Here is a 55,221-nt window from a genome sequence, read left to right on the forward strand (position 1 = left end):
TGCTCGAGGTCGCCCGTGACCGGCTCGACGAGCTGCACGCCCAGGGCATGACCGAGGCGCGCCTCTACGGCGCGAACGACGAGGACGGCGTCGGCGGCACCGGCTCCATCTTCCTGCTCCTCGACGAGCCCGAGGTCTACGGCCTGCCGCCGTACCCGGAGGTCCCCACCCGCCACCTGCCTGACATGTACAAGACCATGTTCAAGGCCGCGGTGGGTCTTGCCGGCGCGGCGTCGGCCGCGTTCCTGATCGGAGGTCGCAAGTGACGGAGTTCAGAATCCCCAAGGTGATCCCGGACATCGTCAACCGGGTGACCGGTCGCTGGGCGCCCCCGGGCACCGGTGAGTCCAAGGGCAAGCAGCGGCTCCACCTGGACTACGTCGACAGGGCGACGCGCGAGCGTCAGGCGGAGCGGCAGTCCGAGGACCTCGAGGCGCGCCGCCGGTTCCGCCGGGGCGGCAAGAGCGAGGGCCTGGAGCAACGCATGGTTCCGGACATGGAGTTCAGCTCCTACTACGGGCGGCCGATCGTCAAGGCTCCGCCGTGGGGCTGGCCGATCGGCGTGTACCTGTGGCTCGGCGGAATCGCCGGGGGCTCCGGCGTCCTGGCCTTCGGCGGCCAACTGATGCGCAACAGCGAGCTGGCCCGCAACATGCGCATCAGCGCCTTCGGGTCCGCGGCGCTGGGTTCCCTGGCGCTGGTCGGGGACCTGGGCCGCCCCGAGCGCGCCCTGAACATGTTCCGCGTGTTCAAGGTGACCTCGCCGATGTCCATGGGCTCCTACCTGCTGCTGACTTTCGCCACCTCCGCGGCGCTGCCCGCCGCCTCCGAGGCGGACACGCTGCTCATTGAGAACGGTAAGGTCATCGCCCTGCCGAAGCCACTGCGCACCTTCCTGCGCTCGGCCTCCGAGGCGTCGACCCCGATCACCGGCACCCTCGGACCGCTGCTGGCCACCTACACCGGCGTCCTCTTCTCGAACACGTCGGTCCCGGCCTGGAGCGAGGGCCGCGAGTACCTGCCGTACATTTTCGGTTCCTCGGGCGCGCTCGCCGCCGGCGGCACCGCGATGATCGTGACCTCCCCGGAGAACGCCGGACCCGCCCGCGTCCTGGCGGTCGCCGGCACCGCCACCGAGATGTACTCCATGCACCGCATGAAGGCCACCATGGACCCGACGGTGCGCGAGGTCTACGAGAAGGATTCGCCGGGCATCCTGCTCAAGGCTTCCGAGGCCGCCGTCGTCGCCGGTTCCCTCGGCACCGTGGCCGCCCACGTGCTCAACGCGCTGGGCAAAAGGTCCCGGGGCCTGTCGATCGCCTCGGGCGTCGCGCTGGTCGCCGGTTCCGCCTTCACCCGTTTCGGTGTCCTGCACGCCGGCCACAACTCGGTCAAGGACCCGAAGTACGTGGTGGAGCCGCAGAAGCGCCGCATGGAGAAGGCTCGGGCGGAAGGCCGTCTCAGCGAGAACATCACGACGCTGAGCTAGCCTGCTTGCCGACGCCAATCGCCGCCCCGGCTTCCGGGGCGGCGATTCGTCGTCTCCGGAGCGCACGGATGGGTGGGCGCCACCGACGCGCCCGGCCGGCCCCTCTCGGCAAGCCCGCAGGTGGCGTTCCTGAGGAGGGTGAATAATGTCCACAAAAGGTTGAAACTTTAAATACTTGGACTACGATAGACTTTATGACCAACATTGACGGACTGAACCTGACAGAGATGTCTGAGCCCGACGGGGTCGTCCTCGTGGCCGGGGACGGTGGCCTCATCGGCTCCTACGCCGCCCGTGAGTACCACAGCCTCGGCTGGGAGGTCCACGGAGTGTCCCGCCGCGACCTCGCGACCGAATGGACCCACCATTCCGCCGACCTGCTGACGGGGGAGGGGCTTCCCGTCGGCGTCCTCTCCCGCGTCACCCACCTGGTGTTCGGCGCCTACGTCGAGAAGTCGACCGAGGCTGAACTCATCCAGGTGAACGACGCCCTGCTGCAGAACACCCTGGACGCGCTCCACCGGAACGGCGCCCCGCTCAAACACGTCACCATCTACCAGGGCGGCAAGGCCTACGGCCATCACCTCGGCTTCTTCAACACCCCCGCCAAGGAAACCGACCCGCGTCTCATCGCCCCGCACTTCTATTACACGCAGGAGGACCTCCTCAAGCGCAACGCACGGGAGCGCGGCTTCGCCTGGACCGCCATCCGTCCGGAGGGCGTTACCGGTTACGCCACCGGAAACCCCATGAACTTGCTCATGGTCATCGGCGTTTATGCGGCCATCAACAAGGAACTCGGTTTGCCCCTGCGGTTCCCGGGCACCCGCGCCGCCTACGATGTGCTGTACCAGACCACCGACGCGGAGCTCCTGGGCCGTGCCACGGTGTGGGCAGGGTCGGAGCCGAAGGCGGACGGCGAGGCCTTCAACGTCACCAACGGCGACGTTTTCCGGTGGTCCCAGCTGTGGCCGAAATTCGCCCGGCACTTCGCCATGGAGTACGCCGAGCCGCAGCAGATGTCCCTGGCCGAAGCGATGCCAATGCGCAAGCACGTCTGGGAGTCCCTGGTCGAGCGCCACGGGCTGCGCGCGACCCCTTTCGAGCAACTCGTCGGCTGGGGCGTCGGTGACTTCCTCTTCCACCACGAGGCCGACAACATCACCTCTACGGTCAAGGTCCGTCAGGCCGGTTTCGCCGATGTCCTCGACACCGAGACCCGTCTCCTCGAACTCTTTGACAAGCTCATTGAGGCGAAGATTCTCCCGCCGTTGACTGCCTAGCGCCGGTTCCTCAGCGCGACCGCCGCACCGCAAGGGGTTCAGGGGACGCGGCGGCTGCGGTATCCTCACCCTCATGGGATATGACCTGGCGATGTGGGTGGGTGAGCAGCCCCGGTCCGACGTCGAGGGGGCGATGCAGCTGGAGGAGCGCTTCGACCACTATCAGGTCTGCGAGGACCCGGTGGCCCCGGAGATCAGGGATTTCGTGGACCGGGCGTTGACGGATTTCCCGATCGACACGGAGGAGGAGATGGAGGCCAGCCCCTGGCGCGACATCCCTCTCTACGGCGCCGCTCGCGGCGACATGATCTACTTCTCGCTCCTCACCGACACCCCGCCGGAGACGGTGCAGTCCATCATCGACCTGGGCAAGGTCGTGGAACTCGTCGTCGTGGACCCGCAGGCGCGCCGGACCTACTGATGCGCGTCCTGGTCGCGCCGGACAGTTTCAAGGGCACCTTCACCGCCGCTGAGGCTGCCGAACTCATCGCCGCCGGCGCCCGGGCGCCGGGCGCGACAATCACTCTCCTCCCGCTCGCCGACGGTGGCGAGGGCACCCTCGCCGTCCTCGCCGGCTCGGCCCCGCTTATCGACGCCCGGACAGTCGACCCCTGGAACCGGCCGATCACCGCCTCCTTCGCGATGGTGGGGGAGACAGCCGTCGTCGAGCTGGCCCGGGCATCCGGCCTCCACTTCGGCCCCGGCGACCCGGTGACGGCCTCGACCTACGGCACCGGGCTGCTCATCGCCGAGGCCCTCGATCGCGGCGCGAGAAAGGTGCTCATCGCGGCCGGTGGCTCGGCGACCACCGACGGTGGCGTCGGTGCGGTGCGCGCCATCACGGAACGGGGCGGCACCCGCGGTACCAGGCTCACCGTCTTGACCGACGTGACCACGCCCTTCGAGCACGCCGCCGTGGTCTTCGGCCCGCAGAAGGGGGCCACGCCCGCGCAGGTCGGGGAGCTGACGGCGCGGCTCAACGAGCTGGCGTCGTCATTTCCGAAGGACCCGCGTGGCCTGGCCCGCACCGGCGCCGCCGGGGGATTCTCCGGCGGCCTCTGGGCCCACTTCGACGCCGAGCTCGTCGACGGTGCCGGCCGGGTCCTCGACGTCCTCGGCTTCGACGAGCTGCTGGCCTGCACCGACCTGGTCGTCGTCGGCGAAGGGCGCCTCGACGCGCAGACCGGCCAGGGCAAGATCATCGACGCGGTGCTGCGTCGCGTCGCCAAGCGGGTGCCCGTTGTCGCCGTGGTCGGCAGCGTCTCAGACGACCTGGGGGGCTACGCCGCGAAGTTCGCCGAGATCATCGTCGCGTCGACGGCGCAGGAGCTCCGGGCCGCCGGTGCCCGGCTGGGCTAGTGACTTCGCCGGCTGGCCGTCGGCAGACCTCCGGACTTGGCCCGGACGGATCGGCCGGAGTCCTCCACATCGTGATCCTGCAGGGACGGCTCACGATCCTCGTCGAGAATGTGCTCCTCGTAGACGCGCCGACGGCGGCGTTGCTCGTAACGCGCCTGGGAGGCTTCCGTCCGCGGTCGCCGTGGCTTGCGGGAGGACCGTTGCGGGCGAGCGTCTCCTGATGACGGCTTCGATGGAGTCACCGCCTCGAAGGAGTACCTCGAGTTGTCCACGGCGCACGGAGTCGGGGTGCCCGGGGCGGTATGGCGGTAGAACCCGCTGCCGTCAGGGTTCACCGGCCGTTCCCCGCCGCAGATCGGGCACCGGGCCTTCCCCTTGACCACCCCGATTGACTGGATCCTCATGAAGCACAAAGTTAACCCAGGACGAAGCAGAACCTACTTCACGCTCACCTGACCGGGGTGGCCGGAGGTGGTGTGGCCGATGACGGGGTAGCCCGGGATTTCGCCGACGACGAGGAGTCCGCCGGAGGTCTGGGCGTCGGCGAGCAGGAGGAGCGTTTCCTCGGAGACGCCGTCGGCGAGGATGTGGGGGCGTACCCAGTCGAGGTTGCGTCGCGAACCGCCGGAGACGAAGCCTTCGGCGATGGAGTCGACGGCGGCCTGGAGCTTCGGCACGGCGGCGGCGTCGATCTCGGCGGAAATGCCGGAGGCGCGCATCATCTTGTACAGGTGGCCGAGCAGGCCGAAGCCGGTGACGTCGGTGGCGGCCGTGACCCCGGCGGCCAGCGCCTTCTCGGAGGCCTCTTTGTTGAGGGTCGTCATGAGTTCGACCGACTCGGGGAAGTCCTCACCGGTGGCCTTGTGCCGGTTGTTGGTGATGCCGACGCCGATCGGCTTAGTCAGGGTCAGGGGAAGTCCGGCCTCGGCGGCGTCGTTGCGCATGAGCTTGTCCGGGTTGGCGACGCCTGTGACGGCCATGCCGTAGGTCGGTTCGGGGGAGTCGATGGAGTGCCCGCCGGTGACGGAGATGCCGGCCTCGGTGGCGGCGTCGAGGCCGCCGCGCAGCACTTCGCGCATGAGCTCGGTCGGCAGCACGGAGCGCGGCCAGCCGAGGAGGTTGATCGCGGTGATGGGGGTGCCGCCCATGGCGTAGACGTCGCTCATGGCGTTGACCGCGGCGATCCTTCCCCAGGTGTAGGCGTCGTTGTGGACCGGGGTAAAGAAGTCCGCGGTGGAGATGACGGCGGTGTCGCCGTTGATGCGGATGGCGGCGGCGTCGTCGCCGTCGTCGAGCCCGACGATGACGTTCGGGTCGGTGTGGCCGATCAATCCCGCGACGGCCTCCTCCAGCTCACCCGGCGGAATCTTGCAGGCGCAGCCGCCGCCGGAGGCGTAGGAGGTCATCGTGAAGGTGAGCTTCGAGTTAGTCATACCAGCCACCATAGTCAGGCCCCGGTGATTGAAAACGGGGTCTGCCCATTTGCTACGGTGGTCGACGGAGGCGTACGTGTCCTGGTGGGCGCCCCGGTCTTCAAAACCGGTGAGGCCGAGTATCTCGGTCTGGCGGGTTCGATTCCCGTCCGCCTCCGCCATACTTTTCAAGGAGCCCTGATGAGTGCCGATCCCCGTCGCCGCATCCCGCGTACCGACGACCTGCTCGCGCTCGAGGAGGTGCAGGCCTCCCCACTGGCCGACGCCGCCGTCCGCGCCGCGATCGACGAGGCGCAGTCCGCCGCCCGCCGTCTGGAGATCGCCCCGGAGGAGGTCGCCCCCCGCGTCATCGCCGCCGTCAGCTCCGCCCGGCCCAGCTCACTGACCCCGGTCCTCAACGCGACCGGCGTCATCGTCCACACCAACATCGGCCGCGCGCCGCTCTCGCCCGCGGCCACGCAGGCGCTTGTCGACGCCGCCGGCTACGCCGACGTCGAAATGGACCTCGACTCCGGCCAGCGTTCCCCGCACCGCGGCCTGGGCGCGAAGAAGGCCCTGCTGGCCGCCTGCCCCGGCGCCGAGGACGCGCTGGTGGTCAACAACGGGGCCGCAGCCCTCCTGCTGGCGACGACCGCGCTGGCCGAGGGCGGGGAAGTGGTCATCTCCCGCGGCGAACTCATCGAGATCGGCGCGGGCTTCCGCCTACCCGAGCTCATCGAGTCCGCCCGCGTCGACCTGCACGAGATCGGCGCCACCAACCGCACCCACCCCGCGGACTACGAGCGCGCCCTGGCCCGCCCGAACGCGAAGGCCGTGCTCAAGGTCCACCCCTCGAATTTCCGCGTGGAGGGCTTCACGGCCTCGGTCTCCACGGAGCAATTGAGGCCGCTGGCGGATGAAACCGGCGCGGCGCTGATCGTCGACCTCGGCTCCGGCCTGCTCCACCACGATCCGGTGCTGCCGGACGAGCCGGACATCGCCGCGGAGATCGCCGCCGGCGCCGACGTCGTCATCGCCTCCGGTGACAAGCTGCTCGGTGGCCCGCAGGCCGGCATCCTGCTGGGCAGGGCCGAGACGATCCGGAAGCTGAAGAAGCATCCGCTGGCGCGGGCGGTGCGCGTCGACAAGCTGCGACTGGCCGCCCTGGAGGCGACGCTGACCTCCGCCGATGTGCCGGTGAGGGAGTATCTCCACGCCGACCCGGACGAGCTGAAGGCCCGTGCCACGGCCCTCGCCTCGGCGGTCGGGGGAGAGGTCGTCGCACACGACGGCCGCGTCGGCGGTGGCGGGGCACCCGGCTTCGAGCTGCCCGGCTGGGCCGTGCGCCTGCCGTCGACGCTCGCACGGCCGCTGCGTACCGGCACCCCGTCGGTGCTGGGGCGGGTCCACGACGGCGCCTGCCTCATCGATCTGCGCTGCGTCCCGCCCGCCGAGGACGCCACCCTCATCGCTGCCGTCCGCCGAGCCCAGGAGCCGTAGATGTACGTCGTCGCCACCGCCGGTCACGTCGACCACGGCAAGTCCACACTGGTCAAGCGCCTGACCGGGCTTGAACCCGACCGTTGGGACGAGGAGAAGGACCGCGGCCTGACCATCGACCTCGGCTTCGTCTGGACCCGGACGCCCGCGGACCGCGACGTCGCCTTCGTCGACGTGCCCGGCCACGAGAAGTTCCTCGGCAACATGCTCGCCGGCGTCGGACCGGCCCCGGTCGTCATGTTCGTCGTCGCCGCCGACGAAGGCTGGCAGGCCCAGTCCAACGACCACCGTGACGCCGTCGACGCCTTCGGCATCCGCCACGGATTCATCGTCTTGACCCGCGCCGACCGCGCCTCCGCGCAGCGCCGCGCCGAGGTCGAGGCCCAGGTCCGCCGTGAACTGGCCGGCACCACGCTTGCCGACGCCCCCGCAGTCACCGTCTCGGCCCACACCGGCGAAGGGATCGACGCCCTGCTCACCACCCTCGACTCGGTGCTGGAGGCCGCCCACAGCCCCGACGCTGAGGCGCGCGTGCGCATGTGGCTCGACCGCTCCTTCACCATTAAGGGCGCGGGCACGGTGGTCACCGGAACGCTGGCCGCCGGCACGGTCTCGGTGGGGGACACGCTCGCACTGTCCACCGTCGTGGGCCTCCGCGAGGTGCAGGTCCGCTCCATCCAGTCGGAGGAGTCCGCGCGCGAATCCATCGGCCCGGTCAACCGTGTGGCCTTGAACCTGCGTGGCGTCGCCGCCGACGAGGTCGGCCGTGGCGACGCGCTGCTCACCCCTGAAGCCTGGCCGGTGGCCAGAGCCGTCGACGCCCGCCGCACCTCCGGGGCGGACTTCGCGCAGGCGCCGCAGGAGGTCGCCCTGCACATCGGCTCCGCCCAGGTCCAGGCCCAGGTCCGCCCCCTCGGTCAGGAGCACGTGCGTCTGACCCTGGACCGTCCGTTGCCGCTGGCCGTCGGCGATCGGATGGTGCTGCGCAAGCCCGGCGACCGCCACGTCTACGCCGGCGTCGCCGTCCTGGACGTGGACCCTCCCGCGCTGACCCGCCGCGGCGCCGCGACGCGGCGGGCCGCCGCCCTGGCCGCACTGCCCCTGCACGGCGACCCCGTCCACGAGGTCACCCGCCGCGGCGCAATCCGGCGCGCGGACCTGGTCCGCTTCGGCCTCGACGTCCCCGAGACCCCGCCGACCGGCATCGTCGCCTTCCGCGGCTGGTGGATTCACGCTCCCCAGGTCATCTCCTGGCGCAACACCCTCACCGAGACCCTTGACAGGCACCTGGCCGACAATCCGCTCTCGCCCGGGCTCTCCCGCGGTGCCGCCCTGAGCGCGCTCACGTTGCCCGCCGAGGAGCTGCTGGCCCTGCCGGTCGCCGCCGCCAAGCTGGAACAGGCCGAGGGCCTCATCCGCCAGCCGGGGGCGAAGGTCGACCTCGGCGAGGCGGAGCCTGGCGTCGCGACGCTCGAGCGACGCCTGCGGGACGCGCCCTTCGCAGCCCCGGAAGCCGACGACCTCACCGCGCTCAAGCTGGGCGCCAAGCAGCTCGCCGCCGCCGAACGGGCCGGGCGCTTGCTGCGCCTGGCCGAGGGGATCGTCCTGCTTCCCGACGCCCCGCGCAAGGCCAGGACCATTCTGGCCGCCCTGCCACAGCCCTTCACCACCTCCGAGGCCCGCAAGGCCCTCGAGACCAGCCGGCGCGTGGCAATTCCGCTGCTCGAGCACATGGACGCCAAAGCCCTCACCCGCCGTGTCGACGGGGCGAACCGGCGGGTGATCTGATGCTCGAGGAGTTCTACGGCGCCACGGTCCCCGACATGATGCCGCCCGAGCTGCGGCTGCTCTTCGTCGGAATCAACCCCTCGCTCATGGCGGCCAAGACCGGCGTCCACTTCGCCCGGCGCGGCAATCGTTTCTGGCCGGCCCTGCACGCCGCTGGCATCACGGAGCGCGAGATCGCGCCCTATGAGGGCCTCTCACCGGAGGATTCCGCCCACCTCGACCAGCGGGGCGTCGGCATCACCAACATCGTCCCCGTCGCCACCGCCCGCGCCGACGAACTGACCCCGGAACAGATCACCGCGGGCATGGCCCGGCTGCGGGCGCTCGTCGACGCCCGGCGCCCCGTGGTCGTCGTCATCCTCGGCGTCACCGCCTGGCGACTGGGCACCGGCGACCGGAAGGCGACCATGGGCTGGCAGGACAGCCCCTTCCAGGACACCCGGGGTTTCGTGGCAGCCAACCCGTCCGGGCTCAACGCCCACTACCAGATCCCCGACCTGGCGCGGCAGTACGCGGAGGCGGCCGCGGCGGCGGGGCTGGAGCTGTACCGGTAAATCCTCCGCTGGCGTGCAATTACACGCCTGCCGGGACCCCTGTTTCCGTGTAATTACATGCTTTTGGCCGGTGCGGTGGGTGCAATTACACGTCTTCGATAACCGGCGGCCCGGTCAGCGGGCGGTGGCCCGCCGGGGCCTCGTCGAGTTCGGGGACGAGCATGACGTCGTGGTTCTCGGCCAGCTCGACGGCCACGAACGGTTCCGGGGCCGGGACGCGCAGCGGCGGCAGGGCGACGGAGTCGTGCACCTGCTCGGGTGCGGCGTCGATGACGACGGTGTCCGAGACGATGAAGGCCCGCGCCGCGATCGCCAGGGAAGGATTGTCGCGCAGCACCGCCAGCAGGGGCTCGTCGGCCTGGACCACGCCCAGCACCGTTTCCGCGGCGGCGGCGATGACGGACTCACCCAGCACGGTCAGGGTGGCCAGCACCTGGCAGGGTTGGGCGTCGGCAAGCGGGCCGAGTCCGTCGCCGGCGGAAGCGTCCACGAGGTAGGAGACCCCCTGGGGCAGCAGCACCGTGCCGGCGGGCAGGTTGTTGCGGGGCACGGCCAGCGCCGGGAGGGGCAGCCAGACCTCGAGCTCGAGCAGACCCCGCTCGCCCGCGTGGAGCACGCCGACGGTGGAGGAGACCAGCCCGGAGCGGGTGACCCGTTCCAGGTCCGGGTACTCGGCGCGAACCTCGGCGCCGAGCCGGCCGACGCCGCCGTGGGCGGAACGGACCGTCCAGCCCCCGGTGGCGGGGTGGGGCAGCAGCATGACGGGGATGGTCGCGCCCTCCTCGAGGTCGCCCACGGCCCCGGGGATCAGGCTCCACGCGGAGGCGGAGTCGAGGTCCTCGGCGAGGTAGACCCTCGATTCGCCGAGGCTGAACGGCGCGATCGGATACGGCTGCGGGTGGGGCATGGTCCTAGCCTGCCACGTCGCCGAGGTAGCGCGCCAGGTAGGTGCCGGTCAGGCCGTCGGTGCGCGCCAGGTCGGCGGGTGTGCCCTCGAACACGACGCGGCCGCCCTCGGAGCCGGCGCCCGGACCGAGGTCGATGACGTGGTCCGCGTGCGCGACGACGGCGAGGTTGTGCTCGATGACGATGACGGTGCGGCCCGAGTCGACGAGTCGGTCCAGCAGGCCGAGGATGACGTCGGCGTCGGCCAGATGAAGGCCGGTGGTGGGCTCGTCGAGGATCAGGACCTCCGCCTGGTCCGCCTTCGTCGTGCCCAGATGGGTGGCCAGTTTCAGGCGCTGGCGCTCGCCGCCGGACAGGGTGGTCAGCGGCTGGCCGAGGGTGAGGTAACCGAGGCCGACGTCGACGAGCCGCTGGCAGATGCGCCGGCCCGCGGGAATCCCGTTGTCCGCGCAGAACTGCACGGCGTCAGCGGCCGGCAGCTCCAACACCTGCGCGATGTCGAGGCCCCCGAAGGTGAACTCGAGCACGGCCTCGTCGAAGCGCCGGCCCTCGCAGACCTCGCACGGCGACTCCATGCCGGCCATGAAACCGAGGTCGACGTAAATCACTCCCGCGCCCCGGCAGTTGGGGCAGGCGCCCTCGGAGTTCGCGGAGAACAGCGAGGCGGTGACCCCGTTCGCCTTGGCGAAGGCCTTGCGGATCGGGTCGAGCGCGCCGGTGTAGGTGCCCGGGTTGGATCGCCGCGACCCGGAGATCGCGCCCTGGTCGACGAACAGGACCGCCCTGTCGGTCGCCCGGGACAGCCCGGCGATGAGCGAGGACTTGCCGGAGCCGGCCACCCCGGTGACCGCGGTGAGCACGCCCAGCGGGATGTCGACGTCGACGTCGCGCAGGTTGTTGCGGTTGGCGCCGCGGATCTCGATGGCGCCGACGGCCTCCCGCACCGTGTCCTTCACCGGCACCCGGTCGTTCAGGTGCCGGGCCGTGAGGGTGCCGGAATCCCTGAGGCCCGCCAGCGGTCCCGCGTAGGTCACCTGACCACCGGCGGCGCCGGCGCCCGGCCCGATGTCGATGACGTGATCGGCGATGGCGATGGTCTCGGGCTTGTGCTCGACGACGATGACGGTGTTGCCCGCGTCGCGGAGCTTGAGCAGGATGCGGTTGACGCGCTCGATGTCGGCCGGGTGCAGGCCGGCCGAGGGCTCGTCGACGATGAAGGTGACGTCCGTCAGCGGGGAACCGACGTGGCGGATGAGCTTGGCGCGCTGCGCCTCGCCGCCGGAGAGCGTGGCCGTCGGACGGTCGAGGGTGAGGTAACCCAGTCCGACGGCGACGAAGCTGTCGATGAGCGCCACGACAGCGTCGATGAGCGGCTGGGCGTTGGGGTGCTTCAGCCCGCGCAGCCACTCCTGCAGGTCGGCGACCTCCATCAGGCACAGGTCCGCGATGTTGGCGCCGTTGATCCGCGATTCCAGCGCATGCGGGGCCAGGCGGGCGCCGCCGCAGTCGGGGCAGGCGACGAAGGTGACGGCCCGATCGACGAACTCGCCGATGTGCTTCTGCATCGCCTCGCGGTCCTTGGTCAGCATCGACTTCTTCAGCCGCGGCACCAGACCCTCGTAGGTCATGTTGATGCCGGCGATCTTCATCCGGGTCGGTTCCTGATGGAAGAGCGCCTCACGTTCGGCGTCGGTGTAGTCGCGGAGCTTCTTGTCCGGGTCCAGGAGGCCGGACTCGGTGTACATGCGGTAGTTCCAGCCGCCGGTCTTGTACCCGGGGATGGTCATGGCCCCCTCGTTGAGGGAGAGGTCGGCGTCGACAAGCTCGTCGAGGTCGAAGTCGGAGACCCGCCCGGTGCCCTCGCACGTCGGGCACATGCCGCCGGTGCGGGAGTAGTGCTTGAGCACCTTGGTCTTGTTGCCCACCTTGAGCGCGCCGCCGCCGGAGACGCTGGGCACGTTGAAGGAGTACGCCCCGGGACCGCCGGCGGAGGGTTCCGCGATGCGTGAGTAGAGCACCCGCAGCATCGCGGTCGCGTCGGTGGCGGTGCCGACGGTCGAGCGGGGGTTGGCGCCCATCGGCTGCTGGTCGACGGTGATCGCCGCGGTCAGCCCGGCCAGCAGGTCGACGTCGGGGCGGGCGAGCGTGGGCATGAAGCCCTGGACGAAGGAGGAGTAGGTCTCGTTGATCAGGCGGCGCGACTCGGCGGCGACGGTGTCGAAGACCAGGGAGGACTTGCCGGAGCCGGAGACGCCGGTGACGACGGTGAGTGCGTGCTTGGGGATGTCGACGTCGACGCCCCAGAGGTTGTTGACCCGGGCGCCGCGGACGGTGATGTAGTCGGTCATGGGATTCTGTGCGTCCATTCGTGGGTCGCGAACTTTTCCTCGACGAGGGTGCGGGCGGCGTCGAGGTCGGCGTCGCTGAGCTCGCCGAGGTGGGCGGGGTAGCGGTCGGTGAAGGTGGTGATCATGGCGTCGATGACGTCCGCGCGGGCGGCGCCGGTCTGGCGGCGCAGCGGGTCCACGCGCTTCTTGGCGCTGCGCAGCCCCTTCGCGGCCAGCTTCACCTTGCCCACCCGCAGCACCTCGCCCATCTTGTCCGCGTCGATGTCGTAGCTCATCGTCACGTGGTGGAGCACGGCCCTGCCCATCCGCTTCTGCGCGGCGCCGCCGATCTTGCCGCCGTCGGAGGTGATGTCGTTGATGGGCACGTACCACGCGTTGACGCCCTGGGCCTTGAGCGCGTCGAGCACCCACCGGTCGAGGTACTCGTAGCTCGCCTCGTAGGACAGGCCCCTGACCAGAGACTCCGGTGCGTAGAGGGAGTAGGTGATGCAGTTGCCGCCCTCCATGAACATCGCGCCGCCGCCGGAAATCCTGCGCACGACGGTGACGCCGTGCTTCTCGACCCCGTCCGGCTGCAGTTCGTTGACGTAGGACTGGAAGGAGCCGATCACCGCCGCCGTGTCCTGCCACTCCCAGAACCGCAGCGTCGGCCCGCGCGAGCCGTCCGCGACCTGGCGGGTGAGCACCTCGTCGAGCGCCACGTTGACCGGCGTCGGCAGCACGGGGGAGTGGATGACCTCCCAGTCGTGGTCGGTGAAGTCGCTCGCGTCGGTGACGGCGCGGCGTACGGCGACGGCGACGTCGCGTGTCGAGAAGCCGTGGAGCTGGGCCCCTTCGAGCGCGCGCTCGAGCCGGGCCGTCAGGGCCTCCGTGTCCTCGCTTGCCGACGCCCCCACCAGCGCAGTCTGCAGCCGGTCGAAGGCCTCTTCCGGCTCGAGGAAGAAATCCCCGGAAATTTTGGTGGCGGTGAGCTGGTCGTCCTCGACTCTGACGTCGACGACGATCAACTTTCCGCCGGGGACCTTGACCTCAAAATGCTTGTCCATACCCCCGACGATAATGACGGCGGGGAACAAATCCCACGCCTGGACCGTTGGGCTGGGCATGAGTACTCCTGAGTTCGATTATTCCGGCCTGGTCACGCTCGGGGAGGGCGCCGGTGAGGTCTGCGGCCCCGACGGGTGCTGGCCCGCCGAGGGTGCCGACGACGCCGAGGGCGCTGAATAACAGGTGAGCATCTGGGTCAGCATCCTTCTCGTCCTGCTGTTCGTCATCATCGGCGGCGTCTTCGCCGCCACTGAGATGGCGCTGGTCAGTCTGCGGGAATCGCAGATCAAGAAGATGGAGCGGGGCACCACCCCCGCCCGCACCGTCGCGGGGCTGGCCCGGGACTCCGGCCTGTTCCTCTCCGCCGTCCAGATCGGCGTCACCTTCGCCGGCTTCTTCTCCTCGGCGTTCGGCGCCTCCACCATCGCCCCGCAGATCGCGCCGTGGTTCGAGGGACTCGGCATGAGCGGCAGCGCCGCCAGCATGACCGCCCTGGTCCTGATGACTCTCGTGGTGTCCTACTTCTCCCTGGTCCTCGGCGAGCTGGTGCCCAAGCGCATCGCCATGCAGAAGGCCGAGGGCTTCGCGCTGGTCGTCGGGCCGCCGCTCAACATCTTCGCCAAGCTGATGCGCCCGGTCATCTGGATCGTCAACTCCAGCTCCAACCTCATCCTGCGCCTGCTCGGCTTCGACCCCGACCTGCGCACCGAGCAGATGAGCACCGAGGAGGTCAAGGACATCGTCTCCTCCCACGAGGGCTTCGGCGCCAATGAGCGCAAGGTCCTCGAGGACGTCTTTGACTCCGGTGACCGGCTCGTCGGCGAGGTCATGCGCCACCGCTCGGACATGAAGGCCTTCGAATCCCACTCCACCGTCGACGAGGTGGTAGCCGAACTGCAGTCCCTGCCGTATTCGCGCTATCCGGTCTACGACGACTCCGTGGACGACGTCGTCGGATTTGTCCACGTCCGCGACGTCCTCGGAGCGGCGGCCGCCGACCGTCACGACGTCACCCTGGACGAGCTGAAGCGTCCGATCGCCCAGTTCCCCGGCTCGATCCGCCTGCCGCGGGCCCTGCAGCACATGCGCGCCAACGGTCACCACATCGCCATCGTCGTGGACGAATACGGCGGCACTGACGGCATGGTCACCCTCGAGGATCTGCTGGAGGAGCTGGTCGGCGAGATCTGGGACGAATACGACCGCGAGGAGCACAGCGCGGCGATGGCTCTCCACGAGTCCCGCTCCATGGACGCCGCCATGAACATCGAGGATTTCGCCGACGCCACCGGAATCCACCTGCCGGAAGGCCCCTACGAGACCGTGGCCGGCTGGATGCTGACCCAGCTGGGCCGTCTGGGCCGCAAAGACGACGTCATCCCCATCCCGGCCGAGCTGACCTCCGATCCCGAGGACGCCGTCAACCCGGAACACAGCTCCGACGTGCTCTACCAGCTTGAGATCGTCGAAGTCTCCGGCAACCGCATCGTGCTGGTGGAGCTGCGCAAGACCACGGTCGGCGCCAATCTGGAAACGGGCGGATCCACCCGCGCTGAGTAATATCTGATTCCATGTACGACGCCTCGTCAATCGCGCTGGCCTTCGGCCTGACGCTCCTGGCCGGGCTCTCCACCGGCATCGGCGGATTCCTCGGTGTGCTCAAGCACAAGCCCGGACCCGCCTTCATGGCCGGCTCTCTCGGGCTTTCCGCCGGGGTGATGGTCTACGTCTCTTTCGTCGAGATGCTGCCCACCGCCAACGACTTCCTCGGCCGGGCGCTGGGTTCGGTCGGGGCCGGCTGGGCCACCGCCGGCGCCTTCTTCGCCGGCATCGCCCTGATCGCCCTCATCGACCGCTTCGTGCCCGAGGAAATCAACCCCCACGAGCCAGCTACCCTCGAGGGTTCCGCCGGCGACGCCCGCCGCTCCCGGATCATGAAGGCCGGTCTCCTCACCGCCGGCGCGCTGGCCATCCACAACTTCCCTGAAGGCTTCGCGACGTTCATCGCCGCCCTCGAGGACCCCGCCATCGCCGTCCCCATCGTCGCCGCCATCGCCATCCACAACATCCCCGAGGGCATCGCCGTCGCGGTGCCCATCCGCGAGGCGACCGGCTCCCGGGCCAAGGGCTTCTGGCTGGCCACCCTCTCCGGAATTGCCGAGCCCTTGGGCGCGCTGATCGGCTTCCTGATCCTCATGCCCTTCATCGGGCCGGCCACGATGGGCGTGTCCTACGCGGTCGTTGCCGGCATCATGGTCTTCGTCTCCCTCGACGAACTCCTGCCCACGGCCCAGGCCACCGGCAAACACCACCACGCGGTGTACGGATTGGTGCTGGGCATGGCGGTCATGGCCGTGTCGCTGCTGCTGCTCACCTAGAACATCCCCCTGACGGAACGGGGCGTGCCGGCCGGAGGCCACGATGGCCGGGGCTGTGGGCGGGGCGATGGTTGCTCACGCACACGTGTGCGTGCTCCCTCAGACGACCGCCGCCCGCCAGAGCCGTTCACACGCGTGCGCACCCCGGAAAGAAACAAGACCCGGCCCCCGCGCAGACGGGGAACCGGGACGTGGGGATCTTCCTACGGCGTGTCCGCAGCCGCTGTCGAGCCGCCGGGTTCGCCGGTGCCCTTCGGGGCGGCGGGGTTGAGCTCTTCAAATTCCGCGCGCTCCCGGGCCAGGATGCGCTCGTCCTCGGCCTGTTCGGCGTCGCGGCCAAATTCCGTCGTCCACTGGAAGAACTGGACGACGGAGTAGACGACCATGCCCCAGGCCAGGCCGATGACCAGCGAGGCGCCGGTGTTGACGAGCCAGCCGAGGGCACCGCCGCCGACGGCGGTCTCCCAGCCGTGGATCAGCTCGTAGGGGGCGGACCAGAACAGCTCGTCGACGCCGACGATGATGATGTGGCCGCCGACCCAGAGCATCGCGAAAGTGCCGACGAAGGAGATGACGTTGAGGATGATCGGCATGGCCTTGACCAGCATGCGGCCGGTGCGGGGGATGCGGCCACGGCGGATCATTCCGAGACCGATGTCGTCGAGTTTGACCAGCAGGGCGACGGCGCCGTAGACACCGACGGTGATGAGGAGGGCGACCAGGATGAGGACGCCCAGGCGGAGCCAGAAGTCGAGCTGGATGACGCTGTTGAGCGAAATGACCATGATCTCGGCGGAGAGGATGAGGTCGGTGGTGATGGCGGAGCGCACCATCTTGTCCTCGGCTTCGGGGCCGGCCAGTTTGACGGGTTCATCGTGGGACTCATGGCCGGTGAAGACGGCCATGATCTTGTGGGCGCCTTCGTAACAGAGGTAGGTGCCGCCGAGCATGAGCAGCGGGGTCAGCGCCCACGGGGCGAGCCAGCTCAGCAGCATGATCACCGGCAGGATGATGGCGAGCTTGTTGATCAGCGAGCCCTTGGTGATGCGCCAGATCATCGGCAGTTCCCGCTTTGGGCTCGCGCCCCGGAGGAAGCCCGGGGTCACGGCGGTGTCGTCGATGACGACGCCGGCGGACTTGGCGGTGGTCTTGCCGGCGAGGGTGGCGACGTCGTCGACGCTGGCGGCGGCGGAGCGCGCGATCAGCGCCACATCGTCGAGGAGTGCGAGTAGGCCTCCGGCCATGATGATTGCTCCTTTTTCGGGTCTGCTTAGCGGAATCTAATTAAACCGAAACACTACACGCCGAGGTCGACGCCTGCGGGCTACTGTTGACTGCCATGAAGATCACCGTTATCGGCGTCGGCGCGGTCGGCGGATGGTTCGGCGGGCGCCTGGCGGCCACCGGACACGACGTCACCTTCGTGGCGCGTCCCGGTTCAGAAACTCTGCAGGCGCTGCGGGAGCGTGGGCTGGTGCTGGGGGAGGAGGACCCCATCCGGGTCGACGCCGTCGAGAGCCTTGCCGACGCCCCACCAGCGGACGTGGTCCTCCTGGCGGTGAAGGTCACCGGCGGCGAGGCCGCGGCGACCCTGCTGGAGGGAATCGACGGGCAGGCCCTGGTCGCCTGCACCCAGAACGCCGTCGAGGTGCCGTCGGCGGTTGCCGGGGTCGTCGGCACGCAGCGCACCCTGCCGGGGGTCGTACGTGGCTTCTTCCACCACACCGGGCCCGCAAAGGTGGCGTTCCACGGCGGCCCGATCAGCTACACCTTCGGCACCTGGGACGGTGGGGCGTCGGGCGTCGTCAAGCAGTTTTCGCGGGCGCTGCAGGAGGCGGGCATCGAGGGCGTCGTGCACCCCGACATCTTCGTCGACGTGTGGTCGAAGGCCATGTTCGTGGGGCCCTTCGGCGGGCTGGGTGCGCTGAGCGGGCGGCCCCTGGGGGTGCTGCGGACGGATATGCGGGGCACGCTGCAGGCGGTGGTGGCCGAGGTGGACGCGGTGGCGCGGGCGTCCGGGGTCAACCTGCCCGCCGACGCGGTGGAGCAGGTGATGAGTTTCGCCGACGCGATGCCGGCCGGAGCGACGTCGTCGATGCAGCGTGACCTGGGGGCGGGACGGGCCAGTGAACTGGACGCGCAGATCGGCGCGATCGTGCGGGCGGGCGAGCGGCTCGGCGTTTCGACCCCCTTGCATGGTCTGCTTTTTGACACCCTCCGGTATGGTCGTCAGGCATGACATCCTCCTCGACTGCACGGGTGACCACCGACCGCCCCGGACGTTACGGCAAGCAACTCGCCTCGCACTTCTCGCGCAAGCTCGCAACCGAGTGGGATTCCGAGGCCGGCCGCGGCCACATCTCCTTCCGGGGCGAGGTCGAGGGCCGCACCGGTGAGATCGAGATGATCGCGGGAGATGGTGTTCTCCTGCTCCAGCTCGAGGCCCCGGCCGAGTACGTGGACACGCTCGAAGACATCATCGGCCGACACCTCGTCCGTTTCGGAGCCAAGGACGAGCTGGTCTGCTCCTGGACCCGCCCGGGTGGGGTGGCGGGTTCGACCCACACCAGCGACGGCGCCGAATAGCGGCGACCGGCGGCGGTCCGGCTCGCCCCGGCGCCAGGAAGAAACAGGTAGTGGCTGAACCTCGGACCAGGCCCGGATCCGGCCGCAGGCGCACCATCGTGCTCATCGACGGGCCCTCCGGAGCGGGCAAGACCACCTACGCCAACCGGTTGGGGGAGATGACCGGCTGGCGTGTCGTGCACCTCGACGACTTCTACCCGGGCTGGGGCGGCCTGGCGGAGGGGGCGCGGATGGTCGTCGAGGACGTCCTCGACCCCGTTGACCCGGGGTTCACCCGCTGGGACTGGAACAACAGTCGCCCGGCGGAGCGGGTGACGCTGGATCCGGAAGCCTCGCTGATCGTGGAGGGGGTGGGGGCGATCACGAAGCAGTCCGTGGCCGCCGCCGCGAAGCTCGGGGAAGTGCACACCATCCACATCACGGCGGCGTCGGACGCGCGTTTCCGGCGCGCCATCGCCCGCGACCCGGGCTACCGCGCTTGGTGGCAAATGTGGGCGCGTCAGGAGGAGGCGCATTTCTCCGGGGACGGCGATGTCGCCGCCGAGGAAACCATCACCTGGTGAGGGGGTTGGAGGGGATGGCCCCTCACAGACTCCGGTGCCCGATTGTGTGGGAGACGGGTGCGGCAAGTCTGTGGGTTTCCGCATGCCCTCCGCCTGGGGCGCGCCGATTCGCCCCCGTCGTACCCCCGGCAAGTGTGCTGACCATTAAGTGACTCTGGTTATGACCGCAGGTAGCTACGCGGCCTGCTGGTGATGCCGCCTGCTTGCCGCGGAAAGATGTAATCCTCTTCACGTTGAACTCTGGGAATGATCTGTTTCTCGTCATATGATTCAGACAAGCAATCCGAATCTTTCCCACAAGATCTTTCACGCAAGGAGCGCCAATGCATCTCCGTAAGTCAATCGCCCTGCTGGCGGCTGCGGCTACCACCCTCAGCCTCGTCGCCTGCTCTGACTCTTCCGATTCCTCCGGCGACGCGGCGGCCAACGGAGACTCCGGCGCGACCGGCGGCGACAACTACGTCACCTCCAAGGGCAGTGAGCCGCAGAACCCGCTCATCCCGGCCGACACCAACGAGGTCGGCGGCGGCAACATCATCGACCAGATCTTCGCCGGCCTCGTCTACTACGACGCCGAGGGCGAGGTCCACAATGAGGTCGCCGAGTCCATCGAGACCGAGGACAACCAGAACTACACGGTGACGATCAAGGAGGGCCAGGTCTTCTCCGACGGCTCCCCGGTCACCGCCGCGAACTTCGTCGACTCCTGGAACTACGCCGTCGAGAACTCGCTGCTCTCCGCCTACTTCTTCGAGCCGATCAAGGGCTACTCCGAGGAGGGCGGCCAGGCGATGGAAGGTCTCCAGGTCGTCGACGACCAGACCTTCACCATCGAGCTGAACTAGCCGGAGGCCGACTTCCAGCAGCGTCTGGGCTACTCCGCCTTCTACCCGATGCACGAGAGCGCGCTCGAGGACATCGACGCCTACGGCGAGAACCCGATCGGCAACGGCCCGTACAAGTTGGCCGAGTGGAACCACAACCAGAACGCCGTCGTGGTCCCGAACGAGGAATACTCCGGCGACCGCGCCCCGCAGAACGACGGCATCGACTTCGTCTTCTACGCCCAGCAGGACGCCGCCTACGCCGACCTGCTCTCCGGTAACCTCGACGTCCTGGACGCCATCCCCGACACCGCCTTCGCCTCCTACCAGGACGAGCTCGCCGGCCGCTTCGTCAATGACCCGGCCGCGATCTTCCAGTCCTTCACCATCCCGGAAGCGGCCCCGCACTTCTCCGGCGAGGAGGGGCAGCTGCGCCGCCAGGCCCTGTCCCACGCCATCAACCGCGAAGAGATCACCGACACGATCTTCCAGGGCACCCGGACCCCGGCCACCGACTTCACCTCCCCGGTCATCCCGGGCCACGCCGACGATCTCGCCGGCGCGGAGGTGCTGAACTACGACCCGGAGCGCGCCAAGGAACTGTGGGCGCAGGCCGACGAGATCGCACCTTTCGAGGGCGAGTTCACCATCTCCTACAACGCCGACGGCGGCCACCAGGCCTGGGTCGATGCCGTGGCCAACTCCATCCGCAACACCCTCGAGATCGAGGCCATCGGCAACCCGTACCCGGACTTCAAGTCCCTGCGTGACGACGTCACCAACCGCACCATCACCGGCGCCTTCCGCACCGGCTGGCAGGCCGACTACCCGTCCCTGGGCAACTTCCTCGGCCCGCTCTACGGCACCGGCGCCGGCTCCAACGACGGCGACTACTCCAACCCGGAGTTCGACGCGAAGCTGGCCGAGGCCGCCGGCGCGGAGGACAACGAGGCCGCCATCACCGCCTACAACGAGGCCCAGGAGATGCTGCTGCAGGATCTGCCGGCCATCCCGCTGTGGTACTCCAACGTCACCGGCGGCTGGTCCGAGAACGTCGACAACGTCGAGTTCTCCTGGAAGTCCGTCCCGGTCTACTACGAGATCACCAAGAACTAGGCCGCCCACGGTCTGACGCCCCGCCCCGGGGCGCCTCCGGCCCGGGGCGCGTGACCGGGCCCGGCCCACACGCGCAGTTGTCGCCCCGACAGTCACGATCGACTGCTTCGGGGCGCTGCCGTTGAACCACCCGTTCCCGCGCCCGGGACCGGTCGTCCCCCGCGGGCGCGTCGGAAAAGGAACCCCACCCATGTTGCGTTATATCGGACGCAGACTGCTCCAGATGATTCCGGTCTTCTTCGGGGCCACGCTGCTGCTCTACGCCCTCGTCTTTCTCATGCCCGGTGACCCGGTGGAGGCCCTCGGCGGCGACCGCGGGCTGACCGAGGCCGCCCGCCAGCGAATCACCGCCGAGTACAACCTGGACCAGCCCTTCTGGATGCAGTACCTGCTCTACATCAAGGGCATCTTCACTCTCGACTTCGGCACGACCTTCTCCGGCCAGCCGGTCGCCCAGGCGATGGCCGACGCCTTCCCGGTGACGATCAAGCTCGCCGTCATGGCGCTGATCTTCGAGGCAGTGCTCGGCATCGCCTTCGGTGTCATCGCCGGCGTGCGCCGCGGCGGCGTCTTCGATTCCACCGTCCTGGTGGTGTCCCTGTTCGTCATCGCCGTCCCGTCCTTTGTCCTGGGCTTCGTGCTCCAGTATCTGGTCGGCGTGAAGTGGCAGCTGCTGCCCGCCACGGTGGGCAGGAACGAGGAGTTCATCAACCTGCTCATGCCGGCGGTGGTGCTGGGCTCACTGTCCTTCGCCTACGTGCTGCGGCTGACCCGCCAGTCCGTCAGCGAAAACCTCTCTGCCGACTACGTCCGCACCGCCCGCGCCAAGGGCCTGGCCAACGGGACGGTCATGCGCCGCCATGTGCTGCGCAACTCGTTGATTCCGGTGGTCACCTTCCTCGGCGCCGACCTGGGCGCCCTGATGGGCGGCGCGATCGTCACGGAGGGCATCTTCGGCATCAATGGTGTCGGTGGCGCCATTTACCAGGCGATTCTCAAGGGCGAACCGACGACGGTGGTATCTTTCACCACCGTCCTTGTCGTCGTCTACATCGTCGCCAACCTCATCGTTGACCTGATCTACGCCGTGCTCGACCCGAGGATCCGCTATGCCTGACATTAACCAGAACCCCTCCGAGACCGTCTCGGACGACGGGCGTGTCGACGCCCGCCAGCGCCGCGGCCAGGAGTACTTCATCGCCGCCACGGACGAGATCGGCCTGGGCGCCGTCGACGCCGTGGCCGACGAATCCGCGCCCCGCTCCCAGTGGGGTGAGGCCTGGCGTTACCTGCGCCGCCGCCCGACCTTCTGGGTCGCCGCGTTCCTCATCCTGCTGGCCCTGCTCATGGCCGCGGTTCCCTCGCTGTTCACCAGCGTCGATCCGCGCGCCTGCACCCTGTCGAACTCGCTGGGCGGGCCCCAGGCCGGGCATCCCTTCGGTTTCGACCGCCAGGGCTGCGACATCTACTCCCGCACCATCCACGGCGCCCGCGCCTCCGTGTCCGTGGGGGTGCTCACGACCCTCGCCGTGGTGCTCATCGGCACCACCTTCGGCGCCTTCGCCGGGTTCTTCGGCGGCTGGGTCGACACGATTCTCTCGCGCATCACCGACATCTTCTTCGCCGTCCCGCTGGTGCTGGCCGCCATCGTCGTCATGCAGGTGTTCAAGGAGCACCGCACGATTCTCACGGTCGTGGTGGTGCTGGCGATCTTCGGCTGGACGAACATCGCGCGCATCACGCGCGGCGCCGTGATGGGCGTCAAGAACGAGGAGTTCGTCACGGCGGCCCGCTCCATGGGCGCCTCGAAAATGCGCACCCTGGGCAGTCACATCCTGCCCAACGCCGCCGCCCCGATCATCGTGTACGCGACGGTCGCCCTGGGCACGTTCATCGTCGCGGAGGCCACGCTGTCCTTCCTGGGCATCGGCCTGCCGACCACCGTCGTCTCCTGGGGAGGCGACATCTCCGCCGCGCAGGCGACCCTGCGCACCCGCCCGATGGTGCTGTTCTACCCGGCGATCGCCCTGGCGCTCACGGTGCTCAGCTTCATCCTCATGGGTGACGTCGTCCGCGACGCCCTGGATCCGAAGTCGAGGAAGCGATAATCATGAGTACTCCCGTCACCGTCGAGGACCGGCCGCTGCTGGAAATGCGCGAGGTCGACATCGCCTTCGAGTCCTCGACCGGCACCGTCCAGGCGGTCCGCGGCGCCAATCTGACGATCTACCCGGGCCAGGCTGTCGCCATCGTCGGCGAGTCCGGTTCAGGAAAGTCGACGACCGCGATGGCGATCCTCGGCCTGCTGCCGGGGACCGGCAAGATCACCGGCGGCACCGTCACCTTCGACGGCCGCGACGTCACCAACCTCAACAACGAGCAGTGGACCGAGTTGCGCGGCTCCGAGATCGGGCTCGTCCCGCAGGATCCGATGAGCAACCTCAACCCGGTGTGGCGCATCGGTGCCCAGATCGAGGAATCCCTGAGGGCCAACAACGTGGTGCCGCGCACCGGGCGACACGCACGCGTCGTCGAGCTGTTGGAGGAGGCCGGGCTTCCCGACGCCGAGCGCCGCGCCAAGCAGTACCCCCACGAGTTCTCCGGCGGCATGCGCCAGCGAGCCCTCATCGCCATCGGCCTGGCCGCGCGCCCCAAGCTGCTCATCGCCGATGAGCCGACCTCGGCCCTCGACGTCACGGTGCAGAAGCGCATCCTCGACCACCTCGACACCCTGACCGCGGAGCTGGGGACCGCGGTCCTGTTCATCACCCACGATCTCGGCCTGGCCGCCGAACGCGCCCAGCACCTCGTGGTCATGCACCGTGGCCGCGTCGTCGAGTCGGGACCCTCCCTGGAGATCCTGCGCAACCCGAAGCACCCGTACACCCAGCGCCTGGTCAAGGCGGCGCCCTCGTTGGCGTCGGCGCGCATCCAGTCGGCCAAGGACGCGGGGCTGACCTCCCCGGAGCTCAAGACCGGCGGGGAGGAGAGCGGCGGGGAGGACCAGGACACCGTCATCCAGGTCAAGAACCTGGTGAGGGAGTTTGACGTCCGCGGCCAGCGCGGCGACAAGAAGATCCTGCGCGCGGTCGACGACGTGAACTTCTCCGTGTCGCGAGGCACGACCACCGCACTGGTGGGGGAGTCGGGCTCGGGCAAATCGACGGTGGCCAACATGGTCCTCAACCTCCTGGAACCCACGTCCGGACAGGTCTTCTACGAGGGGCGCGACATCACCGCGCTCAGCGAGAAGGAGAAGTTCGCCATGCGCCGCAAAATGCAGGTGGTCTTCCAGAACCCCTACGGCTCACTCGATCCGATGTACTCGATTTACCGGTGCATCGAGGAGCCGCTGCGCCTGCACAAGGTGGGGGACAAGAAGTCGCGGGAGAAGCGGGTCGCGGAGCTTCTGGACATGGTCTCCATGCCGCGCTCGGCGATGCGCCGCTACCCCAACGAGCTCTCCGGCGGCCAGCGCCAGCGCATCGCCATCGCCCGCGCCATGGCGCTGTCGCCCGAGGTGCTGGTGCTGGACGAGGCCGTCTCCGCCCTGGACGTGCTGGTCCAGGACCAGATTCTGACGCTGCTCAGCGATCTGCAGTCGGAGCTGGAGTTGACCTATCTCTTCATCACCCATGACCTGGCCGTGGTTCGGCAGACCGCGGACGACATCGTCGTCATGCGCCAGGGCGCGGTGGTGGAGCAGGGCGACGCGGACCAGATTTTCGCCAACCCGCAGAACGAGTACACCCGTAACCTCATCGATTCGGTCCCGGGCCTCAACATCGAGCTCGGCGTCGGCGAGGAGCTGGGGATCGAGTTCGAATAGGCGGGCCACCAACGGTTGCGCCGTGCGTCCACGGTCCTCGACAGGTCACATATCCGGGGTTAGAGTGGGGACAACCACAGTTGACCCGGAAAGGAAACCACCATGACCAAGGATTTTCTCTTCCGAGGTGACCTCGCCCGTGCCGGACGTGCGTTCGCCTCGGTTTCGATTCAGACCATCGCCACGGACACCGGACTGAGCGAGGACCAGATCCGTCACTTCGAGCGCGGCGGGGACAACCTCAGCGGCGAACAGCGGGCCGCCCTCAAGAGGTCGCTGGAGAAGTACGGCGCCCACTTCATCCCGGAGAGCGACGGCTACGGCTACGGCGTGCGCCGCCGCTACCCACGAGAGAAGCTCATGCGGCTCGGCACGTGGGAGGGCGAGGGCGGTGCCTGGGACCACAACTCCTAGTAGATCTCGTCGAGGAGCTCGATGGGGCGGGGGATCCGCACACCCTTGTCGGTGACGACGATGGGGCGCTCGATCAGTCGGGGGTGGGCGACCATCGCGTCGAGAAGCTCCTCGTCGGGGGTCTCGGGGGTCAGTCCCAGCTCCTTGTACTGCGTCTCTTTGGTACGTATCGCCCCGTGGGCGGAGAGTCCGGCGCGCGCGATGAGCGTGCGCAGCTCATCCTTGGTCGGGGGAGTATCGAGGTACCTGATGATCGTCGGCTCATCGCCGCGCTCACGCATGGCGGCCAGGGCCTTGCGGGAGGTGGAGCACTGCGGATTGTGATAGATGGTGGACATGCCACCAGGTTAGCGGCTAGTCCGCGGGGGTGAGTTCGACCTGCCCGGCCCAGGTGAGGTCGTAGCCCAGGGCGGCCAGCCACGCCATGGCGTCGTCGCCGTGGCGGGTGATGCCGTCGACGGCGCGCAGGGTTGCTTCGATGGCGAGTTCGGCGTCCTCGGCGGTGATCAGCCCGGCGGAGGTCGCGGCGGCCAGCTCATCGATGTCGAGGACGTCGAGTGGTTCACCGGTCACGGAGACGAGGTCGACGTAGAGGTCGCGGGAGCGCCAGACGCCGCCCTCCCGGGAGATCTCGGCGATGTCGAAGTAGAAGTCCTGCCGCTCGTCGACGCCGTCGCGGAAGTGGAAGATGTTGGCACGCAGATTCAGCTCCGGAAGCAGCCAGGATTCCAGGTAACCGAAGCGCGGGTGATTCGCGCCCCGGGCCATGTAGAGGCCGAAGTCGGTCTCACGGTAGGTCTCGACGGAACGAAGGAACCCCTTGGGGTCCGTGTTGACGTCGGTGGAGGTGTCGAAAAACTCGACCTTGACCGGGTGAAGATCCATGTGACTCATAATCTTTCCGTTAGGGCGCCTCGATGATCGTGACGGTGGGGACGAAGGAACAGGTGGCGTCGGTGGTGACCACGTCGCCTTCCAGCAGGGCCAGAATCGTGCCGTGGCCGGTGTCGCCGACACCGGAGAGGGTGGCCGGACCCTCGGGGTTGATGCCGTGGTTCGTCAGCGGGGTCACGCCGGAGGTGAGCGTGTCGATGTTGAACCAGTGCACCCTCATGTTCTGCGGCACTTCGACCGGGGCGGCCGGGGACGTGCCGAGCGCCGTGAAGAGGAACGCGGTCTGCCCGTCGGCCGCACCGGGCGCAGGAATCTCGGCCGGCCCCGGCACTGCCAGGGCGGAACCGACCGAATCCAGCTGGCCGTTGATGCATCCGCCGGAGACGGTCGGCCAGTAGAACTGCGTGAATGTTGGTGCGTTACTCGGCATATCGGGCCCACCGTCGCCGTTGTTACCGGCGTAGAAATTAAGGGCGGTGAGGATGGCCGATCGCAGGTCCTTCGGGATCCAGGGCTGGGCGGCGAATTCGCGGACCCGGTCCTGGGTGTACTGGCTGGGCCGGCCGAGTCCGTCGACGTAGGGGCTGGCGGCCTGTGCCGCGGAGGAGGACACGACCTGCAGCGGATCCGCTGATTGGGCGGACGCGGCCGGGGCGCCCAGGGTTGCGGTCAGCGCGAGGAGCGCGCTGGCGGCGCCGACGGCGACGCGGGCGGTCAGGGGGCGGGGATGGGGCAGTCGGCGGTGGGTCACGGGGTCCTCATGATTCTTTCGGCGATAGGGGGCCGAACATGGCGGTGTCCCAGGGGGCTGGACCCGGGGACAGGTTGCTCGACAACAACAGTCACAAGGATAACAACTTTCCCTCAGGTAACAATAGTTACTTCGGGCCTCGTTCCGATTCCGTCAAATCGCCGGCACCCCGGGGTCGTCCATCCGTCGGACGTGGCGAGGCTCTCAGATTGGGACTGTGCAAATGGGCCCGTTTGCGAGTATTGTTACGCCCCGTTAATGCGCAGCCTCCACGGCGCGCGATCACTAGGCTGGAGCGGGACATCATAATCCGTCCAACCGTCATCATCTCTTGAGGAGACACCTCCGTGACCTTGTCCCACCCCGAGTTCCGAAACGTCGCCATCGTCGCGCACGTTGACCACGGCAAGACCACCCTCGTCAACGCCATGCTGGAGCAGTCCGGCGCCTTCGGCGACCACGGCGGCGTCGCCGACCGCGTCATGGACTCCGGTGATCTGGAACGGGAAAAGGGCATCACCATCCTGGCCAAGAACACCTCCATCCGCCGCAAGGGCAAGGGCAAGGACGGCGCCGACCTCGTCATCAACGTCATCGACACCCCGGGCCACGCCGATTTCGGTGGCGAGGTCGAGCGCGGCCTGTCCATGGTCGACGGCGTCGTCCTGCTGGTGGACGCCTCCGAGGGTCCGCTCCCGCAGACCCGCTTCGTGCTGACCAAGGCCCTCGAGGCCAAGATGCCGGTCATCATCGCGGTCAACAAGACCGACCGCCCGGACGCCCGCATCGACGAGGTCGTCACCGAGGCGCAGGACCTGCTGCTCGAGCTGGCCTCTTCACTGGATGACCCGGAGGCCGCCGAGGCCGCCGAGACCCTGCTCGACCTGCCGGTGCTCTACACCTCGGGCCGCGAGGGCAAGGCCTCCACCGTCAACCCGGGCAACGGCAACCCGCCGGAGGCCGAGGATCTCACCGAGCTGTTCAACGTCATCTACGACGTTCTGCCGGAGCCCTCCGCCGACATCGACGCCCCGCTGCAGGCGCACGTCACCAACCTCGACTCCTCCTCCTTCCTGGGCCGTATCGGACTGATCCGCGTCCACAAGGGCTCCATCAAGAAGGGCGACAACGTCGCCTGGATCCACTATGACGCCGAGGGCGAGCAGCACGTCAAGAACGTCAAGATCGCCGAGCTGCTGATCACCGAGGGCTACGCCCGCAAGTCCTCCGACCAGCCGGTCGTCGCCGGCGACATCGCCGCGATCTCGGGCATCGACGAGATCATGATCGGCGACACCCTGACCCACCCGGACCACGTCGAGCCGCTGCCGCGCATCACCGTCGATGAGCCGGCCATCTCCATGACCATCGGCGTCAACACCTCGCCGATGGCCGGACGTGGCGGCGGTGACAAGCTGACCGCCCGCATGATCAAGGCCCGCCTGGATCAGGAGCTCATCGGCAACGTGTCCCTGCGCGTTCTGCCGACCGAGCGTCCGGACGCCTGGGAGGTCCAGGGCCGTGGCGAGATGGCCCTCACCGTCCTCATCGAGACCATGCGTCGCGAGGGCTTCGAGCTGACCGTGGGCAAGCCGCAGGTCGTCACCCAGCAGATCGACGGCAAGACCTACGAGCCCTACGACCACATGGTCATTGACACCCCGAGCGAGTACCAGGGCAACATCACCCAGCTCATGGCCGCCCGCAAGGGTCAGATGACCTCCATGGCCAACTCCGCCGGCGACTGGGTGCGCATGGAGTTCGACGTCCCGTCCCGCGGCCTCATCGGCTTCCGCACCACCTTCCTGACCGAGACCCACGGCGCCGGAATCGCCAACTCCTACTCGATCGAGCCGCGCCCGTGGGCCGGCGAGATCAAGGGCCGCCCGACCGGCTCCCTGGTCGCCGACCGCACCGGCAAGGTCACCGCCTTCGCGCTGCAGAACCTCGCCGACCGCGGCACCTTCTTCGTCGAGCCGACCGACGAGGTCTACGAGGGCACCGTCATCGGCGCCAATAACCGTGATGAGGACATGGACGTCAACATCACCAAGGAGAAGAAGCTCACCAACATGCGTGCGGCCTCCGCCGACACCACCGTCACGCTGAACAAGGCGCGCTCCCTCTCCCTGGATGAAGCCGTCGAGTTCTGCGGCAACGACGAGTGCGTCGAGGTCGGCCCGGACGTGATGCGCGTGCGCAAGGTCATCCTCAACGCCACCGAGCGCAACCGCAGCCGCTCCCGCGAGAAGCAGCTCAACAAGTAAGGACACTGTGCACGTGACGCCCCCGATCCAGTCACGTGGCAGCAGGGACCGACCCCGATGGCTTCCGGCCGTCGGGGTCGGTCTCATGTTCGCCACCAATGGCGCCACCTTCGCGTCGATTCTGCCCTGGTACCCGGTGCTCAAGGAGACCTGGGGTCTCAGTGACGCCGTGTTCGGTGTTTTCGTCACCGCCATGGCGATCGGCTCCCTGTTGTCGACGGTGCTTCCGGCTTGGGCGGAACGACGCTTCGGCCCGCGCCCCACGGTCTTCTACGGGACCGTGCTGCTGGCGCTGGTCCTGGTGGGCTTCGGGCTCAGCGACGGCCCCTGGATCTTCGCCCTCCTGCTGTTGGCGGCGGGGGCGCTGGACACGGTGGTCGACGTCTCCCAGAACGTCACCGGCGTCGCCGTCCAGGACCGGCTGGGCCGCTCGATCATCTCGAGCCTGCACGCCTTCTGGTCGCTCGGCTCCGTGGTCGGCGGTCTGGCGGCCACCTGGGCGGCGGCCACCGGCGTGCCGATCGCCGTGCATCTCAGCGCCGCGGCGGTGGTCGTCGTCGCTCTCGCCGGGGCGGCGGTGTGGATGGTCGGGCCTGTCCATCAGCGGGTGACCGGCGTGGACACGCCACCCGGGGCCCAATCCGAGCCACCGGCCCGGGACGCCGGCCTGGGCCGGGTGATGGTCCTGGCGCTGCCCGTCGCGCTGCTCGCCGGCGCCGGAGTCATCGTGGAGGACGTCGCCAGCAACTGGGCGGCGCTGGCCGCCAACCAGCTCGCCGGCGTGGCGGTGACCTCCGCCGGCGCCGCCTACACCGTCGTCCTGGCGGCGCAGACACTCGGCCGCTTCACCGGTGATCCCCTCATCGACCGCTTCGGGCGGGTCGGCGTGGCCCGCACCGGCGGCCTGCTCATCGCCCTCGGCGGGCTGGTGGTGGTCACGGCGGGGGAGCCGCTGCCGCTCTACGTCGGTCTCGCGCTGGCCGGCTACGGCTGCGCCACGATCGTGCCCAGCGCCTACGCGGCCGCGGCCGGCATCCCCGGGGTTCGTCCCTCGGACGGCGTCACCGCGGTCAGCTGGCTGATGCGCGTGGCGATGATCGTGACCAGCCCGATCATCGGCGCGGTCTCCGAGGTCACCAGCCTGCGCGTCGGCCTCGGCGTCCTGCTCATCGCCGGCGCCCTCGTCACGGCCTGCGCCGGGGCCCTCCGGGCGGGGCCTCGTGCGCAATCCGGCGACTCTGCGGTTTAATGGCAGTGCCATGAAAACTGCCGGAATCCGGGCCGCGACGACGGCCCGCCTCGCCATCGCGACGCTGGGCGCCGCCGCCGTACTGCTGACCTCCGCGTGCGTGGCCCAGCCGGGGCCCGCGCCGACGGTGGAGCCGGAGCCGACGCCGTCGACAAGCCCGGCGAGCTCCGCCGAGCCGACGACGTCAGCGTCCGAGACCCCGACCACGCCCCGCGACAGCCGGCGGTCCAGCATCTCCGTCGGGGTCGCGCCGCTGCTCAACGGCTTCAACCCCCACCTGCTCAGCGACAACAACGCCACGGTGGAGTCCATCGCCAAGCTGGTCCTGCCGAGCGTTTTCCGCGACGGCCAGCTCGACACCGACCTGATGGTCTCGGCACAGGAGGTCGAGCCTGTCGGCGCCGGGTACGCGCAGACCGTGCGCTACGTCATCAGCCCCACGGCGCAGTGGTCGGACGGCACCCCGATCACCGGCGCCGACTTCATCTACCTGTGGGAGTCGATGACCCGGACCCCGGCCGTCATCGACCGCGCCGGCTACGCCGCCGTCAGCGACGTCCGCACCTCCGACGGCGGCAAGACCGTCCACGTCAGCTTCGCAGAGCCCTTCCCGGAGTGGCGTGAGCTGTTCACGCACCTGCTGCCCAGTCACCTGGCCGCCCCGGGCGGGGAGGACTTCGCCACCGTCCTCTTCGACACGATCCCGGCGTCGGCGGGCCGCTTCATGGTGGCGAAGGTGGACCGGGCCCGGGGAGTGTTCACCCTGCACCGCAACGACCGGTACTGGGGGCAGGCCCCCGCCCGGACCGACGTCCTCAGCCTCATCGAGGTCCAGTCCTCCGTACAGGGCTCCGACCTGCTGCGCTCGGGTCAGGTCAGTTTCCTGGACGTCGTGCCCTCGGAGGTAGCCGTCCAGTCCTACGACCTCGTGCCGGGCACCGAGACCCGCATGATCACCGGGCCCCGCCAGCTGGAGCTGACGCTGTCGACGGCGTCGCCGGTTCTCGCCGAGCACCAGCGGCGACGGGAACTGCTCGGGCTGCTCGCCCCCGAGACCGGGACCATCACCCGCCTGGCCGCCGGGCGCAGCGCCGACGTGCTCCCGGCGCCGCCGTTGCCGGCGGTGCCCGAGGTGGAGAACCCGCAGCTGCTCCAGCTCACCGCGCAGCAGCCGCTGCGCATCGGCGCCGACCCGGCCGACGCCACCGCCACCGCCGCGGCCCGCACCGTGCGCGACATCCTGGTCAACAACGGCGTGACCGCCGAGGTGGTCAGCACGGACCTGCCGAACCTGGCCTCGACCCTGCTGCCCGAGGGCGAGGCCGACGTCGTCGTCTCCTGGCGCCACCTGGACGACACCGCCCTCAGCGCCGCCGACACCCTGCTGTGCCCGCCCCGCGGGGACAGCTTCCGCGCGGGCAACCTCTCCGGGTACTGCACCCCGGAGACCGACGCCTGGCTCACCGACGCGCTGACCCAGGGCTGGGCCCCGGCCGACGTTTCCGCCTGGGTGGAACGCGTGACCGACGTCGAGCACCTGCGCCTGCCTCTGCTGGTGGAGCAGCGGGTCGCCGTCCTGGGCGAGGGTATCGTTGTCCCCGACGGCGAACTGTCGGAGTGGCAGAAGGGTCTCGAGACCGCCGCCACCTGGCGCAGCGCCGACACCAGCACCCGAAACGAGCAAGGAAGCATCCCGTGACCACGCACGATCTCACCGGCTACCGCGTAGTCGCGGTCCACGCCCACCCGGACGACGAGTCCATCACCACCGCCGCGGCACTGGCCGACTTCGCCCGCCGCGGCGCCGACGTCACCGTCGTCACCTGCACCCTGGGGGAGGAGGGCGAGGTGATCGGGGAGACCTACCGGCACCTGGTCAACGACGAGGCCGACCAGCTCGGCGGCTTCCGCATCGGCGAGCTCCAGCGCGCCCTCGACGTCCTCGGCGTGCGCGGCGTCCACCTCGGCGGCGCCGGCCGCTTCCGGGACTCCGGCATGGCCGGCTCCCCGGCGCACGCCAATCCGCGGGCGTTCGTGAACTCCGGTCAGGCGGCCGTCGACGAGTTGGCCGCGATCTTCGCCGACCTGCGCCCGCACCTGGTCCTCACCTACGGCCCCGACGGCGGTTACGGGCACCCGGATCACGTCCGCGCCCACGAGATCACCCACGCCGCCGCCGGACGCATCGACTGGGAGATCCCGCGAATCCTCTGGGCCGTGTTCCTCGAGGAGGAGGTGCGCGCGGCGCTGGCCACGGTCACCTCGCTGCCGGGGACCTGGCGCCGCGGCGACGAGGAACTGGCCCTGGTCGAGCACGTCGACGCCTGGGTCGAGCTCGACGACGAGCTGTACCACCTGAAGAAGGAGTCGATGCGCGCGCACGCGACCCAGCTGTGGCTCGCCGACGGCGACTGGTCGCCCACCAACCCCCACTCCGCCTGGGCCAGCGCCGAGTGCACCATCTACGCGCTGTCCAACCTCATCGCCCAGCCGATCCTGCGCCGCGAGCACTACCAGCTCGGCGCCGGGTCCGCGCCCACGGATCCGACCCAGCTGCTCTCCGGGCTCTAGGGATGCTCGACCGTTCTCGCACCCGGCTGCGCACCGACCTGGACCGCGGGGAGAAGGTCTCGGCGCTCGGCTGGCTGGGCGCCGCCTCCTTCTTCAGCGTCCTGATCGCGGTGGTCTATCTGGGCACCGACGTCACCCTTCCCGGCGGGCCGACCGTGCCCTTCCCGTGGCCGCTTCTCGCCGCGGCCTGGTTTAACGCGGTGCTGACACGGACCGCTAAGCTGTGGAGCACACACATTGCGGTGGTGCTGATTCCCCTCTCGCTGTGGTGCGTGGGCTACCTGCTGTTCCTCATCGGGCCGGAGGTGACCCGCGAACTGCTGGTCGGAAATAACATTCTCGCAATTGCGCTGCTTGTGGCAGGAATCATGGGAGGCCTTTGGCCGGTTTTCCGTGGTAAATGACATACTGTCTTCCCAGAGGACCCCAGCGGGCCAGGACCAGGGCAGTACAGGCAGCCACGTTTCCTCAGCCGCCAACTGCCAGCCTTAGAAATAGTCAGGAGTAACTGATATCTGATGACCTACATCATCGCTCAGCCGTGCGTCGACGTCCTTGACCGTTCGTGCGTGGAAGAATGCCCGGTCGACTGCATCTACGAGGGCAAGCGCATGCTCTACATCCACCCGGACGAGTGCGTCGACTGCGGCGCCTGCGAGCCGGCCTGCCCGGTGGAGGCCATCTTCTACGAGGACGACACCCCGGACGAGTGGGCGGAATACTACGACGCCAACGTCGGCTTCTTCGATGACCTGGGCTCCCCGGGCGGTGCCATGAAGCTCGGCCCGCAGGACTTCGACCACCCGTTCGTCGCCGCGCTGCCGCCGCAGAACCAGGACTCCTAGGTTCCGCGCCGATCCCCGCCGACTAGTCTGGTGCCCATGACTTCACTGCCGAGGACACCGCTCGCCCAACGTCTGCCCGAGTTTCCCTGGGACTCGCTGGCAGACGTTTCTGCGTCCGCGCACGCGCACCCGGACGGGATCGTCGACCTGTCCATCGGCACGCCGGTCGATGACGTCGCCCCCGGCATCCAGCTCGCCCTGGCCGAGGCCGCCGCGGCCTCCGGCTACCCGCCGACCACCGGCACTCCCGCGCTGCATGCGGCCATCGCCGGCTGGCTCAACCGCCGCCACGGGACCGACGTCACCGCCGAGGAGACGATGGCGGTGGTCGGGACCAAGGAGGCCATCGCGCTGCTGCCGACCCTGCTCGGTATCAGCGGCGCCCCCGTCGTCATTCCGGAGATCGCGTACCCGACCTACGAGGTCGCCGCCCTGCTCGCCGGCGGCACCCCGGTCCGCGGTGAGGCGCTGGTCGACGGCGCGCCCCTGATCTTCCTCAACTCCCCGTCCAACCCGACGGGCCGGGTCCTCGGGATCGATCAGCTGCGGGCCGTGGTGGCCGACGCCCGCGAACGCGGCGCGATCGTCGCCTCCGACGAGTGCTACATCGGGCTCGGCTGGGACGACGAGAAGCCGCCGGTGTCCATCCTCGACGAGCGCGTCTGCGGGGGCGACCACACCGGACTCCTGGCCATCCACTCCCTGTCAAAGTCCTCGAACATGGCCAGCTACCGCGCCGGCATGATCGCCGGCGACGCCGCGCTCATCGCTGAACTGACCCAGGCCCGCAAGCACCTCGGCCTCATGGTGCCGGGCCCGATCCAGGCCGCCATGCTCCACGCGCTTGCCGACGACGGGCAGGAGGAGCTGCAGAAACTGCGCTACGCCCGACGCCGGGCCGTGCTGCTGCCGGCCCTGCTGCGCGCGGGCTTCAGCGTCGACCACTCCGAGGCCGGTCTCTACCTGTGGGCCTCCCGCGGTGGGGAGAACGGCCGCGACACCGTCGCATGGCTTGCCGAGCGCGGCATCCTCGTGGCCCCGGGCGAGTTCTACGGCCCCGGGGCCGTCAACCACGTGCGCGTCTCCCTGACCGCCTCCGACGAGCGCATTGACGCCGCCGCCGCCCGTCTCGCCTAAAGACGGCAGGCCGCCCGCCCGAGACGGCGTCGTCGCGACCCGCGTGGTGCTGGAGGGAACCGTGCCGGCGGGGGAGTACTGGGCCGCCCGGGCCGGCGATTCGGCCTTCGCCCCGGGACAGGTGCTCCGCCCAGGCACCGTGGTCGGGCGGATCCCGGCGTGGACCTTCCCCGATCTGGCCCCGGAGAAACCGATCCCCTTCGACTACCGGGTGCTGCACGTGGACGAGGAACTGGTGGTCGTCGACAAGCCCCATTTCCTGCCCAGCACCAGCAACGGCCGTCTCGTCACCGAGACCGCCCAGACCAGGCTGCGCCGGGAATTCGGGGAGGAGACTGCCCCGTTGCACCGCCTCGACCGGCTCACCGCCGGGGTGCTGGTCTCCGCGCGCACCTCCGCCGCGAGGAGCAGATATCAGCGCATGTTCGCCGCCCGCCGGGTGGGCAAGACCTACCTGGCGCGGGTGGACGGCGTACTCGACTACCCCGACTGGGTGGAGATCAGGCTGGGCATGACCAAGGCGAAGGGGCGTCGGCAGGTCACCGTCGATGAGGCGGGGACTCCCACCCGCACCTGGATCCGCTCCCTGGCGCCCGATGTCGTGGAACTGCGGCCGACGACCGGACACACCCACCAGCTGCGGGTGCTGCTCAACCACCTCGGCGCGCCGATTCACGGTGACGACACCTATCCCGTCGACCGGGGGCTCGACCTCCACGATTTCACGAGCCCGCTGCAGCTGTATGCGACGGCCGTGACATTCCCCGACGGGCGGGCCTTTCGGTCCCGGCCGGGGTGGGCCGATAGACTGGGTTGATTCGGGATCACGGACGGGGCGAAAGGCGAGTTGGATGATGCAGGAGCAGGGGTCGGTCTCGACGCGCGCCTCGACGGTGTCCGTGACGAGGATGCTGGGGGGTTTACGCCAGTTCATCATGTTCGGCATAGTCGGCGGCTCCGGCACGATCGTCAACCTGGTCACGTTCTACCTCGTCCGCAAGCTCTTCGCCGCCGGCGGCACGGCCGCCAGTGACGTGGTCGTCAATCTGCTCGGCACCCAGTGGAACTTCCGCTACTATCACCTGTTCTCGGTGATCGCCTTCCTCGTCGCCAACACGTGGAACTACCAGCTCAACCGCTCCTGGACCTTCCGCAGCCTCCACAAGCGCTCCTGGCTGCGCGGATTCTTCCCCTTCCTCACGACCGGCCTGGTGTCGCTGGTCGTCAGCCTCGGCGTGCTGACGCTGCTGATGAACCCCACCTCGGTGATCGCCCTTCCGGACGCCGTCTTCGACAACTCGAACGGCTTCCGCACCAAGGAGTACTGGGCGCAGGCCATCTCGATTCTGGTGGCGATGCCGGTGAATTTCTTCGTCAACAAGCTGTGGACCTTCCGCAGACCGAAGACGGTGGCCGTGGTGACGGTGGCGCCGCGGTAGAGCACCGGCCACTCGTCCTGCCTGAAAGGAGTCCCCTGAAAGGCCCCGATTTGGCGTTCTGTTTTCTGATAGGGCGCGTCCTTTCTGGTGACTCCTTTCAGGGAAGTTGTGGACGCGCCTTCAAAGAGGCGAGTTATCCACAGGTCCAACATCATGCCCGGCAGGGCCCAGCATCCTGAGTGAAGCTTCGAGGCATGAACTTCACCCTGGACATGCTGCTCAACCTTCGCCGACTGACTCTGGCGGACACCGCGATCCGTGCCGATTTGTTAGCGGGAAAATACCGGAGGCTCACGCCGGAAGTCGTCATCTGGGAAGAAACTTGGCGGCGTCTCCCTCCGTGGGAGCAGGCCCTGGCCCGAACCTATGCCTTCGGTGTGAGCGCGGATCGTGCGGTGCTGTCAGGGAAATCGGCCGCCCGGGTGCTGGGGATCGCGACGGTGGGTTCCGACCCGCTGGTGGAGATGACCTATCCCAACCCGAAGTCTTTCCGGGCGAGGCGCTCGTGGCCTCCACACACGGTTTTTCGAAGTTCCGCCCTGTCCGAGGACGAGGTGTGCGTTGTCGACGGCATTCGCGTCACCACGACCTTCCGGACGCTCCGAGACGTCGCCCGTTATCACGGCGTCGTTGCCGGCGTGGTCGCTATCGATGATCTCCGGCGGAAGTCGCCGGGCTTAAGCATCGAGGATCTACACCGGTCGATGACCGTAGAGCAGCGCTACCACGGTGTCGGCGCAGTCCGTCAAGCTATCGACTTGTCGGGGGACAGCGCCGACAGTCCGTTGGAGTCAATGGCGCGTGTGATCCTGGTGCGAGCGGGGGTCGGGCGGATCCAGACCCAGGGGCAGATCCGGCCCAGTCGGGGAACCACGACTTACCGGGTCGACCTGCTCATCGACGGCTGGCTCATCGTCGAGCTCGACGGCAACGTGAAGTACGATGGTGCGACTTTCGGGAAGCGGGCGGACGAGGTGATTCGCGCGGAGCGTCAGCGGGAGAAGGAGCTCCAGAACGCCGGCTTCCTGGTCCTGCGGGCGACGTTCGCCGACCTGTCGCCGCGCGAGGACGGGGGATGTGGATTGCTGGACATGGTCGCGGCCGCTCAGCGACGGCGAACAACTCGGCCCAGCGCCTGAACCGTGCCGTTGCCGGAAAGGAGTCCCCAGATCTCACCCCGGTTGGGCGTTCTGTTTTCCTGAAAGGACGCGCCCTTTCAGGCGACTCCTTTCAGGGGGCTACGCTCAGTCCTCCTCACCCGCGGCCAGCCGTTCGGCGTCCTTAGTCCGGGTTCGCTGCAGCAGACGCGGGATCAGCACCAGCGCGAAGGCCACGCCGAAGACCGCGCCGGTGATGCCTCCGGCACCGAATCCTTCGGCGAGGCCGGCGGTGCGGTACTGCACGCCGCCGGCCCAGGCGAGGGCGAAGACGAACGAGGTGACGACCGTGGCGGCATCGACCCGTCTCGCACGGGGGGAGGCGATCTGGCCGCGAAGCCAGGCCTGCGACGTGAATTCGGCCAGCAGCATCGGGGCGGCCAGGAGCGTCGACCACAGCGAGAGCCAGCCGGGCAGGGCCCAGGCTAGGACCACCATGCAGGCCATGGACACGATGACGGTGACGTGGGCGTAGACGGAGGCGGAACGATGCAGGATCGCGCGCTCGAACTCGTCGTCGACGGTGGCGTCGGCGCGGGCGATGAGGTGGTCGCCGATGGACTTAAACACTGGACTGGCCTTCCTGCAGGTCACCGAAGATCTGCTCGACGGTTCGGTTGAGCCGACGGCAGATCGCGAGGGCGAGGTGGACGGAGGGGGAGTAGTTGCCCCGCTCGATGTTGGCGATGGTCTGGCGGGAGACGCCGACGGCGTCGGCGAGTTCCTGCTGCGAGAGTTCCTCCCAGCGGCGGTACCTGCGCACCATGTTGGCGTGGTTCGGTTCAGTCACCGCGGCTCACCCCGGGAACGGGCCGAGCGGTGTCGTCGGGCGCCGGTTTGTGACGGTTCATGGTTGTTCTCCTGGCTCGGAACATAATTTCCACTACCAAATGTAAACTAAACTTGTCATCGTGTCGATGGGGGTGCGGGAATGGGGGCGCGCTCCCTGCGGTTGATTAACGTAGACACGTCATCAAAAAGTTGAAGGAGCCCCACCATGTCGACCATCGCAGTGCTCGGAGCCGGCAAAGTCGGAACCATCCTCGCCCGCCTCGCCGTCGAGGCGGGGCACGAGGTCTACATCGCCGGTTCAGGTGACCCGTCGAAGGTGGAGCTGATCGCGCGCGTCCTCGTACCGGGGGCGCGGGCCACCACCAACACCGACGCCGCCGACCGGGCCGAGATCGTCATCGCCGCCATCCCGCTGCACAAGTGGGCGAGCCTCCCGGCCGGGCAGATGGCGGGCAAGATCGTCGTCGACGCGATGAACTACTGGTGGGAGACCGACGGGAAGGACTCGGAGTTCGCCGAGCCGGGGGCGTCGACAAGCGAGTTCATCCAGGAGCGCTTCCCAGACTCGGTCGTCGTCAAGGCGTTCAACCACATGGGGTACCACGACCTCGACGAGCAGGCGAACGCGCGGCCCCGCAAGGCCATCGCGGTGGCCGGGCCGGAGGCGGCGGCCGCGCGCGTCGGCGAGCTTGTCGACGACCTCGGCTTCGACCCGCTCTACATCGGGGAGCTGCGCGAGGGGGTGCGCCTGCAGCCGTTCAGCCCCGCCTTCGGGGCCAATGAAACGGCCGACGTGCTGGGCGGCATCGTCGACGGTTTCCCGGAGTCGGAGCGCGGCCGGAAAGTGTGGGCCGCGCTGGGACGCTAACCCAGGACTTCGCCCGGCTCCAGGCGGCGGTCGATGGTGACCGCGGCGGCCGAGCCGGTGCCCGGGAGCAGAAACGCGGACTCGGTGACGCAGGTGCCCTCGGCCAGGTGGGCGCCGAGCAGGACTCGTCCGGAGTCGATGACGTTGACGCCCTCCGGGACGACGTAGTCCAGCATGCGCGGATAGGTGTCGACGGAGAAGACCGTGACCGGGCCCTTACCGGCGAGGCGGCCGCGGACCATCTGGAAGTCCGCCATCGCGCACGGGCCGTAATTGGTCCACACGACCTTGGCGAGGATGTCCCGGGAGCCGTCAATGTTGACCTGGCCCGGCAGGGCGAGACGGTGGGAGAGCACGTGCAGGCGCAGGTAGACGTCGTAGGCGTCGGTGGGAGCGGCGGAGAGGTCGGCGATCTCGGTCAGGACCGGCACCCGGGCGACGCCGCGCTCCTCGTCCGGGCCGACCAGCTGCACGAACTGCTGCGGGGCCTCATCGAGGCGGGTCGTCGTGGACTCGGTGATCGGCTCGTCGACCTTGACTGCCGGGTACCAGACGTCGAGCACGGTGCCGTCATAGGTGATGGTGGCCAGGCCGCGGGCGGAGGCAGTGGTCGGGGTCGGGGTCGGGGCGGGGGCGGAATGCACGGACACGAAAGCTGATTAATCCTTCTGTGTTACCGGCCGACGGCGCTGGACAGACATTGCCTCGGAGCTCAGCGGCGGGTTATTTCTGGTGAACAGCGACAGTATAACGAGAACGGCGACAACCGCAGCGACCGAGATGATCTGCATGCGTGCGCCGGCGTCGAAAAGCATCAGCACCACCAGACCGGCCAGCGCGGCCAGCGTCAGGTAGCCCAGCCAGGGGAAGCCCCACATGCGCACGGTGCTGATCTCGCCGTTGGCCTCGAGGACTGGGTGCAGTTTGAGGTAGCTGAGCATGATCATCACCCAGACGACCAGCAGGCAGCCGCCGACGGCGTTGAGCAGGAAGGTCAGCAGTCCGGTCGGGTTCCACCACTGCAGGCCGACCGAGACGAAGGCGAAGAACATGGACAGGACCACGGCGTTGATCGGGACGCGCTCACTGTTGGTCTTGGCGAAGATCCTCGGGGCGTCACCCTCCATGGCGAGGCGGTGCACCAGTCGGGAGGTGGCGTAGATCTGGGCGTTGAACGCCGAGAGCAGCGCCAGGACGATGACGGCCTCCATGAAACCGACGACGCCCGGGATGTTGGCCAGCGCGAGCACCCGGGTGAAGGGCGACTCGTCGGCGGTGTCGGCGCCGGAGATCTGGTCGTAGGGCAGCAGCATGATGATCGCCAGGACGGAGCCCAGGTAGAACACCGAGATGCGCACGATGACCGAGCGCACCGCGGTGCGGATGGAGGCGGCCGGATTCTCGGACTCGGCGGCGGCGATGGTGACCAGCTCGATGCCGCCGAAGGCGAAGGCGACCGCCAGCAGGCCGGCCGCGACGCCCGGCAACCCGTTCGGCGCGAAATCGACCTGCGCGATGTTGGAGAAGAGGATCGGCTCCGCGTCGGGCAGCCAGCCGAAGAAGAGCAGCACGCCGACGACGAGGAAGCCGATGATGACGGCGACCTTGATCAGGGAGAACCAGTACTCGAATTCGCCGAACCCGCGGACCTGGGCGAAGTTGACGACGGCGAAGAAGACCACGCATACCAGCGCCGGAATCCAGGGGTCGACGCCGAACCAGCCGGCCATGATCGCGGAGGCGCCGGTCATCTCGGCGCCGAGCACCATGGTGAGCATGAACCAGTAGATCCAGCCCGTCATGAAACCGGCCCAGTGGCCGAAGGCCTGGCGGGCGTAGGTGGAGAAGGACCCGGAGGACGGGCGGGCCGCGGCCATTTCGCCGAGCGTCTGCATCACCAGCATGACGATGACGCCGGCCACGATGTAGGCGAGGAGGACGGCGGGGCCGGCGGCCTCTATGCCGACGCCGGTGCCGAGGAAGAGGCCGGCGCCGATGGCGGAGCCGAGGCCCATCATGGTCAGGTGCCTGGTTTTCAGGCCATGTCCGAGGGATGAACTGGTCGTCGCGGCGTCCGGTGTTTCCGGGGCGCGGGACGAACTGGCGGGGGTTGTCATGGCTGCAGATCCTACAAGCCGGCCCGGGGACCCCGGGGATCCGCCCAGGCTAGCGGTGCTCCCACCTGACGACGGGCACCGAGTGGTAGGCGCTGTGGCTGACGTGCCAGTTGCTCCTGCCGTCCAGGGAACTGGCCGGGACCACCTCGTCGCGCCCCAGATCGAAGACCTCCGTCTCACGTTCGATGACGATGTTCGCCGCGATGGAGCAGTGGTCGCCCATGGACAGCCCGATCAGTCCCGAGGAGACCCCGAGTCGGCAGTTGGCGCCCATCGTCACCGGGTGTCGAACCCCGTCCTCGCCACGCATCGCCATGAACGTCGAGGACAACCCGATGTCGCAGCCCTCGCCGATCAACGTGGAGGAGGACAGCCGACCCTCGATACGGCAGGCGCCCAGGGTGCCGGAGTTGTAGGAGACGTATCCCTCCCGCAGGACACGGGTGCCCGGCGCCAGGTAGGCGCCCAGACGCACCCGCTCGGCCTCGGCGATGGAGACGTGGTTGGGCACGACGTAGTCGACCATGCGCGGCAGGCGCTCGACGCCGTAGACGTGGATGAGGCCGCGGGAGCGCAGCTCGGTGCGCTGGAACTCGAAGTTGTCCGGCAGCGTCGGCCCCTTGTTGGTCCACACGACGGTCGACAGGCAGTGGATGGCGCCCTGGGTCGACAGGGACAGGGGCTTGACCATGCGGTGGGACAGCAGGTGCAGCCGCAGATACACGTCGTGGGCGTCCGCCGGCGGCGCGGACAGGTCGGCGACGACCGTGCGGACCGCGATCTGTTCGACCATGCGGTCCTGGTCCATCTTGATCAGGCGGAGAAAGCTGTTCGGGATGTCGGCGGCGCCGAGGCGGACGGTGCCGTTGGTCAGTCCCTCGGCGTCCGGCCCGGTCAGCAGCCGCGGGCTGGGAAACCAGGTGTCGAGAACTGTTCCGTCGATGGCGATGTTGGCAATTCCCATGCCAACGGCTCCCTGAGTCGTCATGCCTGACACTTTAGGGTGCCCGCTGTGCAGGCGATACTCGGCGGCCCTCGGGGTACCGTGCGCCGTCGGCAGCGGTGGACGAAGCTGAGCGGGCCAATTAGCCTGGGTGGTCCGGTTTCCTCGCCGCCGGGCGGCACGCCAGCACGCGGGGGAACGACCACACCAGCACCACGAGCTTCTGGAGACGATTGATGGCACCCAACATCACCCCGGACGAGACCAAGAACCGCAAGCTGCGGGGGCCGGTCCTCATGCGTACGGAGCTCGGGGATCAGACCTCGACCTACGATCAGCGACTCCTGGAGCTCGGCGCCGACCACGACTGGCAGCACGCCGATCCCTGGCGCATCCTGCGCATCCAGTCGGAGTTCGTCTCCGGCTTCGACGCCCTGTCCAGGCTGCGCAAGGCCGTGACGGTGTTCGGCTCCGCGCGCATCGCGGCGGGGGAGCCGGAGTACGAGCTCGGCGTCGAACTCGGCGCCGCCCTGGCGCACGCGGGCTACGCCGTCATCACCGGCGGCGGCCCGGGCCTGATGGAGGCCCCGAACCGGGGCTGCCACGAGGCGGGCGGCCTCTCCGTCGGGCTGGGCATCGAGCTCCCGCACGAACAGCACCTCAACGAGTGGGTCGACCTCGGCCTCAACTTCCGTTACTTCTTCGCCCGCAAGACGATGTTCCTCAAGTACTCCCAGGCCTTCGTCACCCTGCCGGGTGGCTTCGGCACTATGGACGAGCTCTTCGAGGTGCTGTGCATGGTGCAGACCAAGAAGGTCACCAACTACCCGATCGTGCTCATCGGCACCGATTTCTGGGCGGGCCTGGTGGACTGGCTGGGCACCCAGCTGACGGCCCGGGGCATGATCTCCCCGCACGACATGGAGCTCTTCCTGGTCACCGACTCGATCGACGAGGCCGTCAGGCATATCGTCGACGCCCACCGGGTCATGACCGACGGCCGTCTCCACCGCTCCGGTGCCGAGCACTACGGCGGCGACGCCGACGCGGCTGAGGACGAGTAGGGATGGCACCGTCCGAACCTGCCCGCCTCGCCCAGGTGATGGCCATCGTCAACCGCACCCCGGACTCCTTCTACGACCGGGGCGCGACGTGGGGCATCGAGAGTGCCGTGGCACGCTGCGACGAGGTGGTGGCCCAGGGCGCGAGCATCGTCGACATCGGCGGCGTCAAAGCCGGCCCCGGTGACGCCGTGTCCGCGGCCGAGGAGATCGACCGTGTCGTCCCGCTCATCCAGGCGGTCGCGGACCGCCACCCGGGCGTCACGATCTCGGTGGACACCTGGCGCGCCGACGTCGCCGACGTGGCCATCCGTGCCGGGGCCAGTCTCATCAACGACACCTGGGCGGGCTGGGACCCCGAACTCATGGAGGTCGCCGGCGCCCACCGCGTCGGCTACGTCTGTTCGCACACCGGGGGCGTGACCCCGCGCACCCGCCCGCACCGGGTGCACTTCGACGACGTCGTCGCCGACGTCATCGCCGAGACCGGCGCGCTGGCGGAGCGGGCCGTGAGCCTGGGCGTGCCCGAGGAGAAGGTCTTCATTGACCCGACCCATGACTTCGGCAAGAACACCTTCCACGGACTGGAGCTGCTGCGCCGCATCGACGAGATCGTCGCCACCGGCTGGCCGGTGCTCATGGCGCTGTCGAACAAGGACTTCATCGGCGAGACCCTCGCCCGGGGCGTGGGCGAGCGCGTGGCCGGCACCCTGGCCGCCACGGCCTGGTCGGCCGCGCGCGGCGTGGCCGCCTTCCGCGTCCACGAGGTCGCCGAGACCGTCGACGTCATCCGCATGACCGCGGCGATCGCCGGCACCGCCGCGCCGCTGGCGACCGTCCGGGGTCTGGTGTGAGGGTCTCCGTCGTCATCCCGGCGCTCAATGAGGCTCCGACCGTCGGCGCCGTCGTCCGTGCGGTGGCCGCCGAACACCCGTGGGAGATCCTCGTCATCGACGCCGACTCCACCGACGCGACCGCCGAGGAGGCCGCCCGCGCCGGGGCCCGGGTCCTCAACTGGCGCGAGGTGCTGCCGGGGACGGCGCCACGGCCGGGCAAGGGGGAGTCCCTGTGGCGCGGGACGGCGGCCGCCTCCGGGGACGTCGTCGTGTTCGTCGACTCGGACCTCAGCGAGGTGCCGTCCGGCGTCGTCGGCCGGCTGGCGGCGCCCTTCGTCGACGAGCGGATCCAGCTGGTCAACGCCGATTACCGGCGGGGACTCGACGGCGCGCCCACCGGCGGCGGGCGCGTCACCGAGCTGACCGCCAAACCCCTGCTTCGCCTCTACTTCCCGGAGCTGGCCCGGCTCAACCAGCCCCTGGCGGGGGAGTACGCGCTCCGGCGCAGCACGGCCCTCGGGTTGCCGTTCGTGGCCGGCTACGGCGTGGAGGTGGGTCTGCTCATCGACACCCTCCGGGCGCACGGGCCGGGGTCCATCGTGGAGGTGGACCTCGGCCAGCGTCACCACCGCAACCGCCCGTTGCACGAGCTCGGGCCGATGGCCGACGTCGTGGCGGCGACCATCCTCCACCGCGCCGGGCTGCTCCCGGCAGGGGCGGCCGCCCCGGGTGAGCGCGCCCCGCTCTCGGCTATCCTCTAGACGTCCGCCCCCGCCGAAAGGTCTCCACCATGCTCACCTGGCTCCTGCTCATCCTCGTGCTGATCGCGCTGACCATACTCGGCACGTGGTTTTGGGGACGGATATTCGGCCGGGGCGAGGTGCTCCCGCCCATGGACGAACCCGCCAGCGTCATCCGCGACAACCGGGAACTGATCCGCGGCGGGGACGTCGCCGGGGTGCGTTTCGAGATGGTCACCCGTGGCTACCGCCCGGACCAGGTGGACGACGCGATCGCCACCCTGCAGGCGGAGCTGGCCCAGGCGCGTTCCGAACTCACGCAGCCCCGGCCCGATCACCACGCCTAGCCCGTCTGTTTCGGCGACAGCGCAGGCCGGTGCAGATCGGCGACTACCCCCATTGTTCACCGTACTGACCTGGGCCGATGTTTGCATCCCCGCCACCGTACCCAAAAACTGGCGTAAACTGTGGCCATAAGAAGATTGTCACTGAGAAGGAGTCAGTTCGAGATGGCAGCAATGAAGCCGCGTACGGGCAACGGTCCGATGGAGGCTGTGGAGGAAAGTCGCAAGATCGTCATGAGGATCCCTTCAGACGGTGGCGGACGCCTCGTGGTGGAGCTCGACAAGGAAGAGGCCGCTGAGCTCGGCCAGCTCCTGCTGGACTCAGTCGCAGAATAGGCGACCGGCCTACGCCGGGGCCCGATGCACGGCCAACTGACACGACGGCACCCGCCGCCGGGAACCACCCGGAGGCGGGTGCCGTCTCTGTGGGCAAGGAAGTAGAGTGGCTTTTCATGATCGACAACCTGACTGACGTCCTCGCCGATCCGGTCGACGGCACTGCGCTGACCCTCGACGCCCCCGGTGGGCCGCTGCGCTCGGCCGCCGGACGCACCTTCGACGTCGCCGGCACCGGCTACGCCGTGCTGACCCCGGCAGGGCTCGACGAGTCCCTGGGGGATTCCGAGGACATGGTCACCGCCCGCGAGACGTTCCTCTCGCGCGGTCATTTCGCGCCTTTCGTGGAGGCGGTCACCGCGTCGGTGGTGCAGGCGCTTGACGACGCCGAGGTCCCCGACGATCAGCAGGTGACCATCCTCGACGCGGGCGCCGGCACCGGTTTCTACCTCGCGCACACGCTCGATCAGGTGGAGCAGGCCCGCGGCGTCGGCATCGACGTGTCCACCGATGCCGCCAACCTGCTGGCGCAGGCGCATCCGCGGTTGGGCGCGCTCGTCGCCGATCTGGCGGGTCGCCTGCCCGTCCGGGACGCCTCCGTCGACGTCATCACCAGTGTGTTCGCTCCGGTCAATCTTCCGGAGTTCGCGCGTGCCCTGCCGCCCGGAGGACGGCTCATCGTGCTCACCCCGGCGCCGGGGCATCTGGACGAACTGCGGGCCCCGCTGGGCATCGACCTCGTCGACGCCGCCCTGACGGAAGACATCCGCCGGGCGGCTGGGGAGTTCTTCGCGGAGGTCGGCCAGCCCCGGGACGTGGCCTTCCCGATGACGCTGGATCAGGAGTCCATCGCCAACCAGGTGGCGATGAGTCCCTCGGCCCGCGCGATCAATCCGGACGAGCTGCACGAGCGGCTCGACGGGCTTGCGGACCCGATGACGGTCACCGCCCACGGGCTCCTACTGACCCTGCGCCGTCGTTAGCGGGCGTTGCCGGACTGTTCCCAGCTGCGCAGAATCTCGGCGTCGCCCTCGACGGTGACGTCGAGTCCGGCGAAGCCCTCCTCGAAGTAGACGCGTGAGGCCATGGCCACCTGGCCGCCGTCGGCGAAGACCTCCACGGTGGATCCGTCGACGACGACGGTCAGTGAGTCGGAGTCGTCCTCACGCAGCGGGGCGACCGCCGGCGCGGAGGTGTGCGGCTGGCCGGTCATGGAGCGTTCCAGCGTCAGGGTGTCGCCGGAGTGGATGATGCGGGCCGCTTCGGCGCCGGTGCCGTCGGTCAGTGAGACCGTGACCGTCGCGCCCTGCGGAATCTCGCACAGGCCGGTCCACGAGTGGGCGCGACGGGAGGAGGCGACCGAGTTCACCAGGCCCGGCATCGGGGTCTGGTAGAGAATGCCTCCCTGCAGGGTCACGACGCGGGGCAGCGACAGCGCGTTGGCCCACTTGGACTCCTTGAGGGTGCGGTGCTGCGTCGGATCGTCCTGGCGGCCGATGCCGTTGAGCAGTCCGAAGACGATGGCCTCGCGGTTGCGGTCGCCCTCCGGGAGGGTGCCCGGGGTGAACTGCGCCGAGCGTGGGCGCACGAAGTCATGGCCGTAGTCGATGCGGGTGAAGCCGCGTGCGACGGTGAAGACGGTGCCGGTGAGCTGGCCGACGAGGTAGCCCGAGTAGTCGATGCCGTCGCGCTCCAGGGTGACCAGGAGAACGTCGTAGATGAGGTCATCGACCTCGTCGCGCAGGCGCATGATGCGCGGGGCAGTCATGGCGTGGACGGATTCGAGTCCGGTGTCGCCCTCGAAGGTCAGCGGCCCCTCGTAGTTCCAGGTGCGGCCGTCCTCCGAGGAGAGGATGACCGGCACCGGCGCGGCCGTCTCGCCGGTGACCGCGAGCATCAGCCACCCGGCGTGGCCGGCCTCGCGGTCGTTCTCGCGCTCCCAGCCGGGGACGACGGCGGGGGAGCGGAAATCGTGGGCCTCGGCCTGGTCGCCGACGACCTGTCCCTGCCGGATGAGGAAGGGATCGATCGACGACGCCTCGTCGGAGACCTCGCAGGTGCGGGGGATGGAGGTCGCCGAGGCGAGGTGGATGGACGAGGAGGCGCCCACCCCCGAGGTGAAGTAGACGCCGATGCCTTCGCCTTCCGCGACCACCGACCCGGCGCGCAGCGTGGTCTCCGCGCCCTCCGGGGCAAGGACGTCATCGCAGTCGACCCAGTCGAAGGGGCCGTCGGGGCCGATGACGTGGCCCCAGCGGGCGGGGCCGCCGGGCTTCGGCTGGAACTGGTAAAGCATGTGCCAGGTGCCCCGGTCGTTGAGGACGCCGGCGGGTGCGTTGAGGACGCCGGTTTCGGCGGTGACGTGGAGCTCAGGACGATGGATGTCAGAGGTCACGGATAGTCCTTTCTGTAGCGCTAAAGCACGGACTTGTAGACGTCGACGGTCTGCTGGGCGATGGTGGCCCAGGAGAACTTCTCGACGGCCCGGGTCCGACCCGCCGCACCGAATGCCCGGGCGTTGTCGCGGTCGGCGACCATGGCGTTGACCGCCTCGGCGATGCCGCGTTCGAAGGCCTCGGCGTCCTTCTCGTCGTAGTGGACCAGGGTGCCGGTCTCGCCGTCGACGACGACCTCGGGGATGCCGCCGACGTCGGAGGCCACCACGGCCGTGTTGCAGGCCATGGCCTCCAGGTTGACGATGCCCAGCGGCTCGTAGATTGAGGGGCAGACGAAGGTGTCGGAGGAGGAGTAGATCTCCTGGATCTGCGGCTGCGGGAGGTGGTCCTGGATCCAGTAGACGCCCTCGCGGGAGGCCTGGAGCTCCTCGACCAGCTTGCGGGTGCGCTCACCGATTTCCGGGGTGTCCGGGGCGCCGGCGCACAGCACCAGCTGCACCCCCTCGTCGAAGTGGTGGGCCGCCTTGACCAGGTGCTCCACACCCTTCTGGCGGGTGATGCGGCCGACGAAGGAGGCGATCGGGCGATCCGGGTCGATGCCGAGCCGGATCATCACCGAGTCCTCGTCGAAACGCGGGGTCGGGGTCCACACCTGGGTGTCGATGCCGTTGAGGACGACGTGGACCTTGTCGGCGTCGATGCGCGGGTAGGCGTCGAGGATAGCGGTCTTCATGCCGGCCGAGACGGCGATGACCGCGTCGGCGTATTCCATGGCGTTCTTCTCGGACCAGGAGGAGACGTCGTAGCCGCCGCCGAGCTGCTCGCGCTTCCACGGGCGGTGCGGCTCCAGGGAGTGGGCGGTGGCGATGTGCGGAATCCCGTAGAGCTCACCGGTCAGGTGGCCGCCGAGGCCGGCGTACCAGGTGTGGGAGTGGGCGACGTCCAGGTTGTTCGCGGCGTCGGCCATGCGCAGTCCGGTGGACAGCGTCTTGATGGCGGAGTTCGCCTCGGCCAGCTCCGGGTCGACGCCGTGGACGTAGACGCCCTCTTCGTCGCGGGGGCCACCCATGCAGTGGACGTCCACCTCGACCCCGTCGATGTCGCGCATGAAACGGGTCAGCTCGGTAACGTGGACGCCTGCGCCACCGTACACTTCTGGCGGATACTCTTTGGTCATCATTCCGACTCTCATGCCTTAGACAGTAGCCACGATTCCGGGGTCGTGCAGGCGCCTGAAGGGCCCAGGGACGGTCCCGGGCGACGCATCAGGGGGCAGTGACGGGTTAGGGGCAGGGGGAGGGGCGTCGGTCAACTAACGGGAAGCTCTGCGAAGTGTCGACGAACTCAATATGGTGGTGGATGTGAAAACACGACCGAGAGTTCTAGCCATCGTCCTCGCCGGCGGCGAGGGTAAGCGACTATTCCCCCTGACCGAGGACCGCGCGAAGCCTGCAGTGCCATTCGGCGGTACCTACCGCCTGATTGACTTCGTCCTGTCGAACCTCGTCAACGGTGGTTTCGAACGGATCGCGGTCCTGACCCAATACAAGTCTCACTCGCTGGACCGCCACATCTCCCGCGCGTGGAACATCTCCGGGCCGACCGGCTCCTACATCGCCTCGGTGCCGGCCCAGCAGCGTCGCGGAAAGCGCTGGTACAACGGGTCCGCGGACGCCATCGTGCAGTCCCTCAACCTCATCTACGACGACAAGCCGGACTACGTCCTGGTCTTCGGCGCGGACCACGTCTACCGCATGGACCCGTCGCAGATGCTCGAGGACCACATTAAGTCGGGCAAGGCGTGCACCGTCGCGGGCATCCGGGTCCCGCGCGAGGAGGCCACCGCCTTCGGCGTCATCGACGCGGACGAGGACGGCACGATCACCGAGTTCCTGGAGAAGCCGGCCAACCCGCCGGGCACCGCGGATGACCCGAGCCAGGCCTACGCCTCCATGGGCAACTACATCTTCACCACCGAGCCGTTCATTGAGGCGCTGCTCAAGGACGAACTCGATGAAGAGTCCGACCATGACATGGGCGGGAACATCATCCCGAACTTCGTGGCGGAGGGCGAGGCCCACGTCTACGACTTCTCCGCCAACGCGGTCCCGGGCGCGACCGACCGCGACCGTGGCTACTGGCGTGACGTCGGCACCATCGATTCCTACTACGAGGCGCACATGGACCTGATCTCGGTCCACCCGGTGTTCAACCTCTACAACACGACCTGGCCGATTCACTCAACCGACGACGCGAACCTCCCCCCGGCGAAGTTCGTGCAGGGCGGCATCGCGCAGTCCTCCATGGTGGCGCCGGGTTCGATCGTCTCCGGAGGCACGGTCCGCAACTCGGTGATCTCCTCCGGCGTCCGCATCGAGGAAGGCGCCACCGTCGAAGGCTCCGTCCTGCTGCCGGGTGTGCGTGTCGGCAAGGGGGCGGTGGTGCGCCACGCCATCCTGGACAAGAACGTCTACGTCCGGGAGGGCGAGATCGTCGGCGTCGACGCGGCGCGTGATGAGGCCCGCTTCAAGGTCTCTGCGGGTGGCGTGGTCGTCGTCGGCAAGAACGGCATCGTCTAGCGGCCGGTTGCATTCGTCAAGCACGAGGGGCGGGCGTCGGGAAGCATGCTTCCCGACGCCCGCCCCTCGCGTCTGCGCCGTGCCCTAACGCAGGCGGGTGATCAGGGTGAGGCCCGCACCCAGCGGCAGGCGGGTGACCTGGGCGTCGGTCAGCTCGAGGGCCTTGGCGTCGGCCTCACGCGCGCCGGCGGTGTCCCGGTCGGTGCGGGTCTGGTCGGCGATGGTGCCGTCCAGCAGCGAGTCGGCCAGCACGAGGGTGCCGCCGACGGTGAGCAGGGACCAGGCGCTGTCGATGACGGCGGACAGATCCATCGGGGACACGTCGGCGTAGACGACCTGGTAGGTGTCGCTGGCCAGCCGCCCCATCACCTCGAGGGGGCGGGCGGTGAGGAAACGGGCGCGGGCGGCGGCGTAGCCGGCGTCGCGGAAGGTGGCCTTGGCCTGGTTGTTGTGTGTGGCCTCGGGGTTGATGCAGGTCAACACGCCCTTCTCGGGCAGGGCGTCGAGGAAGTACAGGCCCACGACGTTGGCCGCCGAGGTGATGGCGACGACGTTGGCGTCGGCACGCCCGGCGGTGGCGGTGGCGGTCAGGGTCGCCAGCAGCTGGCCGACGGCCTCGTCGGGCGCGGTCACGCCGAACTCCTCCGCCTCGCGCCGCGCGGCCACGAACGCGTCGCCGCGCGCGCTGGTCGATCCGATGTATTTGCTCAGAGCCTCAAATGCCGTGTCAGTCACACAGCCCAGTCTAGGCAGTGAGGTATGGGGGCCGGTGCAGGTCCTCCCCATCGCCACGAAAATAGTGACGGGTGTGGTTGGGGTGACGACAGGGGCACCCGGGAGGACGTATTCCCAAGTCCCCGGGGTGATTCGGCCATTCACAGAGTTCTATCAGTCCATCGTGTGGCATTCCGGATGCGGATCCGAGACAATATCACCTATGGATAAGGCAGCCCGCTCGACCGCTTCGCCCGCAGAGGACCCCCACCCTGTCGGGGGAGACGGAGATCACGTGCGGGGACCCGGCGCGGACGGACTGCTCGAGGGGGACGAAGAGGCTGCGGAGCTGACCGGCACCGACGCCTTTGACGCCGGCCAGGGTGAGATGCCGAGTTGGGGTGAACTGGTCGCCGAGCACGCGGACAGCGTGTACCGGCTCGCCTACCGCCTCTCGGGCAACCCGCAGGACGCGGAGGACCTGACCCAGGAGACGTTCATGCGCGTCTTCCGTTCCCTGAAGAAGTACCAGCCCGGCACTTTCCGCGGCTGGCTGCACCGCATCACCACCAACCTCTTCCTCGACATGGTCCGCCACCGCAGCAAGATCCGCATGGAGGCGCTGCCGGAGGACTACGAGCGGGTTCCCGGCACGGACATGACCCCGGAGCAGGCGTACAGCGTCTCCAACCTGGACCCCACGCTGCAGGCCGGGCTGGATGAGCTGGGCCCGAACTATCGCGTCGCCGTCGTCCTGTGTGACGTGGTGGGCATGAGCTACGACGAGATCGCCGAGACCCTGGGCGTGAAGATGGGCACCGTCCGCTCCCGCATCCACCGGGGCCGTACCCAGCTGCGTGAGTACATCGAGGCCGCCGCCGAGCACAATGAGGACGCCAAGCTGCTGATTCGTACCCGCTGAGCGGGGTTTCGGCGGGGACGGCGCCCCGTGTTTAGGATGGAGTGAGATTGAACCGATCCCCGCGCGGCGGGATGGGCTGGGAGGTGCTGGCACGTAAATGATGATGAACTCGGCATTCCACGCGTTCGCTGACGACCGGCTGGGTTCCGCGCGGTACCGGCGGGCCCGCAAGAAGCGCACCTTCACCTCCGTGGAGCACCTCAGCCCGGAGGCGGTCGCGGCCTTCGCGGACGGTGAGATGGCGGAGACCGCCGCCCACCGCGCCCGCGTCCATCTGGTGCAGTGCCATGACTGCCGGATGCAGACCCACCGCCAGCGCGGCGCCAGCGCGCTCCTGCGCCAGCACAACTCCTCCGAGGAGGTCCGGGCCCCGAAGGATCTCATCGCCCGGCTCACCGGGATCGCCATGGGTCCCCAGGCCGATGGGCCCGGGGCGGACACGGTGCCCTGCGCCAAGCCGGAGGATTTTCTCGATAGGGTCGAGACGATGCTGCGCGCTTTCCGGCGTCTGCACGGCCGCTGAGCCCGCTCGGTGAGCGCCGTCGTTACTGAGTCACTAAGGTGAGTGTGTGTTTTCCAATATTGGCTGGGGCGAGATATTCGCCATTGCGGTCATCGCCGTCATCGTCATCGGGCCCGAGCGACTTCCGGGAGTGATCAAGGACGTCCGTGCCGCCATCTATGCGGCGCGCAAGGCGATCCGCAATGCCCGGGTGGAACTGGACGGGACCCTCGACGAGTTCGAGGAGCTCAAGGCGCCGATCGCCCAGGCCGCCGAATGGGGACGGATGGGCCCGCGGGCGGCGATCTCCAAGGCGCTCTTCGACGGTGACGAGGAGTTCATGGACGAGTTCGACCCCCGCAGGCAGATGAAGGACGCCGGTCTGGACACCTCCGTCAGCCCGAAGGAGGCGATGCGCCGCTCCCTGAAGCGCCAGGACGAGGCGGAGGCGGCCCAGGCCCCGCGACCGTCCCAGCCCGCGCCGCCGAAGTCCCCGCCGCCGCAGAACCCCACCCACCAGGCCCCGCCGCCGGGCCAGGGGGAGGGCAACGGCAATTACGAGACCGGTGGCGGCTTCTCCTGGGCAGACATCACTTAAGGTCCGCAGACACCGAAAACCCGGTGCCCTGAGGGGAGGGCACCGGGTTTTCGGTGTTGTGCGCGCTACCTGCGGGTCACGCCCAGGCCGAGCGACTTCCCGGCCAGGGAGTCCTTGCGCATGACCAGCTGGTCGACGATGGCGCCGACGGCGGCGGCAGCGGGGGAGTCCTTCTCGGTGATGGCCACCGGGGTTCCCTCGTCGCCGTGGATGCGCAGTCGCGGATCCAGCGGCACCTGGCCCAGCAGCGGGACGGCGGCGCCGGTCAGGGTCGACAGGCGGTCGGCGACGGTCTGGCCGCCCCCGGAGCCGAAGACGTCGAGGATGCTGCCGTCCTCGAGCACCATGGCGGACATGTTCTCGATGACGCCGGTGATGCGCTGGTGGGTCTGCTGGCTCATGGAACCGGCGCGCTCGGCGACCTCCGCGGCCGCCTGCTGCGGGGTGGTCACGATGAGCAGCTCGGCGTTGGGCACGAGCTGAGCGACCGAGAGGGCGACGTCGCCGGTTCCCGGGGGCAGGTCCATGAGCAGGAAGTCGAGATCGCCCCAGAAGACGTCGCCGAGGAACTGCTGGATGGCGCGGTGCAGCATAGGGCCACGCCAGACGACGGGCGCGTTGCCGTCGACGAACTGGCCGATGGAGATGTGCTTCACGCCGTGGGAGATCGGCGGCATGATCATGTCGTCGACGACGGTCGGCTTCTGATCGGAGCCCATCAGGCCCGGGATGGAGTGGCCGTAGATGTCGGCGTCCAGGACGCCGACCTTGAACCCGCGCTCGGCCAGGGCGACGGCGAGGTTGACGGTCATGGAGGACTTGCCGACTCCGCCCTTGCCCGAGGCGACGGCGAAGACGCGGGTGGTGGAGTCCGGCTGGGCGAAGGGGATGACCGGCTCGTGGGCGTCGCCACGCAGGCTGTTGCGCAGTTCACGGCGCTGCTCGTCGCTCATCACGTCCATGGCCACGGTCACGGAACCGACGCCCTCCAGCTCCTCGAGGACGGCACGGGTGTTGGACTGGATGGTGTCGCGCATCGGGCAGCCGGCGATGGTGAGGTAGACCTCGACGGACACGTCGGCGCCGTCGATGCCGATGGACTTGACCATTCCCAGGTCCGTGATCGGCTTGCCGATCTCCGGATCCTCGACGCGGGAGAGCGCGGAGCGCACGGAAGATTCAGTAATTGTTGTCATGGTGCCAACTATCTTAGCTACGGTCTTTATCGTTGTTAATTGCGGTGTCCTCGCCGGAGTCGATGACGTCGCCGCCGACCGGTTCGGACAGGTCCTCCGGAGAATCATTGACCTCCGCGCTGACGTCGTCAAGCTTTGCTTCCATGCGCTCGAGCAGGGACTTGATGTCCTCGAGTTCGTGGCGCAGGTAGTCGCGGGTAACGGTCTCACCCAGGTTCATGCGCACGCTGGCGAGCTCACGGGCGAGGAACTCGGTGTCCGCCTTCGTCTGCTCGTTGCGGCGGCGGTCGGCGGCGACGGTGACCTCGTCGCGGTCGGCCTGCCGGTTCTGCGCCAGCAGGATCAGCGGGGCGGAATAGGCCGCCTGCGTGGAGAAGGCGAGGTTGAGCAGGATGAAGGGGTAGGGGTCCCAGTTCCACCAGTAGCCGCCGATGTTCAGCGCAATCCAGACGATGACGAAGATCGTCTGCCACATGAGGTAGCGGCCGGTGCCGAAGAAGCGGGCGACACGTTCGGCGGCGGCTCCGATCACGTCGTCGTCGAGGCGGACGAGCTTGCGGCGGCGCTTCAG

At 68.8% G+C, this 55,221-nt stretch carries 57 protein-coding genes, 1 tRNA gene and 2 pseudogenes (2 of these 60 running past the window's edge); 41 read left to right on the forward strand and 19 right to left on the reverse strand.

Translation table 11 applies throughout. The annotated features are described in order from the left end of the window. The 5 genes from CGUA_RS04875 to CGUA_RS04895 all read left to right on the forward strand — a co-directional run. Nucleotides 1-266 carry the 3' end of a 4Fe-4S dicluster domain-containing protein gene (locus CGUA_RS04875; protein ID WP_374725024.1) on the forward strand. The gene continues 754 nt to the left of window position 1, outside the view, so only the last 266 of its 1,020 coding nucleotides appear in the window; the start codon falls outside the window, past its left edge; it ends in the stop codon at nucleotides 264-266. After that, a complete protein-coding gene (nrfD, locus tag CGUA_RS04880; RefSeq protein ID WP_290197967.1) occupies nucleotides 263-1,489 on the forward strand; it encodes an NrfD/PsrC family molybdoenzyme membrane anchor subunit in 1,227 nt (408 codons plus the stop codon). The genes CGUA_RS04875 and nrfD overlap by 4 nt, the downstream gene beginning before the upstream one ends. A gap of 194 nt (nucleotides 1,490-1,683) precedes the next feature. Further along, entirely contained in the window at nucleotides 1,684-2,772 is a 1,089-nt protein-coding gene (locus CGUA_RS04885; protein WP_290197968.1) for an SDR family oxidoreductase, read from the forward strand. Nucleotides 2,773-2,845: 73 nt separating this feature from the next. Further along, nucleotides 2,846-3,193, forward strand: coding sequence for a hypothetical protein (locus CGUA_RS04890; RefSeq protein WP_290197969.1), 348 nt, complete (start codon nucleotides 2,846-2,848; stop codon nucleotides 3,191-3,193). Then, nucleotides 3,193-4,131, forward strand: a complete 939-nt coding sequence (locus tag CGUA_RS04895) for a glycerate kinase (RefSeq protein WP_290197970.1) — start codon at nucleotides 3,193-3,195, stop codon at nucleotides 4,129-4,131. Before CGUA_RS04890 ends, CGUA_RS04895 begins: the two co-directional genes overlap by 1 nt. Here CGUA_RS04895 and CGUA_RS04900 read toward each other — a convergent pair. Continuing rightward, nucleotides 4,128-4,535 carry a hypothetical protein gene (locus CGUA_RS04900; RefSeq protein WP_290197971.1) on the reverse strand — a complete coding sequence of 136 codons (408 nt, stop codon included), beginning with the start codon at nucleotides 4,533-4,535 and terminating at the stop codon, nucleotides 4,128-4,130. The two genes, CGUA_RS04895 and CGUA_RS04900, sit on opposite strands and share 4 nt — an antisense overlap. A gap of 33 nt (nucleotides 4,536-4,568) precedes the next feature. After that, nucleotides 4,569-5,564, reverse strand: coding sequence for a selenide, water dikinase SelD (gene selD, locus CGUA_RS04905; RefSeq protein WP_290197972.1), 996 nt, complete (start codon nucleotides 5,562-5,564; stop codon nucleotides 4,569-4,571). A 66-nt stretch (nucleotides 5,565-5,630) separates the two neighbouring features. Here selD and CGUA_RS04910 point away from each other — a divergent pair. The 4 genes from CGUA_RS04910 to CGUA_RS04925 all read left to right on the forward strand — a co-directional run bounded on the left by CGUA_RS04910 (nucleotide 5,631) and on the right by CGUA_RS04925 (nucleotide 9,385). Next, nucleotides 5,631-5,725, forward strand: a tRNA-Sec gene (locus CGUA_RS04910). Nucleotides 5,726-5,744: 19 nt separating this feature from the next. Next, nucleotides 5,745-7,043 (forward strand): L-seryl-tRNA(Sec) selenium transferase, encoded by a 1,299-nt coding sequence (gene selA / locus CGUA_RS04915; RefSeq protein ID WP_290197973.1) that lies wholly within the window; start codon nucleotides 5,745-5,747, stop codon nucleotides 7,041-7,043. Then, nucleotides 7,044-8,831 carry a selenocysteine-specific translation elongation factor gene (gene selB, locus CGUA_RS04920; protein WP_290197974.1) on the forward strand — a complete coding sequence of 596 codons (1,788 nt, stop codon included), beginning with the start codon at nucleotides 7,044-7,046 and terminating at the stop codon, nucleotides 8,829-8,831. It begins immediately after the preceding gene. Beyond that, nucleotides 8,831-9,385 (forward strand): mismatch-specific DNA-glycosylase, encoded by a 555-nt coding sequence (locus CGUA_RS04925; RefSeq protein ID WP_290197975.1) that lies wholly within the window; start codon nucleotides 8,831-8,833, stop codon nucleotides 9,383-9,385. Before selB ends, CGUA_RS04925 begins: the two co-directional genes overlap by 1 nt. Nucleotides 9,386-9,470: 85 nt before the next feature. Here CGUA_RS04925 and CGUA_RS04930 read toward each other — a convergent pair whose 3' ends face one another. From CGUA_RS04930 to lplB, 3 genes are read right to left on the reverse strand one after another with little or no spacing between them, the layout of a single operon-like run. Next, nucleotides 9,471-10,292 carry a hypothetical protein gene (locus CGUA_RS04930; RefSeq protein ID WP_290197976.1) on the reverse strand — a complete coding sequence of 274 codons (822 nt, stop codon included), beginning with the start codon at nucleotides 10,290-10,292 and terminating at the stop codon, nucleotides 9,471-9,473. A 4-nt stretch (nucleotides 10,293-10,296) separates the two neighbouring features. Further along, the gene (locus CGUA_RS04935) at nucleotides 10,297-12,639 is read right to left on the reverse strand and encodes an excinuclease ABC subunit UvrA (protein WP_290197977.1); all 2,343 of its coding nucleotides are present in this window, start codon (nucleotides 12,637-12,639) and stop codon (nucleotides 10,297-10,299) included. Then, a complete protein-coding gene (gene lplB, locus CGUA_RS04940; RefSeq protein ID WP_290197978.1) occupies nucleotides 12,636-13,685 on the reverse strand; it encodes a lipoate-protein ligase small subunit in 1,050 nt (349 codons plus the stop codon). Before lplB ends, CGUA_RS04935 begins: the two co-directional genes overlap by 4 nt. Nucleotides 13,686-13,743: 58 nt before the next feature. On the opposite strand from lplB, the gene CGUA_RS04945 reads away from it, so the two are divergent. From CGUA_RS04945 to zupT, 3 genes are read left to right on the forward strand one after another with little or no spacing between them, the layout of a single operon-like run. Beyond that, a complete protein-coding gene (locus CGUA_RS04945; protein WP_290197979.1) occupies nucleotides 13,744-13,866 on the forward strand; it encodes a hypothetical protein in 123 nt (40 codons plus the stop codon). A gap of 3 nt (nucleotides 13,867-13,869) precedes the next feature. Then, entirely contained in the window at nucleotides 13,870-15,246 is a 1,377-nt protein-coding gene (locus CGUA_RS04950) for a hemolysin family protein (protein WP_290197980.1), read from the forward strand. Between the two features lie 11 nt (nucleotides 15,247-15,257). After that, on the forward strand, nucleotides 15,258-16,064 hold the full coding sequence (gene zupT / locus CGUA_RS04955; protein WP_290197981.1) for a zinc transporter ZupT: 807 nt from the start codon (nucleotides 15,258-15,260) through the stop codon (nucleotides 16,062-16,064). A 203-nt stretch (nucleotides 16,065-16,267) separates the two neighbouring features. On the opposite strand, the gene CGUA_RS04960 is transcribed toward zupT, so the two are convergent. Next, the gene (locus CGUA_RS04960) at nucleotides 16,268-17,308 is read right to left on the reverse strand and encodes a DUF808 domain-containing protein (RefSeq protein WP_290197982.1); all 1,041 of its coding nucleotides are present in this window, start codon (nucleotides 17,306-17,308) and stop codon (nucleotides 16,268-16,270) included. A gap of 95 nt (nucleotides 17,309-17,403) precedes the next feature. Between CGUA_RS04960 and CGUA_RS04965 the strand changes: the two genes are divergently transcribed. The 8 genes and pseudogenes from CGUA_RS04965 (at nucleotide 17,404) to CGUA_RS05000 (ending at nucleotide 25,396) form a co-directional block, all read left to right on the forward strand. Next, nucleotides 17,404-18,303: a 2-dehydropantoate 2-reductase gene (locus CGUA_RS04965; RefSeq protein WP_290197983.1), complete on the forward strand. Its 900-nt coding sequence runs from the start codon at nucleotides 17,404-17,406 to the stop codon at nucleotides 18,301-18,303. Continuing rightward, complete coding sequence (locus CGUA_RS04970; protein WP_290197984.1) at nucleotides 18,300-18,650, forward strand: DUF2218 domain-containing protein; 351 nt, start codon at nucleotides 18,300-18,302, stop codon at nucleotides 18,648-18,650. Before CGUA_RS04965 ends, CGUA_RS04970 begins: the two co-directional genes overlap by 4 nt. Before the next feature lie 50 nt (nucleotides 18,651-18,700). After that, the gene (locus tag CGUA_RS04975) at nucleotides 18,701-19,213 is read left to right on the forward strand and encodes a nucleoside/nucleotide kinase family protein (protein WP_290197985.1); all 513 of its coding nucleotides are present in this window, start codon (nucleotides 18,701-18,703) and stop codon (nucleotides 19,211-19,213) included. 323 nt (nucleotides 19,214-19,536) lie between these two features. Next, nucleotides 19,537-21,153 (forward strand): annotated as a pseudogene (locus tag CGUA_RS04980) (peptide ABC transporter substrate-binding protein). 190 nt (nucleotides 21,154-21,343) lie between these two features. Further along, on the forward strand, nucleotides 21,344-22,270 hold the full coding sequence (locus tag CGUA_RS04985) for an ABC transporter permease (RefSeq protein WP_290197986.1): 927 nt from the start codon (nucleotides 21,344-21,346) through the stop codon (nucleotides 22,268-22,270). Further along, a complete protein-coding gene (locus CGUA_RS04990) occupies nucleotides 22,263-23,261 on the forward strand; it encodes an ABC transporter permease (protein WP_290197987.1) in 999 nt (332 codons plus the stop codon). Before CGUA_RS04985 ends, CGUA_RS04990 begins: the two co-directional genes overlap by 8 nt. A gap of 2 nt (nucleotides 23,262-23,263) precedes the next feature. Next, a complete protein-coding gene (locus CGUA_RS04995; RefSeq protein WP_290197988.1) occupies nucleotides 23,264-24,982 on the forward strand; it encodes a dipeptide ABC transporter ATP-binding protein in 1,719 nt (572 codons plus the stop codon). Between the two features lie 102 nt (nucleotides 24,983-25,084). Beyond that, nucleotides 25,085-25,396: a hypothetical protein gene (locus CGUA_RS05000; protein WP_290197989.1), complete on the forward strand. Its 312-nt coding sequence runs from the start codon at nucleotides 25,085-25,087 to the stop codon at nucleotides 25,394-25,396. Here CGUA_RS05000 and arsC read toward each other — a convergent pair. Genes arsC through CGUA_RS05015 form a run of 3 tightly spaced genes read right to left on the reverse strand, consistent with a single transcriptional unit; the run spans nucleotide 25,393 to nucleotide 27,041 of the window. Then, nucleotides 25,393-25,734, reverse strand: coding sequence for an arsenate reductase (glutaredoxin) (gene arsC, locus CGUA_RS05005; RefSeq protein WP_290197990.1), 342 nt, complete (start codon nucleotides 25,732-25,734; stop codon nucleotides 25,393-25,395). The genes CGUA_RS05000 and arsC overlap by 4 nt on opposite strands. Nucleotides 25,735-25,750: 16 nt before the next feature. Further along, a complete protein-coding gene (locus tag CGUA_RS05010; protein WP_290197991.1) occupies nucleotides 25,751-26,281 on the reverse strand; it encodes a ribonuclease FAU-1 family protein in 531 nt (176 codons plus the stop codon). A gap of 19 nt (nucleotides 26,282-26,300) precedes the next feature. Further along, nucleotides 26,301-27,041 (reverse strand): Rv1157c family protein, encoded by a 741-nt coding sequence (locus CGUA_RS05015; RefSeq protein WP_290197992.1) that lies wholly within the window; start codon nucleotides 27,039-27,041, stop codon nucleotides 26,301-26,303. 353 nt (nucleotides 27,042-27,394) lie between these two features. On the opposite strand from CGUA_RS05015, the gene typA reads away from it, so the two are divergent. From typA to CGUA_RS05065, 10 genes are all read left to right on the forward strand, one after another. Continuing rightward, nucleotides 27,395-29,308 (forward strand): translational GTPase TypA, encoded by a 1,914-nt coding sequence (gene typA / locus CGUA_RS05020; protein WP_290198314.1) that lies wholly within the window; start codon nucleotides 27,395-27,397, stop codon nucleotides 29,306-29,308. An 85-nt stretch (nucleotides 29,309-29,393) separates the two neighbouring features. After that, nucleotides 29,394-30,557, forward strand: a complete 1,164-nt coding sequence (locus CGUA_RS05025; RefSeq protein WP_290197993.1) for an MFS transporter — start codon at nucleotides 29,394-29,396, stop codon at nucleotides 30,555-30,557. Between the two features lie 10 nt (nucleotides 30,558-30,567). Continuing rightward, nucleotides 30,568-32,256, forward strand: a complete 1,689-nt coding sequence (locus tag CGUA_RS05030) for an ABC transporter family substrate-binding protein (protein ID WP_290197994.1) — start codon at nucleotides 30,568-30,570, stop codon at nucleotides 32,254-32,256. After that, a complete protein-coding gene (gene mshB / locus CGUA_RS05035; protein ID WP_290197995.1) occupies nucleotides 32,253-33,128 on the forward strand; it encodes an N-acetyl-1-D-myo-inositol-2-amino-2-deoxy-alpha-D-glucopyranoside deacetylase in 876 nt (291 codons plus the stop codon). The genes CGUA_RS05030 and mshB overlap by 4 nt, the downstream gene beginning before the upstream one ends. Nucleotides 33,129-33,130: 2 nt before the next feature. Then, nucleotides 33,131-33,532 carry a hypothetical protein gene (locus CGUA_RS05040; RefSeq protein WP_290197996.1) on the forward strand — a complete coding sequence of 134 codons (402 nt, stop codon included), beginning with the start codon at nucleotides 33,131-33,133 and terminating at the stop codon, nucleotides 33,530-33,532. A gap of 114 nt (nucleotides 33,533-33,646) precedes the next feature. After that, entirely contained in the window at nucleotides 33,647-33,973 is a 327-nt protein-coding gene (gene fdxA, locus CGUA_RS05045) for a ferredoxin (protein ID WP_290197997.1), read from the forward strand. 45 nt (nucleotides 33,974-34,018) lie between these two features. After that, the gene (gene dapC, locus CGUA_RS05050; protein WP_290198315.1) at nucleotides 34,019-35,110 is read left to right on the forward strand and encodes a succinyldiaminopimelate transaminase; all 1,092 of its coding nucleotides are present in this window, start codon (nucleotides 34,019-34,021) and stop codon (nucleotides 35,108-35,110) included. 43 nt (nucleotides 35,111-35,153) lie between these two features. Beyond that, nucleotides 35,154-35,927 (forward strand): pseudouridine synthase, encoded by a 774-nt coding sequence (locus tag CGUA_RS05055; protein ID WP_374725025.1) that lies wholly within the window; start codon nucleotides 35,154-35,156, stop codon nucleotides 35,925-35,927. Between the two features lie 34 nt (nucleotides 35,928-35,961). Then, nucleotides 35,962-36,549, forward strand: coding sequence for a GtrA family protein (locus CGUA_RS05060; RefSeq protein WP_435383690.1), 588 nt, complete (start codon nucleotides 35,962-35,964; stop codon nucleotides 36,547-36,549). A 194-nt stretch (nucleotides 36,550-36,743) separates the two neighbouring features. Further along, the gene (locus tag CGUA_RS05065) at nucleotides 36,744-37,688 is read left to right on the forward strand and encodes a putative endonuclease domain-containing protein (protein WP_290197999.1); all 945 of its coding nucleotides are present in this window, start codon (nucleotides 36,744-36,746) and stop codon (nucleotides 37,686-37,688) included. 105 nt (nucleotides 37,689-37,793) lie between these two features. Here the strand turns inward: CGUA_RS05065 and CGUA_RS05070 are convergent, their stop codons facing one another. Beyond that, entirely contained in the window at nucleotides 37,794-38,276 is a 483-nt protein-coding gene (locus tag CGUA_RS05070) for a hypothetical protein (protein WP_290198000.1), read from the reverse strand. Next, nucleotides 38,269-38,472 (reverse strand): helix-turn-helix transcriptional regulator, encoded by a 204-nt coding sequence (locus CGUA_RS05075; RefSeq protein WP_290198317.1) that lies wholly within the window; start codon nucleotides 38,470-38,472, stop codon nucleotides 38,269-38,271. Before CGUA_RS05075 ends, CGUA_RS05070 begins: the two co-directional genes overlap by 8 nt. A gap of 231 nt (nucleotides 38,473-38,703) precedes the next feature. On the opposite strand from CGUA_RS05075, the gene CGUA_RS05080 reads away from it, so the two are divergent. After that, the gene (locus CGUA_RS05080) at nucleotides 38,704-39,366 is read left to right on the forward strand and encodes an NADPH-dependent F420 reductase (protein WP_290198001.1); all 663 of its coding nucleotides are present in this window, start codon (nucleotides 38,704-38,706) and stop codon (nucleotides 39,364-39,366) included. Here the strand turns inward: CGUA_RS05080 and CGUA_RS05085 are convergent. From CGUA_RS05085 to CGUA_RS05095, 3 genes and pseudogenes are all read right to left on the reverse strand, one after another. Then, a pseudogene (locus CGUA_RS05085) lies at nucleotides 39,366-40,010 on the reverse strand (2,3,4,5-tetrahydropyridine-2,6-dicarboxylate N-succinyltransferase); the annotation flags it as partial. The gene CGUA_RS05080 and the pseudogene CGUA_RS05085 sit on opposite strands and share 1 nt — an antisense overlap. Before the next feature lie 15 nt (nucleotides 40,011-40,025). Beyond that, entirely contained in the window at nucleotides 40,026-41,483 is a 1,458-nt protein-coding gene (locus tag CGUA_RS05090; RefSeq protein WP_290198002.1) for an amino acid permease, read from the reverse strand. A gap of 49 nt (nucleotides 41,484-41,532) precedes the next feature. Continuing rightward, entirely contained in the window at nucleotides 41,533-42,447 is a 915-nt protein-coding gene (locus tag CGUA_RS05095) for a DapH/DapD/GlmU-related protein (RefSeq protein WP_290198003.1), read from the reverse strand. Between the two features lie 215 nt (nucleotides 42,448-42,662). Between CGUA_RS05095 and CGUA_RS05100 the strand changes: the two genes are divergently transcribed. From CGUA_RS05100 to CGUA_RS05125, 6 genes are all read left to right on the forward strand, one after another. Further along, entirely contained in the window at nucleotides 42,663-43,490 is an 828-nt protein-coding gene (locus CGUA_RS05100) for an LOG family protein (RefSeq protein WP_290198004.1), read from the forward strand. Nucleotides 43,491-43,492: 2 nt separating this feature from the next. After that, on the forward strand, nucleotides 43,493-44,341 hold the full coding sequence (gene folP / locus CGUA_RS05105; protein ID WP_290198005.1) for a dihydropteroate synthase: 849 nt from the start codon (nucleotides 43,493-43,495) through the stop codon (nucleotides 44,339-44,341). After that, complete coding sequence (locus CGUA_RS05110; protein ID WP_290198006.1) at nucleotides 44,338-45,084, forward strand: glucosyl-3-phosphoglycerate synthase; 747 nt, start codon at nucleotides 44,338-44,340, stop codon at nucleotides 45,082-45,084. Before folP ends, CGUA_RS05110 begins: the two co-directional genes overlap by 4 nt. Before the next feature lie 29 nt (nucleotides 45,085-45,113). Then, nucleotides 45,114-45,410 carry a DivIVA domain-containing protein gene (locus tag CGUA_RS05115; protein WP_290198007.1) on the forward strand — a complete coding sequence of 99 codons (297 nt, stop codon included), beginning with the start codon at nucleotides 45,114-45,116 and terminating at the stop codon, nucleotides 45,408-45,410. 162 nt (nucleotides 45,411-45,572) lie between these two features. After that, nucleotides 45,573-45,743: a DUF3117 domain-containing protein gene (locus CGUA_RS05120; protein ID WP_290198008.1), complete on the forward strand. Its 171-nt coding sequence runs from the start codon at nucleotides 45,573-45,575 to the stop codon at nucleotides 45,741-45,743. A gap of 116 nt (nucleotides 45,744-45,859) precedes the next feature. Next, nucleotides 45,860-46,726: a methyltransferase domain-containing protein gene (locus tag CGUA_RS05125; RefSeq protein WP_290198009.1), complete on the forward strand. Its 867-nt coding sequence runs from the start codon at nucleotides 45,860-45,862 to the stop codon at nucleotides 46,724-46,726. Here CGUA_RS05125 and CGUA_RS05130 read toward each other — a convergent pair. Then, nucleotides 46,723-48,138 (reverse strand): glycoside hydrolase family 32 protein, encoded by a 1,416-nt coding sequence (locus CGUA_RS05130; protein ID WP_290198010.1) that lies wholly within the window; start codon nucleotides 48,136-48,138, stop codon nucleotides 46,723-46,725. The genes CGUA_RS05125 and CGUA_RS05130 overlap by 4 nt on opposite strands. Before the next feature lie 20 nt (nucleotides 48,139-48,158). Then, nucleotides 48,159-49,331 carry a glycogen synthase gene (gene glgA / locus CGUA_RS05135; RefSeq protein ID WP_290198011.1) on the reverse strand — a complete coding sequence of 391 codons (1,173 nt, stop codon included), beginning with the start codon at nucleotides 49,329-49,331 and terminating at the stop codon, nucleotides 48,159-48,161. 157 nt (nucleotides 49,332-49,488) lie between these two features. Here glgA and glgC point away from each other — a divergent pair, with 157 nt between their 5' ends. After that, the gene (gene glgC, locus CGUA_RS05140; protein WP_290198012.1) at nucleotides 49,489-50,718 is read left to right on the forward strand and encodes a glucose-1-phosphate adenylyltransferase; all 1,230 of its coding nucleotides are present in this window, start codon (nucleotides 49,489-49,491) and stop codon (nucleotides 50,716-50,718) included. 84 nt (nucleotides 50,719-50,802) lie between these two features. Here the strand turns inward: glgC and CGUA_RS05145 are convergent, their stop codons facing one another. After that, a complete protein-coding gene (locus CGUA_RS05145) occupies nucleotides 50,803-51,453 on the reverse strand; it encodes an O-methyltransferase (RefSeq protein WP_290198013.1) in 651 nt (216 codons plus the stop codon). A gap of 274 nt (nucleotides 51,454-51,727) precedes the next feature. On the opposite strand from CGUA_RS05145, the gene sigE reads away from it, so the two are divergent. The 3 genes from sigE (at nucleotide 51,728) to tatB (ending at nucleotide 53,454) form a co-directional block, all read left to right on the forward strand. Further along, nucleotides 51,728-52,354: an RNA polymerase sigma factor SigE gene (gene sigE / locus CGUA_RS05150; RefSeq protein WP_290198014.1), complete on the forward strand. Its 627-nt coding sequence runs from the start codon at nucleotides 51,728-51,730 to the stop codon at nucleotides 52,352-52,354. A 97-nt stretch (nucleotides 52,355-52,451) separates the two neighbouring features. Next, nucleotides 52,452-52,877 carry a zf-HC2 domain-containing protein gene (locus tag CGUA_RS05155; protein ID WP_290198015.1) on the forward strand — a complete coding sequence of 142 codons (426 nt, stop codon included), beginning with the start codon at nucleotides 52,452-52,454 and terminating at the stop codon, nucleotides 52,875-52,877. 46 nt (nucleotides 52,878-52,923) lie between these two features. Beyond that, entirely contained in the window at nucleotides 52,924-53,454 is a 531-nt protein-coding gene (tatB, locus tag CGUA_RS05160; protein WP_290198016.1) for a Sec-independent protein translocase protein TatB, read from the forward strand. A 65-nt stretch (nucleotides 53,455-53,519) separates the two neighbouring features. Here tatB and CGUA_RS05165 read toward each other — a convergent pair whose 3' ends face one another. Together CGUA_RS05165 and CGUA_RS05170 are read right to left on the reverse strand one after the other, a co-directional pair. After that, complete coding sequence (locus tag CGUA_RS05165) at nucleotides 53,520-54,650, reverse strand: Mrp/NBP35 family ATP-binding protein (RefSeq protein ID WP_290198017.1); 1,131 nt, start codon at nucleotides 54,648-54,650, stop codon at nucleotides 53,520-53,522. 13 nt (nucleotides 54,651-54,663) lie between these two features. Beyond that, a protein-coding gene (locus tag CGUA_RS05170; protein ID WP_290198018.1) for a DUF1003 domain-containing protein crosses the window boundary here: on the reverse strand, nucleotides 54,664-55,221 show its 3' portion. The gene runs 42 nt beyond the window's last position; the window shows 558 of its 600 coding nt (coding positions 43-600); the start codon falls outside the window, past its right edge; it ends in the stop codon at nucleotides 54,664-54,666.

This window comes from Corynebacterium guangdongense, from assembly GCF_030408915.1.
GTDB lineage: Bacteria > Actinomycetota > Actinomycetes > Mycobacteriales > Mycobacteriaceae > Corynebacterium > Corynebacterium guangdongense.

Excerpts from the sequence above, each read along its gene's own strand:
- CGUA_RS05115 (WP_290198007.1), top strand. The coding sequence starts at position 45,114 with ATGCTCACCTGGCTCCTGCTCATCCTCGTGCTGATCGCGCTGACCATA.
- CGUA_RS04925 (WP_290197975.1), top strand. The coding sequence starts at position 8,831 with ATGCTCGAGGAGTTCTACGGCGCCACGGTCCCCGACATGATGCCGCCC.
- CGUA_RS05010 (WP_290197991.1), bottom strand. The coding sequence starts at position 26,281 with ATGGATCTTCACCCGGTCAAGGTCGAGTTTTTCGACACCTCCACCGAC.
- CGUA_RS04895 (WP_290197970.1), top strand. The coding sequence starts at position 3,193 with ATGCGCGTCCTGGTCGCGCCGGACAGTTTCAAGGGCACCTTCACCGCC.
- CGUA_RS05025 (WP_290197993.1), top strand. The coding sequence starts at position 29,394 with ATGTTCGCCACCAATGGCGCCACCTTCGCGTCGATTCTGCCCTGGTAC.
- CGUA_RS05040 (WP_290197996.1), top strand. The coding sequence starts at position 33,131 with ATGCTCGACCGTTCTCGCACCCGGCTGCGCACCGACCTGGACCGCGGG.
- CGUA_RS04960 (WP_290197982.1), bottom strand. The coding sequence starts at position 17,308 with ATGGCCGGAGGCCTACTCGCACTCCTCGACGATGTGGCGCTGATCGCG.
- CGUA_RS04995 (WP_290197988.1), top strand. The coding sequence starts at position 23,264 with ATGAGTACTCCCGTCACCGTCGAGGACCGGCCGCTGCTGGAAATGCGC.
- CGUA_RS05075 (WP_290198317.1), bottom strand. The coding sequence starts at position 38,472 with ATGGTGCGCAGGTACCGCCGCTGGGAGGAACTCTCGCAGCAGGAACTC.
- CGUA_RS05080 (WP_290198001.1), top strand. The coding sequence starts at position 38,704 with ATGTCGACCATCGCAGTGCTCGGAGCCGGCAAAGTCGGAACCATCCTC.
- lplB (WP_290197978.1), bottom strand. The coding sequence starts at position 13,685 with ATGGACAAGCATTTTGAGGTCAAGGTCCCCGGCGGAAAGTTGATCGTC.
- CGUA_RS04970 (WP_290197984.1), top strand. The coding sequence starts at position 18,300 with ATGACATCCTCCTCGACTGCACGGGTGACCACCGACCGCCCCGGACGT.
- CGUA_RS04900 (WP_290197971.1), bottom strand. The coding sequence starts at position 4,535 with ATGAGGATCCAGTCAATCGGGGTGGTCAAGGGGAAGGCCCGGTGCCCG.
- CGUA_RS05125 (WP_290198009.1), top strand. The coding sequence starts at position 45,860 with ATGATCGACAACCTGACTGACGTCCTCGCCGATCCGGTCGACGGCACT.
- selA (WP_290197973.1), top strand. The coding sequence starts at position 5,745 with ATGAGTGCCGATCCCCGTCGCCGCATCCCGCGTACCGACGACCTGCTC.
- glgC (WP_290198012.1), top strand. The coding sequence starts at position 49,489 with ATGGTGGTGGATGTGAAAACACGACCGAGAGTTCTAGCCATCGTCCTC.
- CGUA_RS05060 (WP_435383690.1), top strand. The coding sequence starts at position 35,962 with ATGATGCAGGAGCAGGGGTCGGTCTCGACGCGCGCCTCGACGGTGTCC.
- CGUA_RS04885 (WP_290197968.1), top strand. The coding sequence starts at position 1,684 with ATGACCAACATTGACGGACTGAACCTGACAGAGATGTCTGAGCCCGAC.
- CGUA_RS05165 (WP_290198017.1), bottom strand. The coding sequence starts at position 54,650 with ATGACAACAATTACTGAATCTTCCGTGCGCTCCGCGCTCTCCCGCGTC.
- CGUA_RS04985 (WP_290197986.1), top strand. The coding sequence starts at position 21,344 with ATGTTGCGTTATATCGGACGCAGACTGCTCCAGATGATTCCGGTCTTC.
- CGUA_RS04935 (WP_290197977.1), bottom strand. The coding sequence starts at position 12,639 with ATGACCGACTACATCACCGTCCGCGGCGCCCGGGTCAACAACCTCTGG.
- CGUA_RS05065 (WP_290197999.1), top strand. The coding sequence starts at position 36,744 with ATGAACTTCACCCTGGACATGCTGCTCAACCTTCGCCGACTGACTCTG.
- zupT (WP_290197981.1), top strand. The coding sequence starts at position 15,258 with ATGTACGACGCCTCGTCAATCGCGCTGGCCTTCGGCCTGACGCTCCTG.
- CGUA_RS05095 (WP_290198003.1), bottom strand. The coding sequence starts at position 42,447 with ATGGGAATTGCCAACATCGCCATCGACGGAACAGTTCTCGACACCTGG.
- CGUA_RS04930 (WP_290197976.1), bottom strand. The coding sequence starts at position 10,292 with ATGCCCCACCCGCAGCCGTATCCGATCGCGCCGTTCAGCCTCGGCGAA.
- CGUA_RS04965 (WP_290197983.1), top strand. The coding sequence starts at position 17,404 with ATGAAGATCACCGTTATCGGCGTCGGCGCGGTCGGCGGATGGTTCGGC.
- CGUA_RS05155 (WP_290198015.1), top strand. The coding sequence starts at position 52,452 with ATGATGATGAACTCGGCATTCCACGCGTTCGCTGACGACCGGCTGGGT.
- CGUA_RS04945 (WP_290197979.1), top strand. The coding sequence starts at position 13,744 with ATGAGTACTCCTGAGTTCGATTATTCCGGCCTGGTCACGCTCGGGGAG.
- glgA (WP_290198011.1), bottom strand. The coding sequence starts at position 49,331 with ATGAGAGTCGGAATGATGACCAAAGAGTATCCGCCAGAAGTGTACGGT.
- fdxA (WP_290197997.1), top strand. The coding sequence starts at position 33,647 with ATGACCTACATCATCGCTCAGCCGTGCGTCGACGTCCTTGACCGTTCG.
- CGUA_RS04890 (WP_290197969.1), top strand. The coding sequence starts at position 2,846 with ATGGGATATGACCTGGCGATGTGGGTGGGTGAGCAGCCCCGGTCCGAC.
- folP (WP_290198005.1), top strand. The coding sequence starts at position 43,493 with ATGGCACCGTCCGAACCTGCCCGCCTCGCCCAGGTGATGGCCATCGTC.
- CGUA_RS05100 (WP_290198004.1), top strand. The coding sequence starts at position 42,663 with ATGGCACCCAACATCACCCCGGACGAGACCAAGAACCGCAAGCTGCGG.
- arsC (WP_290197990.1), bottom strand. The coding sequence starts at position 25,734 with ATGTCCACCATCTATCACAATCCGCAGTGCTCCACCTCCCGCAAGGCC.
- CGUA_RS05090 (WP_290198002.1), bottom strand. The coding sequence starts at position 41,483 with ATGACAACCCCCGCCAGTTCGTCCCGCGCCCCGGAAACACCGGACGCC.
- CGUA_RS05000 (WP_290197989.1), top strand. The coding sequence starts at position 25,085 with ATGACCAAGGATTTTCTCTTCCGAGGTGACCTCGCCCGTGCCGGACGT.
- CGUA_RS05120 (WP_290198008.1), top strand. The coding sequence starts at position 45,573 with ATGGCAGCAATGAAGCCGCGTACGGGCAACGGTCCGATGGAGGCTGTG.
- CGUA_RS04990 (WP_290197987.1), top strand. The coding sequence starts at position 22,263 with ATGCCTGACATTAACCAGAACCCCTCCGAGACCGTCTCGGACGACGGG.
- selD (WP_290197972.1), bottom strand. The coding sequence starts at position 5,564 with ATGACTAACTCGAAGCTCACCTTCACGATGACCTCCTACGCCTCCGGC.
- selB (WP_290197974.1), top strand. The coding sequence starts at position 7,044 with ATGTACGTCGTCGCCACCGCCGGTCACGTCGACCACGGCAAGTCCACA.
- CGUA_RS05030 (WP_290197994.1), top strand. The coding sequence starts at position 30,568 with ATGAAAACTGCCGGAATCCGGGCCGCGACGACGGCCCGCCTCGCCATC.